A 56,834-nucleotide genomic window follows, 5' to 3' on the forward strand; every position below is an offset into this window, starting at 1 on the left:
GACCGGAATGCCCGCTTCGAGCGCGACGATATGCGGCGAGAGGGAACAGGCACCGGCGGCGTAGTAGAGCTTCATGGCGATCCTCCTGGGATGGGACGGTGGGGTGAGGCGCGCATCCTAGCCAGCCATGGTTACCGATGGATACCACCTAACCGGGGGTAACCCCTAAAATCAGGTAACTCCCCAGTTACCGGTTGCCGCCCATGGGCCTGCCCGTCCGCAAGAACAAAGTGCTGCCGCCGCCGTCGTGTCCGCTCAGCGAGGTGCTGGGGTTGCTGCGCGGAGCGTGGGCGCCCAACGTGGTGTGGCTGTTGAGCGGCGAGCCGCGACGGTTTGGCGAATTGCGGCATGACATACCGCGGATTTCGGCGCGGGTGTTGAGTGCGCGGTTGCGGGAACTGGAATCGCGCGGGCTGGTGATGCGGAAGGTGCTGCACACCTCGCCGCCATCCGCCGAATATGCGCTGACGCCGCTGGGGCGGGAGTTGTTGCCGGCGATCGAGGCGCTGGTGGGGGTGGGGACGAAGTTGATCGCCGAATGGGGCGGTGCACCACGCCGCGGGGAACCGCGCCGGTTGGGGTGAGCCTGCGGCTCACCCCAACCGGCGCCGGCTTAGTTACTCGACTTCGTCCGAACCCTCGTTGACACCCTCGAACAGGAACGTCGACAGATACCGCTCGCCCGTATCCGGCAGCATCGCCAGCAACACCGATCCTTCCGGCGCATCCTTGGCGACCTGCAGCGCGGCCGCCAACGTCGCACCAGAAGAAATGCCGACGAAGATGCCCTCCTTCTGCGCCAGCGCGCGCGAGGTATCGCGGGCCACCACGTCATCGACCGGAAGAATCTGCTGCGCCACCTCGCGATTGAGCACCGCCGGGACGAAGTCCGGGGTCCAACCCTGGATCTTGTGCGGCTGCCATTCCTTGCCGGCCAGCAGCGAGGCGCCCGCCGGTTCGCTGGCGATCACCTTCACTTCCGGGCGTGCCACCTTCAGCACTTCGCCCACGCCGGTGAGCGTGCCGCCGGTGCCCCAGCCGGTGACGAAGTAATCCAGGCGGCGGCCGGCGAAATCGCGCAGGATTTCCGCGGCGGTGGTGCTGCGGTGATAGGCCGGATTGGCCGGATTCTCGAACTGGCGCGCCAGGAACCAGCCGTGCTTGTCCGCCAGCTCCTTGGCCTTGCGCACCATGCCGCTGCCGCGCTCGGCCGCGGGAGTCAGCAGCACCTTGCCGCCGTAGGCGCGGATCAGCTTGCGCCGCTCGATCGAGAAGGTCTCGGTCATCACCGCCACGAACGGATAGCCGCGCGCCGCGCACACCGCGGCCAGCGCCACGCCGGTATTGCCGGAGGTGGCCTCGACCACGGTCTGGCCGGGCTTGATGGTGCCGCGCGCCTCGGCATCCAGGATGATCGCCAGGGCGAGCCGGTCCTTCACCGAGCCGGCCGGATTGAACGCTTCCACCTTCACGTAAAGCTCGACGTGCTTCGGCGCCAGCCGGTGCAGTTTCACCACCGGGGTCTTGCCGATGGTGTCGAGGATGCTGTCGTAGATCATGAAAGAGCTCCAGACGGGATGGGAAGGAGGTGGGCGGGTCGGCGCATAGTGCGCCCACGCCGGTGAAATTTTGCGTCAGGCGCGCCGGGCCAGGGCCGGGTCGGCCATGGATGGTGCATCAATTTCGGAACACTCGCCGATCGGCTGCGCCCCGAACCAGGCCAGCGACGAAGCCAGCGCCGCCACCTCGCCCAGGATCAGCAGGGCCGGCGCGCGCACCGCGTGGGCGACGGCCAGTTCGTGCAGGCGCGCCAGCGTGCCGGTGACCACGCGCTGCTGCGGACGCGAGCCGTTCTCCACCAGGGCGAACGGCGTGGACGGCGCGCGGCCGTGCGCGAGCAGTTGCGCCTGCACCGTGCCCAGCTCGCTCACGCCCATGTACACCGCCAGCGTCTGCCGCTCGCGCGCCAGCGCAGGCCAGTCCAAGCTGTCGTTCGAGCCGCGGCAATGCGCGGTGAGCAGGCGTACCGACTGGGCGTGGTCGCGATGGGTCAGCGGCACGCCCGCATAGGCGGCGCAGGCCACCGCGGCGGTGATGCCGGGCACCACCTCATAGGGAATGCCGTGCGCGCGCAGGTGTTCCAGTTCCTCGCCGCCGCGGCCGAACACGAACGGATCGCCGCCCTTCAGGCGCACCACGCGGCGACCGGCTTGCGCATGTTCGAGCAGCAGCGCGTGGATGCGCTCCTGCGTGACGTGGTGGTTGCCGGCTTCCTTGCCCACCTCGATGCGCTCCGCATCGCGTCGCGCCAGTGCGAGCACTTCGGCGCCGGCCAGGCGGTCGTAGAGGATCACGTCCGCTTCCTGCAGCGCGCGCAGGCCGCGCAAGGTCAGCAGGCCTGGATCGCCGGGACCGGCACCGACCAGCACCACGCTGCCGCTGCTGCGCGTCGCGGCGCCGGCGAGCGCGCGCTCGGCCTCCGCTTCCGCCTCCGCCGGCTGCGCCCGGCGCAGCAGCTGCAGCACCGGGCCGGCGAACAGCTGCTCGTAGAAGCGGCGGCGCGCACCGAGATCCGGCAGACGGGCGCGGATGCTTTCGCGCAGGCGCGCGGCCAGCGCGGCGAGCGGCCCCAGCGCCGGATCGAGCAGGCTTTCCAGGCCCTCGCGCAGCAGGCGCGCCAGCACCGGCGCGGTGCCGCCGCTGGAAATGGCGATGGTCACCGGATCGCGATCGATCACCGCCGGCACGTGGAAGCTGCACAGCTGGGCATCGTCCACCACGTTGACGAACAGCCGGCGCCGCTCCGCCAGCGTGGCGATGCGGCGGTTGAGCAAGGGCTCGCCGGTGGCGGCGACGACCAGCCAGCACTCATCGAGCCAAGCCTGCTGGAATCCGCCCAGGCGTAGTTCGAGGCGGCCCGCATCGGCCCACGCCTGCAATGTTCCGGTCGCGGACAAGGCGCCCACGGTCACCGCCGCGCCCGCCTCCAGCAGCGCCGCCGCCTTGCGCTCGGCCACCGCGCCGCCGCCCACCACCAGCACGCGGCGGCCGGCGAGATCGGCGAACAGCGGGTAGAGCTTCATGAGCCAGGCACCGTCATCAGGGGGAACTACGACGCTAGGTGCGGCCGATGGGCGGCACAAATGATTTGTCCGCGGCGGCTCATGCCGCGAGGTTATGTGGCCACCCGCAAATCCGGCATGAGCACCCCTCCGCGGATTGACGCCACCATTAAACGGATGTATAGACGTCTAAATGCAAACCGCCGACCGCCCCGCCGACACCCTGCCCTCCGCTCCCCCGGTGGCCGTCGCCTGGATGTGTCGCCGTTCCGTCACGCGATGTATGCCCGTAGCGCCCGCAAGCCAGTCCACCCGACCTGCCCGCTCCAGGATGCCCTCGCATGACCCTCACGCAACTGCGTTATCTCGTCGCCATTGCCGACGCCGGCCTCAATATCACGCTGGCCGCCGAACGCGTGCACGCCACCCAGCCGGGACTGAGCAAGCTGCTCAAGCAGCTTGAGGACGAGCTGGGCTTCCAGCTGTTCCACCGCAAGGGCCGCAGCCTCGATTCGATCACCCACGCCGGCAGCCATGTGCTGGAACGTGCGCGCACGATCCTGGCGGAGGCCACCAATATCCGTTCGATCGCCGCCAACCTGCGCAACGAATCGCGCGGCACGCTGCGCGTGGCCACCACTCATACCCAGGCCCGCTTCGCCCTGCCGGGCGCGGTGGCGGCGCTGACCCGGCAGTACCCGCAGGTCAGCCTGCACCTGATCCCGTCCACCGACGCCGACGTGATCGGCCTGCTCGAGGGCGGTCACGTCGACCTGGCCATCGTCAGCACCTCGGGCGCGGCGCCTGCCGGCAGCGGTATCGCCCTGCCCGCCTATCGCTGGAACCGCGTGGCGATGGTGCCGCACGGGCATGCACTGGCGCGGCTGGAACGGCCACCGACCCTGGACGAGCTGGCCGTGCACCCGCTGATCAGCTACGACTCCTCGCTGAAGCCCACTTCGTCGCTGGCGCGTGCGTTCCACGTGGCCAACCTGCATCCGCAGATCGCCATGACGGCGAGCGATGCGGATCTGATCAAGACCTATGTGCGCGCCGGACTGGGTATCGGCATCCTGGCCGAGATGGCGGTGCAGCCGACTGACGACGATCTGCGCGCATTGCCGGCGGATCACCTGTTCGCGCCTTGCACGACGTGGATCGTGCTGCGCAAGGAAAGCGTATTGCGGGAGTTTGCGCTGGAATTTGTCGGGCTGTTTGCGCCGCATCTGGAGCGGCGGGCGGTAAGCCGTGCGCTTGCCGGTGGCGCCGGGCCGACGCATTGGCCGGCGGTGCCGCATTGGCGGGAGCGGGTCGAAGCATAGCCGCACCTGCATCGTCATCCCGGCGTAGGCCGGGATCCAGTGACGACAACATCTGCTTGTCGCGTTATCCGGCCAACGCTTTAAAGCAAAGCTGGAAGCTTGCGCTCGATGCGGCGCGTCGTTACTGGATCCCGGCCTACGCCGGGATGACGGCCTTGGGAGTACCCGCCATCGTTGATGGTCGCGGAGATAGGGAACATACGCTCCGCCCGGTCCCTCACCCCAACCCTCTCCCCGGAGGGAGAGGGAGGTGAAGGCTGAGGCATCAGCCAGCCAACAACCCGCGATCCTTCAACAACCCCAGCACATGCCCCGCCAGCACCGCCGGCGCGGCACCGCTCCCATCCACGCGGATCTCCGGCTGCTCCGGCACCTCATACGGATCGCTGATGCCGGTGAACTGCGCGATCTTCCCCGCGCGCGCCTGCGCATACAGCCCCTTGCGGTCGCGCTCCTCGCACACCTCCAGCGGCGTCGACACATGGATCTCGATGAAGTCGCCATGCGCCTCGACCAGCCCGCGCGCCTCGGCGCGCGCATCCGCATATGGCGCGATCGGCGCGCACACCGCGACGCCACCATGGCGCACGATCTCGCTGGCCACATAGCCGATGCGCGTGACGTTCGCCGCGCGGTCCTCGCGTGAGAAACCCAGGCCGCGCGACAGATGCTTGCGCACCTCGTCGCCGTCCAGCACGGTCACCGCGCGGCTGGTGTGCTCCAGCAGCTGCGCCACCACCGCCTGCGCGATGGTCGACTTGCCGGCGCCGGACAAGCCGGTGAAGAACAGCGCGAAGCCGCGCGGCGCGCGGGCCGGATGGCGTTCGCGCAGGATGTCGACCACCTCGGGGAAGGTGAACCAGGCGGGGATGTCCGTGCCTTCGTGCAGGTGCCGGCGCAGTTGCGTACCCGAGATATCGCGCACTTCGTCGTCCGCGGCGACTTCGGTGGCCGGCACATAGGCATCGCGATTGGCCGCATAGACCATCGCCGGGAACGCGACGACCTGGATGCCCAGTTCCTCCTGGTAGCGCTCCAGCAGATGCTGCGCGTCGAACGGCCCGTAGAACGGCTGCCCGCTCGAATCCTTGCCCGGGCCGGCATGGTCGCGTCCGACGATGAAATGCGTGGCGCCGTAATTCTTGCGGATGATCGCGTGCCAGATCGCCTCGCGCGGCCCGCCCATGCGCATGGCCAGCGGCAGCAGCGAGAGCCTGGCGCTGTCGGCCGGATACTGCGGCAGCAGTGCGCGGTAGCAACGCACGCGGGTGTAATGGTCGACGTCGCCCGGCTTGGTGCGGCCCACCGAGGGCTGGATCAACAGCTTGGCGCCGACCTTCTGCGCCGCGCGCAGGGTCAGCTCGCGGTGCGCGCGGTGCATCGGATTGCGCGTCTGGAACGCCACGATGCGGTTCCAGCCATTGGCCTCGAACCAGGCGCGCAAGCTGCGCGGCGTATCGCGCAGCTCGCCGAAGTCGTAGTGCACCGGTGCCTGGATGCCGCGCAGGCGGCCGCCGAGATAGACCGGCCGCGTGCGCTCCAGCAGCTCGGCCACGCCCGGATGCGCATGATCGAGCGTGCCGAATACCTGGCGCGCCTCATGCTCGCGGTCCGGGCGATAGATGTCCTGCACTTCCAGCACCGCCAGCGGCACGCCCTGCGCGTCGCGCAGCACCAGTTCCGCGCCGGAGGCGAGCGTGGCGGCGAAGTCTTCGCTCACATCCAGCGTAATCGGGATCGGCCACAGCGTGCCGTCGGCCAGGCGCAGTTCGTCGACCACGCGGCGGTAGTCGGCTTCGGTCAGGAAACCTTCCAGCGGCGAGAACGCGCCGTTGAGCAACAGTTCCAGGTCGCACAGCTGCCGCGTGTTCAAGTCCAGCGCCGGCAGGCCCGCGCTGCGCTGCTTCAGCGCCTGCGCTTCCGGATACGGCAGATACAGATCCTTGAGCGTGCCGCCATGCGGCGCGATCAGCGGTTCCAGTTCGGGTTCGATGGGGAGTGAAGCGAGTGCGCTCTGGCTCATGGTGGCGTTTTCTTTATTGATCGGGGCGGAAGGGTCAGGCGAGGTCGTGGATGCCGCACTCGCGCTTGAGGCCGAAGAAACGGGTTTCTTCGGGGTCCATGCCCGGCTCCAGCGGCCGGGTGGTATGCACGTCGCCGATCGATACGTAGCCCTGTTCCCACAGCGGGTGATACGGCAGATCGTGGCGTTGCAGATAGCGGCCGACATCGCGGTCGGTCCAGTCGGCGATCGGATGGAATTTCCAGCGGCCCTGGCTGAGCCGCAGGAAGGGAATGCGTTCGCGGCTGCGCGACTGGCCGCGGCGCAGGCCGGCGAACCAGCTGCCGATGCCGAGTTCCTCCAGCGCGCGCCGCATCGGCTCGACCTTGCGCAGCTCGTTGTAGCGCCCCAGGCCTTCCACGCCCTGCTCCCACAGGCGGCCATGGCGCGACTCCATCCAGGCGGTGCCGATCGGCGAGCGGTAGACGTGCAGGTTCAGCGCGAGGCGTTCGCGCAGTTCGTCGACGAAGCGGTAGGTCTCGGGAAACAGATAGCCGGTATCGACCAGGATCACCGGCAACTGTGGCCGCTGACGCGTCAGCAGGTGCAGCGACACGGCCGCCTGCGCGCCGAAGCTGGACGACAGCGCGTGCGCACCCGGCGCGTGTTCCAGCGCCCAGGCCACGCGCTCCTCGGCATCGAGGGCGCCCAGCCAGGTGTCGAGTTCGGCCAGCGCGCGCGGATCGTGCCGCGCGGCTTCCAGCGTCGCACCGTTCATGCGGTCACCTCGAGCGGGATGCGCCGGTCCGGCGCGGTGTCGATGGCGCCGGCGCGCAGCAGGAAATCGCCGAAGCCTTCCTCCGGCTGGCGCTCGCGCGCATAGCGTTCGAACAGCGGATCGAGCGCTTCGAGGATGGCCGCTTCATCGACGTTCTCCCGATACGCGCGATTGAGCCGCTGCCCGCTGAAATCCGCGCCCAGGCGCAGGTCGTAGCGCCCGGGTCCACGGCCGACCAGCGCGATCTCGCCGAGGTAAGGCCGCGAGCAGCCGTTCGGGCAGCCGGAGATGCGCAGGACGATCGGCGCGTCGGCAATACCGTGCCTGGACAGCAGCGTCTCGACCTTGTCCAGCAGCTCGGGCAGATAGCGCTCCGCCTCCGCCATGGCCAGCCCGCAGGTCGGCAGCGCCACGCAGGACACCGCGTGGCGGCGGATCGGCCCGGCGCGGCGATAATCGTCCAGGCCATGCGCGGCGACGATGGCGTCGATGCGCGCGCGCTGCGGCGCCGGCACGTTCGCCACGATCAGGTTCTGGTTGCAGGTCAGGCGGAAATCGCCTTCGTGCACGTTCGCCAGCTCGCGCAAGCCGGTGAGCCAACGGCGCTCGCCGCGATCGGCGAGGCGGCCCGACTCGATATGCAGGGTGAGATGCCAGCGGCCGTCGTGGCCTTCGATCCAGCCGTAGCGGTCGCCGTTATGGTCGAAGCGAAAGGGACGCGCGGGTTCCAGCGCGAAGCCCAGGCGACGTTCGAGTTCGACCTTGAAGGCGTCGAGGCCGCGGTGATCGAGCGTGTACTTCAGCCGCGCGTGCTTGCGCTCGACGCGGTTGCCCCAGTCGCGCTGCACCGCCACCACCGCCTCGGCCGTGGCGAACAACTGCTCCGGCGTAACAAAGCCGATCACGCTGGCCAGGCGCGGATAGGTCGACGGATCGCCATGCGTGGCGCCCATGCCGCCGCCGACCGCGACGTTGAAGCCCTTGAGCTCGCCGTCCTCGGCGATCGCGATCAGGCCGAGGTCCTGCGAGAACACGTCCACATCGTTCAAGGGCGGAATGGCCAGCCCGATCTTGAACTTGCGCGGCAGATAAGTGGTGCCGTACAGCGGCTCCTCTTCCGGCTCGCCGACCACGGCTTGGCCGTCCAGCCAGATCTCGTGATACGCCCGTGTGCGCGGCGCCAGTCCGTCGGACAGCTTCGCGGCCCAGGCATAGGCCTCGCCGTGCGCCTTGGTCTGCACCGGATTGGCGGTGCTGACCACGTTGCGCACCACGTCGCCGCAGGCCGCGATGGTGCTGGCCAGGCTGGCGTGGATGGCGGCGATGGTGGGCTTGAGCCGGCGCTTGAGGATGCCGTGCCACTGGAAGGTCTGCCGCGTGGTGATGCGCAGCGTGCCGTTGGCGTATTCGCGTGCCAGCCGGTCGAATTCCAGCCATTGCGCCGGCGTGACCACGCCGCCCGGCAGGCGCGCGCGCAGCATGAAGCTGTAGGCGGGCTCCAGTTTCTGGCGGCGGCGCTCCTCGCGCAGGTCGCGGTCGTCCTGTTGGTAGCTGCCGTGGAACTTGAGCAGCTTGCCGTCGTCGTCGCTGATCGCGCCGGTGACGGGATCGTTCAGGCCTTCGACCAGGGTGCCGCGCAGGTAGCGGCTGGCGGCCTTGATGCGTTCGAAATCGGAAAGAGGTGCGCTCATGTCAGTACACGTCGCGGGCATAGCGCCCTTGTTGCAGGAGGTCGGCCAGCCAGGCGCCCGCGTCTTCCCGCGACAGGCCGCCATGCTCGGCGGCGATGTCGACCAGGGCCGCGTGCACGTCCCTGGCCATGTGGGTGGCGTCGCCGCAGACATACAGATGCGCGCCTTCCGACAGCCAGGCGTACAGCTCCTTGCCGCGCTCGCGCAGGCGGTGCTGCACGTAGACCTTGTCGGCGCCGTCGCGCGAGAAGGCCAGGTCCAGGCGATGCAGCGCGCCCTGCTTCAGCGCCTCCTGCCATTCCACCTGGTAGAGGAAGTCGTCGCTGAAATGGCGGTTGCCGAAGAACAGCCAGTTGCGGCCGCGCGCGCCGCTTTCGCGGCGCTCCTGCACGAAGCCGCGGAACGGCGCCACGCCGGTACCGGGGCCGATCATGATCACGTCGCGCGCGTCGTCGGCCGGCAGGTGGAAGCGTTCGTTCGCTTCGACGAAGACCGGCACGCGGGCGTCCTCCGCGCTTGCGGCGAGGAAGGCGGAGGCCGCGCCCCAGTGGCGTTCGCCGAAGGCCTGGTAGTCGACCGTCGCGACGGTGAGATGCACTTCGTCGCCGACCGCGGCGGCGCTGGAAGCGATCGAGTACAGCCGCGGCGTGAGCGGACGCAGCGCCGCGACCAGCGCGGCGGCGTCCCAGCGTCCCGGGTGGCGGCGCAGCAGGTCGATCGGCTGGTGCGTGTCCAGCAGCGTGGACAAAGTGGCCGGATCGTCCAGCAGGCGCACCAGCGCGGCGTCGCCGCCGGTGCGCGCGTGGGCCAGCGCGAAGCCGCGGGCGAGACGGGTCAGCTCGCGCTCCTCGGCCAGCCAGCGCACCAGCGGCAGCGTGCGGCCGCTGTGCGTCACCTCCGCCTCGCCGTCCAGGCGCAGCAGCTCCAGCCATTGCTGCACCAGCGCAGGTGGATTGCGCGGCCATACGCCGAGCGCGTCGCCGGGGCGGTAGCTGAGGCCCGAGCTTTCCAACGACAGTTCCAGGTGCAGCACTTCGCGCGCGCTGTCGCGCGAGACGATGCGCTGGTTGGCCAGCACGGCGGCGGCGAAGGGGTTCTCGCGATCGTGCGCGGCGTGGCTGGGCACCGCCTGCAGCAGCGGCGCGCGCACGGCGGCAGCGGGGGCCTTCAGCACTTCGTGGGCGCGCTCCAGCGCCTTGGCGGTCCACGGCGCGGCCACTTCGTCCAGGTCCACGTCGGCCTCGGCCAGCGGATCCAGCCGGGTGGCGCCGAGCTCGGCCAGCCGCGCGTCCAGCTGGCGCCCGATCAGGCAGAACTGCGGATAGCTGGAATCGCCCAGCCCCAGCACGGCATAGCGCAGCGCCGGCAGGCGCGGCGCGCGGCGGCCGGCAATGAAGTCGACCAGGCCGCGGGCGTCGTCCGGCGGCTCGCCCTCGCCCTGGGTGCTGATCACCACGAACAGCTGGCGCTCCTGCGTCAGTTCGCGCTGCGGATAGGCATCGGCGCGTACGAGGCGCGCCGGCAGGCCCGATGCCTCCAGCTTCTTCGCCAGCTGCTCGGCGACGCGCCTGGCGTTGCCGGTCTGGCTGCCGTAGAGCACGGTGACGCGTTCCGTGGTGGCCGCAGCCTGCACCTGGGCCGGCTGCGGCCCGCGTGCCGCGAGGGCGGCGCTGCGTGCCGCCACCCAGTACAGCTCGTGGGGAGCCAGGCCCTCCAGCAGGCGGTGAAGTTGCGCGGCCTTGTCGGCGGCCAGCGGCGAAGCGAGGGATTCCTGGGAAACGACGGCGTTCAAGGCTTGACCTTCTTTGGACGTCTATACGTCTATTCGTCGAAGGTAGCTCCCGCGGCGCTCATGACGGAAAGGATGTGTCGCCATATGCACATGCCAAATCCATTATTTCCGCGTTAAACCAAGCACCCCGTCGTGGAGCCCTTCTCCCTCTGGGAGAAGGTGGCGGCAGCCGGATGAGGGTACGGGCGGAGTGCGACTCCCCACTCCGCCCGCACCCTCACCCCAACCACTCTCCCGAAGGGAGAGGGGCTCAGGTGGCTAAGGTGGGAGAGGGCTTTACTCACCCGTACAATCCCCCGATGACCAAACCCACCCTCCCCCTCGAAGTCCGCGGCAGCGCCCGCCAGCCCCTAGGCATGAGCCCCGCCCAGTTCCTGCGCGACTACTGGCAGAAGCGCCCCCTGCTGATCCGCAACGCCTTCCCCGGCTTCACGCCCCCGCTGCAGCCGGACGACCTGGCCGGCCTGGCCCTGGAAGAGGAAGCCCTGTCCCGCCTGATCGTCCACGACGAGCGCCGCGACCGCTGGTCGGTCAAGACCGGCCCGCTCGGCGAAGACGATTTCGCCAGCACCCCGAGCGCGAACTGGACCCTGCTGGTGCAGGACGTCGACAAATGGGACGCCGACGTAGCCGCCCTGCTGGAGTCGTTCCGCTTCCTGCCCAGCTGGCGCGTGGACGACATCATGATTTCCTATGCCGAGCCGGGCGGCGGCGTCGGCGCCCATGTCGACCAGTACGACGTATTCCTGCTGCAGGGCCTGGGCCAGCGCCACTGGGCGATCAGCGACGATCCGGCCGCACCGACCGGCTTCCGCGACGACGTGGAGCTCAAGCAGCTGAAGCATTTCGAGCCCACCCACGAATGGCTGCTGGAACCGGGCGACATGCTCTACCTGCCGCCCGGCGTGCCGCACGACGGCGTGGCCTTCGGCGGCCCCTGCATGACCCTCTCGGTGGGCATGCGCGCGCCGTCCCGCGCCGAACTGGCCAGCGACCTGGCCGACTACCTGGTCGAGCGCCTGCCGGACGAGCAGCGCTATCGCGACCCGGACCTGGCCCCGGCCAAGGCCTCCGGCGAGATCGACCGCGCCGCGCTGGCCCGCGTGCGCGAGGCGCTGCCGTTCGCCGCGCTGGACGACGCCACGCTGATCGACTGGTTCGGCCGCTATATCACCCGCTATCGCGTGGCGCGGGCACCGGCCGCTCCGGACAAGCCCAGCACCGACGCCGCGCTGACCAAGCAGCTGGGCGACGGCGCGCAGCTGCTGCGCCATCCCTGGTCGCGCATGGCCTGGGCCCGGGTCAAGGGCGGCGCCGTCCTGTTCGCCAACGGCCAGGCCTATCCGGCGTCCGCCGAGCTGGCCGAACGCCTGTGCGCCGAGCGCACGCTGGAGTTCGCCCGCGCGCCGGCCGCCGCCGAACGCACCCTGCTGCTGGCCCTGGTCAACGACGGCCACCTGGTCCCGCGCAAGGCGCGCCGTCGGTGAATCCGCCGGACCGCCCGGCGCCGGAAACGCTGGCCATCGACAGCGGCGAGGCCCTGGCCGAGGCCCGCCTGCAGCTGCTGCGCGGCGCGCGCCGCCGCGTGGCGATCTACCAGCCGGCGCTGCCGGCCGACGCTTATAACAACGCCGCCGAGCTGGAGGAGCTGCGCCGCATCGCCACCTCCGGCCGCGGCGCCGAGATCCGCATCCTGCTGCACGACGCCGCCGCGGCCCTGCGCGACAGCCACCGGCTGGTGGCGCTGGCGCAACGGCTGCCCAGCAGCGTGCTGGTGCGCGAACCGGTCGAAGAGACTGACCGCGCCTACGGCTCGGCCTGCCTGCTCACCGATGCCGGCGGCTATCTGTTCCTGCCGGAAGCCGGGCGCTCCCGGGGGCGGGCATCGCTGGAGGATCGCGCCAGCCAGGCGCCGCTGCAGCAGTACTTCCAGGAAGTCTGGGAGCGGGCGGCCCGCGCCACCGTGCTGCAGCCGCTGGATCTGTAGCGCCCGGCTGAACGCCAACCGGCTCGCAGGTGCGGGCCGGCGCCGCGCGGGAAACCTGGAAAAATCCGCGCCTACGACGATGGTCGGTAGCGCCTCTCCTCGAAATAACGCCCTCCGACCCCACCTGGAACGTGTTTCCCGGGTTGCCGCTGTGCAGCACCCGGGGCCATAATTAACAGGATTTTTCCCCCGCCATCCGCCAGGTCGACGGATGGCCGCAGGCCTCCCTTCCTCACCGGTGGTGACGTGAGCACAAATCTGATTCGCGAGTTCTTCGATTCGTCCCAGCTCGCCGGCGGCAACGCCGATTATGTCGAGCAGTTGTATGAGTCCTGGTTGGCCGACGCCGCGTCGGTCCCCGCCGAATGGAACCAGTATTTCGGGACCTTCAAAGGCCGCGAGTCCGGGGACGTGCCCCACTCCGCAGCCATTGCCCGCATCGAGGCCGCGCAGAAGCAGCGCGTCGTCGCTGCCGCCGCCCCGATGGACGACGAGCACGCGCGCAAGCAGGCCGCGGTGCTGCGCATCCTCACCGCCTACCGCTCGCGCGGCCACCTGGCCGCCGACCTCGATCCGCTGGGCCTGGCCGAGAAGCTGCCGGCGCCGGACCTGGGCCTGGCCTTCCACGGCCTGAGCGAGGCCGACCTCGACACCGAATTCGACTGCGGCAACTTCGCCGGCGGCGGCCAGCGCCTGAAGCTGCGCGACCTGCTGGCGCGCCTGAAGAAGGTGTATGCCGGCACCATCGGCGCCGAGTTCATGCACATCAGCAACCATGAGCAGCGCAACTGGCTGTACACCCGCCTGGAGCAGGCCGGCGGCAGCGCCGGGCTGGACCAGGCCGGCAAGCGGCGCGTACTGGAAGGGCTGACCGCGGCCGAAGGCCTGGAGCGCTACCTGCACACCAAGTACGTGGGCCAGAAGCGCTTCTCGCTGGAAGGCGGCGACAGCCTGATCCCGATGGTCGACGACGTGGTGCGCACCGCCGGCGACAACGGCATCAAGGAAGTCGTGGTCGGCATGGCCCACCGCGGCCGCCTCAACATGCTGGTCAACATCCTGGGCAAGCCGCCGAAGACGCTGTTCAACGAATTCGAAGGCAAGTTCGAGCACCCGGACGACCCGGCGCACTCGGGCGACGTGAAGTACCACATGGGTTTCTCCGCCGACGTCAAGACGCCGAACGGCGGCGTGCACGTGGCACTGGCGTTCAACCCGTCGCACCTGGAGATCGTCAATCCGGTGGTCGCCGGCTCCGTGCATTCGCGCCAGATCCGCCGCCGCGACAGCGAGCGCCAGCAGTCGATGGCCGTGCTGATCCACGGCGACGCCGCGCTGGCCGGCCAGGGCGTGAACATGGAGCTGTTCAACATGTCGCAGGCGCGGGGCTTCCGCATCGGCGGCACGCTGCACATCGTGGTCAACAACCAGGTGGGCTTCACCACCTCCAATCCGCAGGACGCGCGCTCCACGCTGTACTGCACCGACCTGGCCAAGATGGTCAACGCGCCGGTGCTGCACGTGAACGGTGATGATCCGGAAGCGGTGATCCAGGCCACCCGCGTGGTCTACGACTTCCGCAAGCAGTTCCGCAAGGACGTGGTGATCGACCTGGTCTGCTACCGCCGCCACGGCCACAACGAGGCCGACGAGCCGGCCGCGACCCAGCCGGTGATGTACCAGATCATCCGTGCCCGCCCGACCACCCGCGACCTGTACGCGCAGAGCCTGGTCAAGGAAGGCGTGATCGCCGAGGGCGACGCGCAGAAGCTGGTGGACGACTACCGCTCGCGCCTGGAAGCCGGCAACCCGATGACCGAGCTGACCAGCGCGCTGGTCAAGGACATCGAGGTGGACTGGAACCAGTTCATCGGCGGCAAGCTGTCGACCCAGACCGACACCGGCGTGCCGAAGACCAGGCTGGTCGAGCTGGCTAACAAGATCCTCGAAGTGCCGGCGGACACCACCCTGCAGTCGCGCGTGGCCAAGATCTACGACGACCGCCGCAAGATGGCCGCGGGCGAGCTGCCGGGCGACTGGGGCTTCGCCGAGAACCTGGCCTACGCCACCCTGGTCGAGCAGAACTACAACCTGCGCCTGGTCGGCCAGGACGTCGGCCGCGGTACGTTCTTCCACCGCCATGCGGTGCTGCACGACCAGAAGGACGGCCACACCTTCATGCCGCTGGCCACGCTGCGCGCCAACGCCAGCGTCGAGGTGATCGACTCGCTGCTCAGCGAAGAGGCGGTGATGGCCTTCGAATACGGCCACGCCACCACCGATCCCTACACCCTGCACATCTGGGAAGGCCAGTTCGGCGACTTCGCCAACGGCGCCCAGGTGGTGATCGACCAGTTCATCAGCTCGGGCGAGTCCAAGTGGAACCGCCTGTGCGGCCTGGCGCTGTTCCTGCCGCACGGCTACGAAGGCCAGGGTCCGGAGCATTCCTCCGCGCGCCTGGAGCGCTTCCTGCAGCTGTGCGCGCTGGACAACATGCAGGTCTGCGTGCCGACCACGCCGGCCCAGGCCTTCCACATGATCCGCCGCCAGATGGTGCGTCCGACGCGCAAGCCGCTGATCGTGATGACGCCCAAGTCGCTGCTGCGCCACAAGCTGGCCATCTCCAGCCTGGACGAACTGGCCACCGGCCAGTTCCAGCTGGTGATCGGCGAGCACCGCGAGCTGCCGGCCAAGAAGGTCAGGCGCGTGGTGCTGTGCTCGGGCAAGGTCTACTACGACCTGCTGGAAGACGCCGAGAAGCGCGGCCTGACCGACGTCGCCGTCGTGCGCGTCGAGCAGCTGTATCCGTTCCCGCGTCCGCAGGTCATCGCCGAACTGGAAAAGTATCCTTCCGCCAAGGAAGTGATCTGGTGCCAGGAAGAGCCGATGAACCAGGGCGCCTGGTTCCAGATCCGCCATCACCTGCAGGCCTGCGTCAACGCCAAGCAAAGCCTCTCCTACGCCGGCCGCGCCCGCTCGCCGGCGCCGGCCGCCGGCCATCTCAATACCCACGTCGCCGAACAGGCGGCACTCGTCGAGCAGGCGCTGGTCGCGCCGATCGGCACCGACCACGCTGCGGAGTAAGACACGATGTCTATTGAAGTTAAGGTCCCTGTTCTGCCCGAGTCTGTCTCCGACGCCACCATCGCCACCTGGCACAAGAAGGTCGGCGAGGCCATCAAGCGCGACGAGAACCTGGTCGACCTCGAAACCGACAAGGTGGTGCTGGAAGTGCCGGCCCCGGTCGATGGCGTGATCAAGGAACTGAAGTTCCAGTCCGGCGACACCGTGACCAGCCAGCAGGTGATCGCGGTGATTGAGGAAGGCGCCGTGGCCGCCGCGCCGGCGCCCGCCGCCGCTCCGGCTGCCGCCCCCGCCCCGGCCGCCGCGGCTCCCGCCGCTCCGGCCAAGGGCACCGCCGACCTGTCCCCGGCCGGCCTGCGCGTCGCCACCGAACAGAACATCGACCCGTCCAAGGTCGCCGGCACCGGCCGCGACGGCCGCGTGACCAAGGAAGACCTGGTCAACTACGGCAAGGGCGGCGCCGCTGCGCCGGCCGCTGCCGCGCCGGCCGCGAAGCCGACCCCGGGCGCGCGTCCGGAAGAGCGCGTGCCGATGACGCGCATCCGCGCGCGCATCGCCGAGCGCCTGATGCAGTCGAAGAACTCGATCGCCATGCTCACCTCGTTCAACGAAGTGAACCTGGCCGAGGTGGTGAAGATGCGCAAGACGCTGGGCGAGCAGTTCGAGAAGTCGAACGGCGTGAAGCTCGGCTTCATGAGCTTCTTCGTCAAGGCCGCCGCCGAGGCGCTGAAGCGCCACCCGGTGGTCAACGCCTCGGTCGACGGCAACGACATCGTCTATCACGGCTACCAGGACATCTCGATCGCCGTGTCGACCGACAAGGGCCTGGTGACGCCGGTGCTGCGCGACGTGCAGGACAAGAGCTTCGCCGACATCGAGAAGGGCATCCTCGATTACGCCAAGAAGGCGCGCGACGGCAAGCTGGGCCTGGACGACCTGCAGGGCGGCACCTTCACCATCACCAACGGCGGCACCTTCGGCTCGCTGCTGTCGACCCCGATCGTGAACCCGCCGCAGAGCGCGATCCTGGGCATGCACACCATCAAGGACCGCGCGATCGTCGAGAACGGCCAGGTCATTGCCGCGCCGATGATGTACCTGGCGCTGAGCTACGACCACCGCATCATCGACGGCAAGGACGCGGTGCTGTTCCTGGTCGATATCAAGAACCAGCTGGAAAACCCGCAGCGCATGTTGCTGGGCCTGTAAGTCTCGCCTGAGCCCCTCTCCCTCCGGGAGAGGGGTTGGGGTGAGGGTTCGGTGAAACCGCAACGCCTCACTCCGCCCGTACCCTCACCCGCCCTTTGGGCACCCTCTCCCGGTGGGAGAGGGATAAAGCGAGAAACGATATGAGCGACAAATTCGACGTCATCGTCATCGGCGCCGGCCCGGCCGGCTACGTGGCCGCGATCCGCGCCGCGCAGCTGGGCCTGAAGACCGCCTGCATCGACGCCTTCACCGGCAAGGACGGCAAGCAGGCGCTCGGCGGCACCTGCCTCAACGTGGGCTGCATCCCGTCCAAGGCGCTGCTGGATTCCTCCAAGCAGTTCCACAACCTGACGCACAACTTCGCCGTGCACGGCATCACCGCCGACAACGCGAAGATCGACGTGGCCACCTTCATCGGCCGCAAGGACAAGATCGTCAAGCAGTTCACCGGCGGCATCGGCCAGCTGTTCAAGGCGAACAAGGTCACGGCGTTCTACGGCACCGGCAAGCTGCTCAAAGGCAACAGCGTCGAGATCACCGCGAACGATGGCAGCAAGCAGACCATCAGCGCCACCAACGTGATCCTGGCTTCCGGCTCCGTGCCGATCGAGCTGCCGTTCGCCAAGTTCGACAACAAGTTCATCGTCGACAACGCCGGCGCGCTGGATTTCCCGGAAGTCCCCAAGCGCCTGGGCGTGATCGGCGCTGGCGTGATCGGCCTGGAACTGGGCAGCGTGTGGGGCCGCCTGGGCGCGGACGTCACCATCCTGGAAGCGCTGCCGGATTTCCTCTCGGTAGCCGACGCCGACGTAGCCAAGATCGCCGCCAAGGAATTCGCCAAGCAGGGCCTGAAGATCAAGCTCGGCGCCAAGCTGACCAAGGCCGAGATCAAGGGCAACGAAGTCGCGCTCACCTATGAAGACAAGGACGGCGCACACGAGCTGACCGTCGACAAGCTGCTGGTCGCCGTGGGCCGCCGCGCCTACACCGCCGGCCTGCTGGCCGACGACACCGGCGTGAAGCTGGACGAGCGCGGCCGCATCGTGGTCGACGAGCACAACCACACCGGCGTGGACGGCGTGTGGGCCATCGGCGACGCCGTGCGCGGCCCGATGCTGGCGCACAAGGGTTCCGAGGAAGGCGTGGCGGTGGCCGAGTGGATCGCCGGCAAGGCCGGCCACGTCAACTTCGACACCATTCCGTGGGTGATCTACACCGAGCCGGAAATCGCCTGGGCCGGCAAGACCGAGAAGGAACTGAAGGACGCCGGCATTCCGTACAAGGTCGGTACCTTCCCGTTCGCCGCCATCGGCCGCGCCGTGGCGATGAACGAAGCCGTCGGCCAGGTGAAGATGCTCGCCCATGCCGAGACCGATCGCCTGCTCGGCGTGCACATGGTCGGCCCGGGCGTGTCCGAGCTGATCGCCGAGGCCGTGGTGACGATGGAGTTCAAGGGCTCCGCCGAAGACCTGGCCCGCATCGTCCACGCTCATCCGACCCTGTCGGAAGCCGTGCACGAGGCTGCCCTGTCGGTGGACAAGCGCGCCATCCACAAGGGCAATTGAGGTCAGGATGACCTCATCCCGGACGGCGCTTGGATGCGCGTCGATCCGGGATCCATGCTGATCCACGCGGCCCGCTCGTGGCGACATGAGCGGGCCCGTCAGTTTTCGAAGACTGGCCCCACTCGGCCTTCACGCCTTCGCGACCTGCCCCCATTACCTAATCTTCTTTTCCCGGAGACGCCCATGCCCCAGCCCACCGCCATCTGCGTCTATTGCGGCTCGAGCCCGGGTGGCTCGCCGGAATACACCGAGCAGGCGCGCGCCTTCGGCGCCGAGATGGCCCGGCGCGGCATCGCACTGGTCTACGGCGGCGGCAAGGTCGGGCTGATGGGCACGGTGGCCGATGCGGTGCTGGCCGGCGGCGGCAAGGTGATCGGCGTGATCCCGCGCCAGCTGGTCGAGCGCGAAGTGGCGCACGTCGGCCTGACCGAGCTGGAAGTGGTCGAGACCATGCACCAGCGCAAGACCCGCATGTTCGAGCGCAGCGACGCCTTCGTCGCCCTGCCCGGCGGCTTCGGCACCATGGACGAGATGTTCGAGATGCTGACCTGGGCGCAGCTGGGCCTGCACAGCTTCCCTTGCGCCTTCCTCGACGTGCGCGGCTACTATCGGCAGCTGCGCGGCATGCTCGACCACATGGTGGACGAGCGCTTCGTGCGCACCGAGCAGCGCGACAGCGTGTGGTTCGGCGACAGCATGGAAAAGCTGTTCCACTGGATGGAGCACTACCAGGGCCAGTACAGCCCCAAGTGGATCGACCGCAGCAGCGTCGAAGCCTGAATGCCGTCCCCAGCCATCCGGAACGCACCGCCATGACCGACCTCGATTTCCGCGCCTTCCGCATCCACAACGACGGCTCCGGCTATCGCGGCGGCATCGAGACGATGAGCACCGGCGCGCTCAGCGCGGGCCAGGTGCTGGTGAAGACGGCGTATTCCTCGGTCAACTACAAGGATGCGCTGGCCGGCACCGGCAAGGGCAAGATCCTGCGCCAGTACCCGCTCAACGGCGGCATCGATGCGGCCGGCGTGGTGGTGGCTTCCACCGATCCGAAGTTCAAGGAAGGCGATGCGGTGCTGTGCACCGGCAGCGGCTTGTCCGAGACACGCGACGGCGGCTATGGCGAATACGCCCGCTTCGATGCGCACTGGACGATTCCCCTGCCCGCCGGCCTCAGCTTGCGCGAGAGCATGGTGCTGGGCACCGCCGGCTTCACCGCCGCGCTGGCCCTGCTGCAGATGGAAGACAACCGCCAGACGCCGGCGCTGGGGCCGATCGCCGTGACCGGCGCCTCCGGCGGCGTAGGCATGCTGGCGATCGATATCTTCAGCCGCGCCGGCTACCAGGTGCATGCGATCAGCGGCAAGGCCGATCATTTCGATTTTCTGCGCAGCCTGGGCGCGAGCGCATGCATCGACCGCCGCGAACTGGTGTTCAGCGGCAAGCCGATGGATTCGGCTCGCTTCGGCGGCGCGCTGGACAATGTCGGCGGCGCCATGCTGGCCGGCCTGCTGCCGCTGGTCGCGCCCTACGGCAACGTCGCGATCTGCGGCAACGCCGGCGGCATCGGCTTCGACAGCACGGTGATGCCCTTCATCATCCGCAGCGTGAGCCTGCTGGGCGTGGCCTCGGCCGGCACCGCGCGGGACCAGCGCGAGCGCGTCTGGGAACGCCTGGCCGGCGACTGGAAGCCGCGGCACCTGGATCGGATCGCCACGCGCGAGGTCAGCCTGGACCAGCTACCGGACGTATTCGAGCGCATGCTGGCTGGAGAATCGTTCGGCCGCACCGTTGTGCGGCATGAAGTGTAAAGCTCAAGCTGAACTGACTTGGAAGATGCCGCTGGCGCGGCTTAGAATCCTTCGAAACACGAAACAACAAGGGGACTCCCACCTTATGGCACGTATTCTGATCGTCGACGATTCGCCGTCGCAGTTGCTTGGTATCAAGCGCATCGTCGAAAAGCTGGGGCACGAGACCCTGACTGCGGAAGACGGTGCCGCCGGCGTGGAAGTCGCCAAGCGCGAGAAGCCCGACCTGATCCTGATGGACGTGGTCATGCCCAACCTCAACGGCTTCCAGGCGACCCGCACCATCAGCAAGGACCCGGAAACCCAGCACATCCCGGTGATCCTGGTGACCACCAAGGACCAGGAAACCGACAAGGTGTGGGGCCTGCGCCAGGGCGCGAAGGCGTACGTGACCAAGCCGATCAAGGAAGAAGAGCTGGTCGAGACGCTGAAGGGTTTGCTGCCGGCCTGAACGATTCGGGCGAAGCAGTACAGAAAAACGGCGCCCTGGGGCGCCGTTTTTCGTTCGTCATCCCGGCGCAGGCCGGGATGACGGTGAGGCCTCAACGCCGCGGATCGAATCCTTCGAACTCGTCACGCAACGCCTCATAAGCCTTGCGCTGCTCCTCCGACTCCGCCGCCGGCGCGCGGATCGACAACTCGACCAGCTGGTCGCCCGGATGCGCCCCGGGCAAGCCACGCCCCTTCAGCCGCAGCTTGCGGCCCGACTGCGAGCCCGCCGGAATGCGCAGGTCCACCGTGCCGGCCAGGGTCGGCACCGGGACCGTGGCGCCCAGGGCCGCTTCCCACGGAGCGATCGGCAGCACGTGAATCACGTTGCGGCCGTCCAGGCGGAAGCGCGGGTCGTCGCGGAACTGCACTTCCAGCAGCAGGTCGCCGCTGGGACCGCCGTTGCGGCCGGGATGGCCCTGGCCGGACAGGCGGATCACCTGGCCGGGCTGGATGCCGGCCGGGATCTTCACTTCCAGCACGCGCTCGTTGCCGCTGCCATCGTGCAGGGCCACGCGCGTGCGGCCGCCGTCGAAGGCGACCTGCAGTTCGATCTGCACCTGCGCCTGGATGTCATTGCCGCGCATCGCGCGTGCCGAACCGCGCGCGCCGCCGGCCGAGCGGCCGAACAGGCTTTCGAAGAAATCGCTGAAGTCCCCGCTGCCGCCCATGTCGCCGACATCGAAGCCCTGCCCCTGCCCCCAGCCCGGCGGCGGTCGGAACTGCTCGCCGCCGCGATAGCCGCCGGCGCGCAGGTTGTCGTAGGCGCGGCGCTTTTCCGCATCGCGCAGGACTTCGTTGGCCTCGTTGACGGCCTTGAACTTCTCTTCGGCGCCCGCTTCCTTGTTCTTGTCCGGATGGTATTTGCGGGCGAGCTTGCGATAGGCCGCCTTGATGTCGGCCTCGCTGGCGTCCGGTTTCACGCCCAGGATGTCGTAATAGTCTTTGAATTCCACTGCCACTCCCGCCAATGGCTGCTGCAAGTCCAAACAACGCGGACGGCCCGCCGCGGATCATTGTCCGTGGCGGGCCGTGGCCGCAACACGCAGGCCTCGAACAGGCGCCTTAGTGGGTGATTTCGATGCGGCGCGGAGCGCTTTCCGCTCGCTTCGGGATCGACACCTCGAGCACGCCGTTGCGGCCATGCGCGGTAATGCCTTCGGCATCGGCGCTGTCCGGCAGCGCGAAGCGGCGCAGGAAGGCGCCATGCGCGCGCTCGACACGCGTAAAGCGATGGCCCTCTTCCAGGTTCTCCTGCTTGCGCTCGCCCTTGATGGTGAGCACGCCCTTGTCCATGCTCACTTCGATGCCGGCCGGATCGATGCCCGGGATGTCGGCCAGGATCACGAAGCGCTTGTCGTCTTCCTTGATGTCGACGCGCGGCGCCCACGGCGCCTCGCCGGCCTGAGCGGCCTGGTCCAGCTGAAACAGACGGTCGCCCAGGGCGTGCCGGGGCCAGGAAAGATTGCGTCCCAGATACATGGTGAATCCTCTCGAATAGGTGTGCGGTGCCGTCACCGCCTGCCTGGATAGATAGGTGCGCGGCGCCGCGATTCAAGACGGTGCGATTCAAGACGACAGGCCTGCGCGGAAGCGCTAGCATCCCCGCGCTTATCTCCCATCGAGTCCCGCCCATGACGACGATCCAGCTCGGCCAGACCCTTCCCGACCTCGAGATCAAGCTTATCGTCGACGGCCAGATCGAATCCCGGCAGAGCGCGACACTGTTCGCGCAGCGCAAGACGGTGTTGTTCGCCGTGCCCGGCGCGTTCACGCCGACCTGCTCCAACAAGCATCTGCCCGGCTATGTAAAGCACTTCGCCGACTTCCGGCAGCGCGGTGTCGACGTGGTGTGCGCGGCAGTCAACGATGCATATGTGATGCAGGCGTGGGCGCGCGACCAGCAAGTGCCGCCAGGGATGATCATGCTTGCCGATGGCAATGGCAGCTTTACGCGCGCGCTGGGGCTGGAGCTCGACGGCGCCGCTTACGGGATGGGCCTGCGTTCGCGCCGTTTCGCGTTGTATGCGGAGGATGGCGTGGTGCGCCAGCTGCATGTGGAAGCGCCGGGGGAGTTTCGCGTGTCGAGTGCTGAGGCAATGCTGGCCGCATTGGACGGCTGAACCCTCAACGCAACTCCCTCTCCCATCCGGGGAGAGGGCTGGCGTGAGGGGTCGGGCTGAGCGTAGAAGCGGCCCCGGCCCCTCATCTGTTGCGACCGAAGGGAGTCCCCGTGGGACCGGCATCTTCCTCGCTCCTCAAACCCGCGTGCTCCCCGGAGGAGAGAAGAGTCGCAAGCTCGGATTCTGCCCCACAGGTCATGGCATATCGGCACTGGCGGACGGTCATGCGCTTTCCCAAAGTGATACGAATCACCATGGGGGCTGCATGAAAACCGCTCGCACGATCGGCAAGATCATCTCCATCGCAGTCGTACTCACCAGCACCTGGCTCTCCCCCGCCATCGCCCAACGCGCCCCTGTCGTGCAGGCCTTCGACCTCCGCGTGCCCTGGCAACCCGCACCGATCAAGGTCAACGGCCAATGGGATCTGCTCTACGAACTGCACCTGGACAACTACTCCGCCGAACCGCTGCAACCGGAACAACTGCGCGTGATCGACGCGGACAACGGCCACATCCTACGCGACTACGACGCAGCCGCCGTGCGCGCCATGCTCGGCGGCCCAGGCCTCTCCGGCAAGAAAGGCGATACGGCCATCGCCCCCGGCGCCCACGCTGTCATCTACCTCAACCTCGGCTTCGACGCAGCTCCCACCGATCTGCACCTCACGCATGAACTCAGCGCCGAACGCCCCGACGGCGGCGCACCCGTGCAAGCTCAGGGCGGCACGCTGATGCTGCATGGATGGCCGGCGCCGGTCGTGTTCTCGCCGCCCTTGCGCGGCGGCTACTGGGTCGCCGTGTACGACGGTTCGTGGGCGCGCGGCCATCGCCGCTCGCTGTACGCGGTGAATGGCGCGGTGCATGTACCGGGCCGCTTCGCCATCGACTGGATCAAGGTCGACGCGCAGGGGCGCTATACCAAGGGCGACCCGACCGATCCGAAGCACTGGCTGGGCTACGGCGAGGAAGTGCTCGCGGTCGCCGACGGCAAGGTGGCGGCGGCAATGGACGGCATGGCGGAACCGGCCAGGGTCGATCCCGGCAAGCCCACCCGCGTGCCCCTGCAGGACGCCACCGGCAACTACGTCAGCCTGGATCTAGGCGGCGGCCGCTACGTGTTCTACGAACACCTCAAGACCGGCAGCATCACGGTGAAGCCGGGCCAGGCCGTGCATCGCGGCGAGGTGATCGGCCGGCTCGGCTATACCGGCGAAACCACCGGTCCGCACCTGCATATGCATGTGGCCGACGCCAACCTGCCGCTGGATGCGGAAGGCATGCCGTATGCGCTGGACCGGTTCGGCTGGGCAGGCAGCTATCGCTCGATCGAGGATTTCGGCGGCGAGAAAGCATGGCAGCCTTCGGCGCGCGTGGTCGAGCGCCAGGCAGAACTGCCGGCGCCGCTGTCGGTGCTGACCTTTGCGCCACACCCTGCCGGCTTCAAGCAGGTAGCTCCGGCGCCAAAGCAGCCCTGACTGCGAAACACCTCAAGGAACACTCCTAAACAACGGCGTACATGTCAGGTCACCACGATCATTCGGGGAGATTTGTCATGGCTATTCATCGTGCAGTGTTCGGCGTCGCCGCCTTCGCGCTGCTGTTGTCGTGCGATGCCGGCGCACAGCAAGGGGGGATTCACTTCATGGGGCGGCTGGTCACGCCGGCGGCTCCGCTGGCGGCTTTCACCGCAGGTGCGCACGTGCTGCCGGATGGCAACGCGGCGCGCAAGCGTGAGGAAGCATTGAGTGCCGCTCTTGCGATGGGAGACACGCCGGAGCTGCTGGCGTACTTCGCTGGTTACGCCGGACCCGATGCCCGGCTGACTATCACCACGTACGAGTGAAGTTACTCGATCCACTCCACTGAAACCCAAGGGTCCGGCGTAGGTTGGGGTGAGCGCAGCGAACCCCAACGTGGCGGTCGTGGTGCAAGGTCTGTTGGGGTTCGCCTTTGGCTCACCCCAACCTACGCCGGGCTTCGGCCCATCCGCAAATAAAAATCCCCCGCCGCAGCGCGGCGAGGGATTTCATGGCTGGCGATCGCTAGGACGATTCGCCGATCACGCCTCCGGCTCGGAATCGTCGGTACCGCTCTCGCCGGCACCGTCTTCAACCGCATCGTTCGAGCCAGGCACAACCTCGCCCGCCTCCACGCTGCCGCCATCGGTGTCGAGCGCTTCCGCGCCGCTGCCCTCGGACTCTTCCTCCGCATCCAGCCGCACCACGCTGACCAACGCCTCGTCGGCCGGCAGCTTGATCAGGGTCACGCCCTGGGTGTTGCGGCTCAGCTGCGAGACCTCCGCCACGCGGGTACGCACCAGCGTGCCCTGGTTGGAGATCAGCATCAGCTCGTGCGCCTCGGTGACCTGCACCGCGGAGACCAGGCCGCCATTGCGCTCCGAGCACTGGATGCCGATCACGCCCTGGGTGCCGCGTCCCTTCTTGGGGAACTCTTCCAGCAGGGTGCGCTTGCCGTAGCCGCGTGCGGTGGCGGTGAGGATGTCGCCGCCTTCCGGTGCGACCACGATCAGCGAGACCACCTCGGCGCCATCGGCCAGCTTCATGCCGCGCACGCCGGTGGCGGTGCGGCCCATCGAGCGGACCTCGCCCTCATCGAAGCGCACCGTCTTGCCGTTGGAGGCGAACAGCAGCACGTCGCTGTTGCCGTCGGTGAGCTCGACGTTGACCAGCGCATCGCCCTCGTCGAGGTTGATGGCGATCTTGCCCTTCTGCAGCTGGAAGGCGAATTCGTTCAGCGGCGTCTTCTTCACCGTGCCCTGGCGGGTGGCGAAGAACACGTAGCGGTCGTCGCTGTACTCGCGCACCGGCAGCACCGCCTGCACCTTCTCGCCGGCGGCGAGCGGCAGCAGGTTCACCATCGGCTTGCCGCGCGCGTTCGGGCCGGATTCCGGCATCTGGTACACGTTGAGCCAGTACACGCGGCCGGTGCTGGTGAAGGTCAGCAGCGTGTCATGCGTATTGACCACCCACAGCTGCTCGACGAAATCCTCGTCCTTCAGCGCCGACGCCGAACGGCCCTTGCCGCCGCGGCGCTGCGCGCGATAGGTGCTGGCCGGCTGGCGCTTGACGTAGCCGGTGTGCGACAGCGTGACGACCACGTCTTCCGGCGCGATCAGGTCGAGCACGTTGAGGTCTTCCTGCGAATGCTGGATCTCGGTGCGGCGCTTGTCGCCGAATTCTTCCTTGATCACCTCGAGCTCGGCGCGGATCACCGCCAGCAGGCGGGCCGGGTCTTCCAGGATCTCGATCAGGCCGCGGATGGTTTCCAGGATCTCGCGGTATTCGTCGGAGAGCTTTTCCTGCTCCAGGCCGGTCAGGCGATGCAGGCGCATGGCCAGGATTTCCTGGGCCTGCACGTCCGAGAGCTGGTAGCCGTCGGCCTTCAGGCCGTCGCGCGGGTCGAGGTCTTCCGGACGCGAGGCATCGGCGCCGGCGGCGGCCAGCAGCGCCGACACCATGCCCGGCTGCCACTTGCGCGCCAGCATGCGCTCGCGTGCTTCCTGCGGCGAGGCGGAGTTGCGGATCAGCTCGATCATCTCGTCGATGTTGGCCAGCGCGACGGTGAGGCCTTCCAGGATGTGCGCGCGGGCGCGCGCCTTGCGCAGTTCGAAGATGGTGCGGCGGGTGACCACCTCGCGGCGATGGCGGATGAAGGCCTCGAGGATGTCCTTGAGGTTCAGCAGCCGCGGCTGGCCGTCCAGCAGGGCGACCATGTTGATGCCGAAGGTGACCTGCAGCTGGGTCTGCTGGAACAGGTTGTTGAGCACCACGTCGGCCATCGAGTCACGGCGGATCTCGATCACCACGCGCATGCCGTCCTTGTCGGACTCGTCGCGCAGCTCGCTGATGCCCTCGAGCTTCTTTTCCTTGACCAGCTCGGCGATCTTCTCGATCAGGCGCGCCTTGTTCACCTGGTACGGCAGCTCGGTGACGATGATCGTCTCGCGGCCGTTGGATTCGGTCTCGATCTCGGCGCGGGCGCGCACCAGGATGCGGCCGCGGCCGGTGCGGTAGGCCTCGACGATGCCGGAGGAGCCGTTGATGATGCCGGCGGTCGGGAAATCCGGGCCGGGGATGTATTGCATCAGATCGTCGACCGACAGCGAGGGCTCGTCGATCAGGCCGATGGTCGCCGCGATCACCTCGTTGAGGTTATGCGGCGGCACGTTGGTGGCCATGCCCACCGCGATGCCGGCGGAGCCGTTGACGAGCAGGTTCGGCACGCGGGTGGGCAGCACCAGCGGCTCGCTCTCGCTCTCGTCGTAGTTGGGGCCGAAGTCGACGGTTTCCTTGTCGATGTCGGCCAGCAGCTCGTGGGTGAGGCGCGCCATGCGCACCTCGGTGTAACGCATGGCCGCGGCGTTGTCGCCGTCGACCGAGCCGAAGTTGCCCTGGCCGTCCACCAGCATGTAGCGCAGCGAGAACGGCTGGGCCATGCGCACGATCGCGTCGTAGACCGAGGCGTCGCCGTGCGGATGGTATTTACCGATCACGTCGCCGACCACGCGGGCGGACTTCTTGTAGGGCTTGTTCCAGACGTTGCTCAATTCGTTCATCGCGTACAGCACGCGGCGATGCACCGGCTTGAGGCCATCGCGCACGTCCGGGAGCGCGCGGCCCACGATCACGCTCATGGCGTAGTCGAGGTAGCTCTGGCGCATCTCGTCTTCGATGTTGACGCGGATGATTTCTTTGGCGAGTTCTGCCATCAATCGGCTTCCCTGGATGAAGAAAAAGGGCCGCACCGCGCGAGCTTCAGCCGCGCGTGCCACGGTCCCGGAAATAGCTGTCGAAGTGTAGCAGAAATACTATCGAAACGACAGTATTTTGATGAATGGAATCAATAGCTTACGCGGAGCTTTTGGAGCCCTTGAAAAGCACCCCGCGCGCTGTCGAGAAATTAACCAGCGCAGCCACCAGCGAACCGGCCAGCACGGCGGCCGCCGGCCAGCGGTGCAAGGCCGGAAAACTCATCAGCATGACCGCATAGACGGCATAGTTGATCAGCGCGCCGGCGGTCATCAGCCCCATCCAGCGCAGCCATTCCAGGTGCAGCGGCTGGCCGCTGGCGCGGTGAGCGAAGGTGTAGCGGCGGTTCCACCACCAGGTAGCGGTGGCGGCGAGCAGGAAGGACGGCACGCGGGCGATATACGCATTCCAGCCGGCCAGCGTCACCAGGGCCTGCACGCCGCCGGCGTCGGCGATGAAGCCGATCACGCCGCCGACGAAGAACAGGCCGGCTTCGCGGCGCAGCCTCACGAAACTTCCTTCATGAACCGAACATCGCCTGCATGGCCAGTTCGTTCGGATGCTCGATCACGCCGCGCTCGGTAACGATGGCGTCGATCAATTCCGCCGGCGTCACGTCGAACACCGGGTTCCACGCCTGCGCGCCCTCGACCACGGTGCGTTGCCCCGCCACCGCCAGCAGCTCGGCCGGGTCGCGCAGCTCGATCTCGATCGCCTCGCCCGAGGGCGTGGCCATGTCGACGGTGGAGGACGGCGCCGCCACCATGAACTTCACGCCGTGGTGGCGCGCGGCGATGGCCAGCTGGTAGGTGCCGATCTTGTTGGCGGTGTCGCCGTTGGCGGCGATGCGGTCGGCGCCGACGATCACCCACTGCACCGCGCCCGAACGCATCAGGTGCGCGGCGGCGGAATCGGCGATCAGCTGCGCGGGAATGCCGTCGCGCACCAGCTCCCACATGGTCAGGCGCGCGCCCTGCTGCCAGGGCCGCGTCTCGCCGGCATAGACCTGCGCGATGCGGCCGGCGCTGACCCCGGCGCGGATCACGCCCAGCGCCGTGCCGAAGCCGGCGGTGGCCAGCGAGCCGGTATTGCAGTGGGTGAGCACGCCGGAGCCGGCGGCGATCAGTCCGGCGCCGAGCTCGCCCATATGGCGGTTGGCGGCCAGGTCCTCGTCCTGGATCGCCTGCGCCTCGCGCTCCAGCGCGGCGGCATCGGCGCCCGCGGCGATGCGCGACTTCATGCGGTCCAGCGCCCACATCAGGTTCACCGCGGTGGGACGCGCGGCGCGCAGCATGGCGAGTGCGGCGTCCAGGGGCACCCCCTGCTGCGCGGCCAGCACCACGCCCCAGGCCGCGGCGATGCCGATGGCTGGCGCGCCGCGCACGGCCAGGTCGCGGATCGCCTGGGTCACCTGCGCGGCGTCGCGGCAGTCGATCCATTGTTCTTCGCGCGGCAGCAGGCGCTGGTCGAGCAGGCGCAGATGGTCGCCGCGCCATTGCACGGCACGGATGCGGTCGTAACGGTCGTAGTCGATGCTCATGGATTCGCTCGAACAAGGCGGCACGCGCGCAGCGCGCATGCCGGCGGCCGGGTCGTTCGGCCGTCTAGACGTCCTGCGGCATCACCAGCCACAGGATCAGATAGATAAGGATACCGGAGCCGCCGGCCAGGGTCAGCACGATCCACAGCAGGCGCACGATGGTGACGTCCCAGCCCAGGTATTGCGCGACGCCGCCGCACACGCCGGCGATCATCTTCTGGCTGCTGGAACGGACGAGACGTTTGTCGGTATTCATGGTGTTCTCCTTGTGCTGGAACTCAATCCCTGGAACGCAGCCACTGGTGGATGGCCGGCGGCACCTCGCGCTGCGCGCGCCCGGATACGTAGATGCCGATATGCCCGCCCTTGAAGGCGAGCTGGGTATAGTCGGTGGTGCCCACATGCTTGCCCAGCGCGCGCGAGGCGTCCGGCGGCACCAGGTGATCCTGCTCGGCGAAGATGTTCAGCACCGGCTGCGTGACCATGCCTAAGTCCACCGGCTTGTCGCCGATGGTGAGCGTGCCCTTCACCAGCTTGTTGCCCTGGTAGAAGTCCTTGATGAATGCGCGGAAGGCTTCGCCGGCCTGGTCGGGCGAGTCGAAGATCCAGCGCTCCATGCGCAGGAAATTCTCCATCTCCTTGCGGTTGTCCAGCAGGTCGACCATCGACACGTATTTCTGCTGGTTGAGGCGCACGGGCTTGAGCGTGAGGTAGACGTAGTTCATCAGCTCGGCCGGGATATTGCCCAGCGTGTCGACGAACAGGTCCACGTCGAGGTTCTGCACCCAGTGCGACAGCATGTTGTCCGGCGTGTGGTAGTCCACCGGCGTGACCATGGTGACCAGGTTCTTGACCTTGTCCGGATGCATCGCCGTGTAGCACAGCGAGAACGCGCCGCCCTGGCAGATGCCGAGCAGGTTGATCGCGTCCAGGCCGTGGCGCTGGCGCACCGCATCGACGCAGCGGTCGAGATAGCCGTTGAGGTAATCGTCCAGGGTCAGCCAGCGGTCGGCGCCGTCCGGGTAACCCCAGTCGATGAGATAGACATCTTCGCCCTGCTCGAGCAGGTTGCGCACCAGCGAGCGGTCGGCCTGCAGGTCGGTCATCCACACCGTGTTGACCAGGGCGTAGACGATCAGCAGCGGCGTCTTCGAGGTCGGCTTGCCGTTGCCCTTGATGTGCCAGACGGTGAGCTTGTCCTCGCGATAGACGGCTTCGCGCGGCGTATTGGCGTATTCGGGCTCGTGCATGCCGCGCAGGCTTTCCATGCCTGCGGCGAGCTTGCGCTGGAAGGCTGAGACTTCGCCCAGGAGCTTGGCCGGATCGATGCGTAGAGGGGTGAACATGCGTCAGTCCTTCACTTGCGCGTGCGTTGCGTGCCGCGGGTCGGCGCGGCCTTGGCGGTGCGGCGGGCGGCGGGCTTGCGCTTGTTCTCCGCTTCCGCGCCCAGCGACTCGGACACTACTTTCTTCGGCGCGTGCGCGGCTTCGGCGCGGCCGGAGAGCTTGCGCTTCAGCGCGGCGACTTCGCTGCGCAGCGCATCCAGTTCGGCATCCGGCGCGGACGCGCGCGACGGCGCGCCGCCCGCTGCCGCGCGCAGTTCGCGGCGCAGCTCCTGCACGCGCTTGCCGAGCGAATCGACTTCGCTGCGCGTCGGCATGCCCAGTTCGCGGCACCAGGCCTCGGTCTGCCGCTGCTGCAGCTGGCGCACGTGCATCTGCCGGTTGACCATCGCGCCGTAGGCGTCGCGGAATTCGTCGGACAGCGCGATCTGCGCGTAGGCTTCCTCGGCGGCGTCGACCCACAGGTCGTACAGCGCCTTGAGCGAATCGATCTGGCGGCCGGGATCGGTGCGCTCGGCCAGCTTTTCGCGCAGGCGCTCGAAGCCGTCGGCGTTGGCGCGCAGGATCAACGTGTTGTAGCGGTTGGAGGCATCGGTGTATTCGCGCATCGCCTCAAGCAGGGCCTGCTGCTGCATCTGGCGTTCGCGCGTATAGCCGAAGGCGGGGCTGTCGCCGCCGAAGCCCGCGTTCCACTCGCCGGTGCGCGGCTGCATCGCCTGCAGCCAGCTCTGCCATTGCTGGGCGAAACCGTGGGCAGCGGCGTTGTCGATGCCGGCGAAGGCCTGGGCGAATGGCTGGTTCATGCCTGCGAACGGCGTGCCGGCGAAGGGCGCGCCCATGAACGGCGAGGCCGCCGCCGGTTGGCCCATCCCCAGGAACAGCTGCTGCAGCGCCTGCTGCCAGTCGCCCTGCCCCTGCCCGGCGATGCCGCTGGTCGCGGCCGCCTGCAGCCAGTCGGCATAGCTTTTCAGGCCGCCCATGGCGCGCGACAGCACATCGTCGGAGGACGCGGGCGCCGCCGGCGCGAACGGCGACGCCGGCCGTTGCAGCGATTGCATCCATGCATCCCACGATTGCTGCGCCCAGGCCTGGTATTGCTTCATGACATCGTTGGCGTGATCGCTCATGCCCGCATCCTCGTTTGCGCTCCGGGCATCGTAGCAAAAGCCTTCGTACGGCTGCGTTGCAGCGCGGCGCCGCGGAAAAAAAGAAGGCCCGGCGAGAGCCGGGCCTTCTTTCGGACACGCTGGCGAGCGAAGGCTTAGGCGCCCTCTTCCTCGGTCACGGCCTTCATGGACAGGCGGATGCGGCCCTGCTTGTCCACTTCCAGCACCTTGACCTTGACGATGTCGCCTTCCTTCAGCTTGTCGGAGACCTTCTCCACGCGCTCGTTGGAGATCTGCGAGACATGGACGAGGCCGTCCTTGCCCGGCAGGATCGTGACGAATGCGCCGAAGTCCATCAGCTTGGCGACCTTGCCCTCGTAGATGCGGCCCGGCTCGACGTCGGAGACGATCTGCTCGATGCGCTTCTTCGCGTCGTCCGCCGCGAGGCGGTTGACCGAGGCGATGATGACCGTGCCGTCGTCGCTGATGTCGATGGTGGTGCCGGTCTCTTCGGTGATCGAGCGGATGGTGGCGCCGCCCTTGCCGATGACTTCGCGGATCTTGTCCGGGTGGATCTTGATGGTGAGCAGGCGCGGGGCGTACTCGCTCATCTCCGAACGCGGCTCGCTGATCACCTTGGCCATTTCGCCGAGGATGTGCAGGCGGCCACGCTTGGCCTGCTCCAGCGCCACCTTCATGATCTCTTCGGTGATGCCGTCGATCTTGATGTCCATCTGCAGCGCGGACACGCCGGTGGCGCTACCGGCCACCTTGAAGTCCATGTCGCCGAGGTGGTCTTCGTCGCCCAGGATGTCGGACAGCACGACGTAGTCGCCGCCTTCCTTCACCAGGCCCATGGCGATGCCCGCCACCGGCGCCTTGAGCGGCACGCCGGCGTCCATCATGGCCAGCGAGGAACCGCACACCGAGGCCATCGAGGAGGAGCCGTTCGACTCGGTGATCTCGGAGACCACGCGCAGCACGTACGGGAATTCCTCGATCGAGGGCTTGACCGCCTGCACGCCGCGCTTGGCGAGGCGGCCGTGGCCGATCTCGCGACGCTTCGGCGCGCCGAAGCGACCGGCCTCGCCCACCGAGAACGGCGGGAAGTTGTAGTGGAACAGGAACGGATCCTTCGACTCGCCTTCCGGCGCATCGATGATCTGCGCGTCGCGGGTGGTGCCCAGCGTGGCCACGACCAGGGCCTGCGTCTCGCCGCGGGTGAACAGCGCCGAGCCGTGGGTGCGCGGCAGCACGCCGACGCGCACGGTGATCGGGCGGACGTCGTCCAGCTGGCGGCCGTCGATGCGCACCTTGGTCTTCAGCACGCTGTCGCGCATGGTGCGGTATTCGAGCTCGCCGAATTCCTTCGCCAGCTCGGCGGACGGCCAGGCGTGTTCTTCGGCCTGGGCCTTGAGCGAGGCCAGCACGTCGGCCTTGATCGCGGCGATGGCGTCGCGGCGCTGCAGCTTGTCGCGCACCTGGAAGGCTTCTTCGAGCTTGTTGCCGACGGCGCCCTGCACGGCGGCGGCCAGGGCCTCGTTACGGACCGGCGGCTGCCAGCCCATCGACGGGCGGGCGGCCTCGGTGGCCAGCTCGGCGATCGCGCGGATGGCGACCTGCATCTGCTGGTGGCCGTACACCACGGCGCCCAGCATGACTTCCTCGCTGAGCAGCTTGGCTTCGGATTCCACCATCAGCACGGCATTGGTGGTGCCGGCCACGACCAGGTCCAGGTCCGAGCCCTTCAGCTCGGTGGCGGTCGGGTTGAGCACGTACTTGCCGCCGACGTAGCCGACGCGGGCGGCGCCGATCGGACCCTTGAACGGGATGCCGGCGAGGCTCAGCGCGGCGGAGGCGCCCAGCATGGCCGGGATGTCGCCGTCGACTTCCGGGTTGAGCGAGACGACCTGCGCGATGACCTGCACTTCGTTCTTGAACTCTTCCGGGAACAGCGGGCGCACCGGGCGATCGATCAGACGCGAGGTCAGCGTCTCCTTCTCGGTCGGCCGGCCTTCGCGCTTGAAGAAGCCACCCGGGATGCGGCCCGCGGAGTAGAACTTCTCGACGTAGTCGACGGTGAGCGGGAAGAAGTCCTGCCCGTCCTTCGCCTTGGCGGCGGCCACCGCGGTGACCAGCACCACGGTGCCGTCCATGCTGACCATGACGGCACCGGACGCCTGGCGGGCGATTTCGCCCGTCTCCAGTGTGACCGTGTGATTACCGTACTGGAATGACTTGGTTACTTTCGCCACGTTGATGTCCTTGTCCGATTAACGGCGCAGGCCGAGGCGTTCGATGAGGCTCTGGTAGCGGGTCACGTCGCGAGCCTGGAGGTAGCTCAGCAGGCGCTTGCGCTGGTTGACCAGCTTGAGCAGGCCGCGGCGCGAGTGGTGATCCTGCTTGTGGGCCTTGAAGTGGTCGGTCAGGTGATTGATGCGGGCCGACAGCAGGGCCACCTGGACTTCCGGCGAACCGGTGTCGTTCGGCACGCGGCCGTATTCAGCAATGATCTTGCCGGTCTGTTCTGCAGTAAGGGACATGGGTCTCTCTTCCTCAAAAGCGGGTGCGAAGCTTGCGCAACGTCACCGTCGATGACGTTGCGCAAGCTTCGGACGGATGGATAAAACTCTGGAACAAGCGGGATATTCTAGCCGCCCGATGCGCATTACAACAAGAGCATGACAAGCGCGCCGATGGCGCTGTCATGCCTTTTGCGCCGCCAACGGCGGCAGATTGAAGCCGCGCTGGATGCGCAGCAGGCCGTCCCGGTCCAGTTCGCACAGCGCCACCGGGCGCCCGTCGGGCGCAAACGCGGCATAGGCGCCCGGCGCCAGCCCGGCGAGCTGGATCCGCTGCCCCTTGGTGACCGCCACGCTCTGCTCCTCGTCCAGCGCCAGCGCCGGCCAGCCGGCCAGGCCGGCGGCCACCGGCAGCACCAGCGCATCCATGGCGGCCTCGCCCTGCGCCGCGGCGGCTTCCAGCTCGGCCAGGGTGATCATGGCGGGGATCCGGAACGGCTCCACCCACAGGCGGTGCAGCGCGGTCAGGTGCGCACCGCAGCCCAGGGCTTCGCCCAGGTCCACGGCGAGACTGCGGATGTAGGTGCCGGAGCCGCATTCCACCTCCAGCCGCAAGGTATCGGCCGTGCGCGACAGCAGCTCCAGCCTGAACACCTCGACTTCGCGCGGCGGCGCCTGCACGTCCTCGCCGCGGCGCGCCTTCACATAGAGCGGCTCGCCGCCCTGCTTGAGCGCGGAATACACCGGCGGAACCTGAACGATGCGCCCGCGCAGGCCGGCCAGCGCGGCCTCCAGCACGGCCTCGTCCAGCGGCAGCACCGGGCGCTCGAGCACCACCTCGCCTTCCAGGTCGGCGGTGGTGGTGGTGGCGCCCAGGCGCAGCTCGGCGCGGTAGGCCTTGCGCGAACCCAGCAGGCTGCCGGCGATCTTGGTGGCCTCGCCGAAGCACAGCGGCAGCAGGCCGGTGGCCAGCGGATCCAGCGCGCCGGTATGGCCGCCCTTCTCCGCACGCAGCAGGTGCCGCGCCTTCTGCAGGGCCTGGTTGGAACTGAGGCCCAGCGGCTTGTCCAGCAGCAGCAGGCCGTGCAGGTCGCGGAAGCGGCTGCGGCGCATCAGTCCTCGCCGTCGTCCTTGGCGGCGCCATCGGCCTGGTCCACGCCCAGGTCCCTGGCCTGCTGGCGCAGCAGGCTTTCGATGCGCTCGCCCTTGTCGACCGAGTCGTCGTACTTGAAGCGCAGCTCTGGCACCCGGCGCAGGCGCATGCTGCGCGAGAGCGAGCGGCGGAATTCGCCGGCCAGCTCGTTCAGCGCCTTCACGGCCTCCTTCGATTGTTCCGGCAGCAGCGCGGTCACCCACACCGAGGCCCAGTCCAGGTCGCGGGTCACTTCCACGTCCGAGACGCTGACCGAGGGCAGGCCGTGGTCGCGCACGGCGGCGTGGACCAGCAGGCCCAGTTCGCGGCGCAGCTCGGCGCCGACGCGGTCGGTACGCTTGAAATCGCGCGAGGGCATAAAGCCTCCTTGACGACCGCCATGCGCGGTCGATGCTGCGCCGCCCCTGCGCGGGACGGCGCCGATACGAAAAACGCCGAAGCCCGGACAAGGCTGTCCGGGCTCCGATTCTTACGGAACGGGGAGCGCAAGCCCCCCTGTCCGGCTTACAGCGTACGGGCCACCTCGATGCGCTCGAAGCACTCGATCTGGTCGCCGACCTTCACGTCGTTGTACTGCTTCACGGCGATACCGCATTCCATGCCGTTGCGCACTTCGTCGACCAGTTCCTTGAAGCGGCGCAACGATTCGAGCTCGCCCTGGAACACCACGGTGTTGTCGCGCAGCACGCGGATCGGCTTGCTGCGCTTGACCGTGCCTTCGATGACCATGCAACCGGCCACGGCGCCGAACTTGGAGCTGCGGAAGACTTCGCGCACCTGGGCGATGCCGATGATCTCCTCGCGCACTTCCTTGCCCAGCAGGCCCGAAGCGGCCTGTTTCACCTGGTCGATCACGTCGTAGATGATCGAGAAATAGCGCACGTCCAGGCCGGCCGTGTCGATCACCTTGCGGGCCGAGGCGTCGGCACGCACGTTGAAGCCGATCACCAGGGCCTTGGAGGCGGCCGCCAGGGTGGCGTCGGACTCGGTGATGCCGCCGACGCCGGCCGCGATCACGTTGACCTTCACGTTCTCGTTGCCGATCGCGCTGAGCGACTCGCGCAGCGCCTGCACCGAACCCTGCACATCGGCCTTGACCAGGATGTTGAGCGTCTGCTGCTCGGCACCCTGGCCCATCTGGGCCATGATGTCCTCGAGGCGGTTGGCCTTGCTGACCATGCGCGTTTCGCGGCGCTTGAGCTGGCGCTCGGCGGCCACTTCGCGGGCCAGGCGCTCGTCGGCCACCACCACGAAGTCGTCGCCGGATTCCGGCACGCCGGACAAGCCCAGCACCTGCACCGGGATCGACGGGCCGGCTTCCTGCACGGTCTTGCCGTTCTCGTCGATCAGCGCGCGCATGCGGCCGTACTCGATGCCGCAGACGACGAAGTCGCCGCGCTTGAGCGTGCCTTGCTGCACCAGCACCGTCGCTACCGGGCCGCGGCCGCGGTCCAGGCTCGATTCGATCACCACGCCGGAGGCCGGACCGTCTTCGACCGCGGTCAGCTCCATCACTTCGGCCTGGACCAGGATCGCGTCGAGCAGGTCGTCGATGCCCATGCCGGTCTTGGCCGAGATCGGCACGAACGGGGTGTCGCCGCCCCACTCTTCCGGAATCACTTCCAGGTTGCCGAGGCCCTGCTTGACGTGGTCGGGGTTGGCGTCCGACTTGTCCATCTTGTTGAGCGCCACGATCAGCGGCACCTTGGCGGCGCGCGCATGCTGCACGGCTTCGGCCGTCTGCGGCATGACGCCGTCGTCGGCCGCCACCACCAGCACCACGATGTCCGTCGACTGCGCGCCGCGGGCGCGCATCGAGGTGAACGCGGCGTGGCCCGGGGTATCCAGGAAGGTGATCACGCCCTTGGGCGTTTCCACGTGGTACGCGCCGATGTGCTGGGTGATGCCGCCCGCCTCGCCCGAGGCGACCTTGGTGCGGCGGATGTAGTCCAGCGTCGAGGTCTTGCCGTGGTCGACGTGGCCCATGATGGTGACCACCGGCGGACGCGGCTTCTTCTCGCCTTCCAGCTCCGCGTTCTGCGTATGGGCAGCCAGCGCGGCCTCGGCGTTGTTCTCGCTCACCGCCACGGCCTTGTGGCCGAGTTCCTCGATCACCAGCACGGCGGTGTCGTGGTCGATGGTCTGGTTGATGGTGGCCATCACGCCCATCTTGAAGAGCGCCTTGACCACTTCCGAACCCTTCACGGCCATCTTCTGGGCCAGGTCGGCGACCACGTTGGCGTCGCCCACCACCACTTCGCGCACGACCGGCGCGGTGGGACGGGAGAAGCCATGGGCGCCGGTGCCGGCGACCGAACCGCCGCCGCGCACGGGCTCGTTGCGGCCGGGCTTGCCCGGCTTGCCGCGCTTGCTGCGGCGCGCACGGTCGGCTTCGGACAGATGCAGCTCGCCGGCGGCGAAACGCTTGCCGCCCGGACCTTCGTCGCGGTCGCGGCCACCGGGGCGCGCCTTGTTGCGCGCATCGGTCGCGCCCGCCGCGGCAGGCGCCGGTGCCGGCGCGGGGGCCGGAGCGGGCGCGGCAGCCGGAGCGGCCACCGGCTTCTCGCGGCGGCGCGGCTCGTGGATGCGCGGCAGGATCATGCCCAGCGCCTTCGGATCGATCTTCTGCACGGACGGGGCCGGCGGCGCGGCGGCGGGCTTGTGCTGCGCCGGCGCCTGGGCTTCGGCAGCGGCCTGCGCCGGCTCCTCGACCCGGGCTTCCTCGCGCTCGGCCGCGGCCGCTTCCTCGGCGGCGCGGGCAGCTGCCGCCTCAGCCTCGGCTGCGGCCTGCTGGCGGCGCTGCTCGGCTTCTTCCTGGCGGCGCTGCTCGGCTTCCTCGCGCTGGCGCGCCTCGTCCTGGCGGCGGCGCTCGGCATCGACGCGCTCGGTTTCCTCGTGCTCGCGCTGCTGCGCGGATTCCTGCAACTTGCGCAGGGCGTCCTCGCGCTCATGGTCGGCGCCGGCTTCCTCGGCGATGACGCTGCGCTTGACGTAGGTGCGCTTGGCGCGCACTTCCACGTTCACCGTCTTGGCGCCGCCGGCACCGCGGCCGCCGGGGGTGGACACCTTCAGCTCGCTGACCTTGCGGCGCTTGAGCGTGATCTGGCGCGGCGAGCTGTCCTCCGCTTCCGCGGTCTCCTCGCTCTTGCCGTGCGTGCGGCGCAGGAAGCCCAGCAGCTTCACCTTTTCGGTGCTGCTGATCACCTGCTCCGGATCGGAGAATTTCATGCCGGCTTCGGCCAGCTGCCCAAGCAGCCTGTCCACCGGCAAGCCAAGTACCTTGGCGAGTTGTTTGATCGTTACGTCCGACATCGTGTTCTTTCTCCGCCGTTCCCGCGCATACCCCGTGCGACCGAAGGCCGCCCGGGTACCGCCATCCGTGGTGGAAGCCTTGAAGGCTTCCCTCGGCGCGCCCGTCCCGGGCGCGGCCGTCCGCGGTTAGCCGCCCCTCTCCAGCCGCTCGATCATGGGCTTGCGCGCTTCCATGATCAGCTTGGCGGCGAGGTCTTCGTCCACGCCTTCAATATCGATGAGATCGTCGACGGCGAGGTCGGCCAGATCGTCCAGCGTCGCCACCTCGCGCTCGGCCAGCGCATAGGCGATCGACTCGCTCATGCCCGGCAGCGCCAGCAATTCTTCCGACGGCTCGTTCACGCCTTCTTCCACCGCCAGTGCCTCGGTCAGCAGGGCGTCGCGGGCGCGGGCGCGCAGTTCCTCGACGATGTCCTCGTCGAAGCCCTCCACCGCCAGCAGCTCGGCGCTGGGCACGTAGGCGATTTCCTCGATGCTGGAGAAGCCTTCCTGCACCAGGATGTTGGCGATCTCCTGGTCCACCTCGAGCTTTTCCATGAACAGCTGGCGCGCGGCCTCCTGTTCGGCCTCGCTCTTGGCGGCGACCTGGTCCTGCGTCATCACGTTGAGCTGCCAGCCGGTGAGCTTGCTGGCCAGGCGCACGTTCTGGCCGCCGCGGCCGATGGCCTGGGACAGCTTGTCCTCGGCCACCGCGATGTCCATGGAGTGCTTCTCCTCGTCCATGATGATGGACTGGACTTCGGCCGGCGCCATCGCATTGATGACGTACTGGGCCTGGTTCTCGTGCCAGGTGATGATGTCCACGCGCTCGCCGTTGAGCTCGTTGGACACCGCCTGCACGCGCGAACCGCGCATGCCGATGCAGGCGCCGATGGGATCGGTGCGGCTGTCGTGGGCCACCACGGCGATCTTGGCGCGGTCGCCCGGATCGCGCGCGCAGCCCTTGATCTCGACCAGGCCCTGGCCGACTTCCGGCACTTCGAGCTTGAACAGCTCGATCATGAATTCCGGCGCCGCGCGCGAAACGAACAGCTGCGGGCCGCGGATTTCCGACTTCACCTCGGCCAGGTAGCCGCGCACGCGGTCACCGACGCGGTGCGATTCGCGCGGGATGGTCTTGTCGCGCGGGATGAAGGCCTCGGCGTTGCCGCCCAGGTCCAGGTAGACGTTGCCGCGCTCGACGCGCTTGACGATGCCGGTGATCAGCTCGCCCACGCGGTCCTTGTAGGCATCGACCACCTGCTGGCGCTCGGCCTCGCGCACGCGCTGCACGATCACCTGCTTGGCGGCCTGGGCGGCGATGCGGCCGAACTCGGCGTTCTCGATCTGCGTCTCGATGTACTCGCCGATCTGCGCGTCCTCGCGCTCGTCGACCGCGTCCATCAGGCGCAGCTGGTGGTACGGGGATTCCATCTCGCCGTCGTCGGCGATGATTTCCCAGCGGCGGAACGTCTCGTACTCGCCGTTCTGGCGGTCGATGCTCACGCGGATGTTCGGATCCTCGTCGGGGTAACGCTTCTTGGCAGCCGAGGCCAGCGCGGCCTCCATCGCCTGGAAGATCACCTCGCGCGGCACGCCCTTCTCATTGGCAACCGCGTCGACGACCAGCAATAGTTCTTTGCTCATTGCAGCAACTCCGTGGACGCCTTTCCGTCGCCCGCTCGCTCTGATGGATTACTTGGTCTTCTTGACCGGCTTCTTGCCGGGCTTGGGCTGCGGCACATAGCCGAGCGCTGCCCAATCCGGCACCACGCGCGCGCTTTCCACCGCGTCGTGATCGAACTCGAACACTTTCCCCTCGGCTTCCAGCGCGATGCGCTCGCCTTCCACCGACGAAACCTTGCCGCGGAGGCGGCGGCGCCCTTCGAGCGGCGCCTTCAGCAGCACTTTCACTTCCTGTCCGCCGACCTTGGCGAACTGCGCCGCGGTGAACAGCGGGCGGTCGATGCCGGGCGAGGACACTTCCAGCAGGTAATGGCCCGGGATCGGGTCTTCCACGTCGAGCATGGCCGACAGCTCGCGGCTGGCCGCCTCGCAATCGTCGAGGGTGATTTCGCGTCCTTCCACGTCCAGGTAAACGCGCAGGGTACTCTGCCCCTGCGACGGGGAGAACTCGACGCCAAGGCATGCCAGGCCCAGGTCGGCCAGTACCTCGTCGAAGCGTTGTGCGATTGCCTGCGTGTCCATAAAAACCGTCTTTTTACTGTCGCCAGAAACAAAAAATGGGCTCCAACGGCCCATTCCCTTATCTCGCCGATGTCCCGACTCTTCCGGGGCTCTTTCCGGGCGTCTGCGCGCGCAAACCGATAGCAATACCAAGCCTGGCGTGACGAAGACGCGACGCATCCTTGCGCCCAACAAAAAAGCCTCACGAGGAGGCTTTCTTGTTCAAAGAAAGATCCGATAGCGGGGGAACCTGGATGCGCCGGTGAGGCGCGTCGCCATTCCGCTTTGGCCGCTGCAGAGTTCACGAAGCATAGTCGGATCAACGTGATTTTGCAACATTTACGCCAGTTGAGTCGGGCCTGGCGCGTGGGGTGGGACAGCCGCCGGATCACCGCCATTCATCGCCCTGGCGCTTCCCTGCCCGGCCGGTCAGTTCCAGGGAAAAGTACCGCTCCCGCACTTCTCCTCGACCTTTTCGCGCAGCTTGCGCGAGGACATCGTCGCGTTGGCGAAGACCCAGCGCGTCATCTCCAGGCGCAGGAGTTTCATGTCCAGGCTGGCCTGGGTATCGCTCGCCACCGCCGCATAGACCGGATCGACCGGGAATCCGCGCGCATGCATGTCCGCCATCTGCTCCGCCAGCTCGCCCAGCCGGGTACATTCGTCGCCCGACAGGCCATTGGCTTCGGCGGTCTGGCTCGCTGCACAGGCGAGCAGGAAAAAAACCAAGAGATGCTTCAGAGCCAAGCTGCACTCGCATCTTTCGCGCGCATAAAAAAATTCGGCGCCATCCAGAGGACAGCGCCGAATCGAAGAATTGGTAGCGGGGGTAGGATTCGAACCTACGACCTTCGGGTTATGAGCCCGACGAGCTGCCAGACTGCTCCACCCCGCACCAGAGAAATGAAACTATAGCGGGATGGCCGAATTCTTGCAAGAGCTCTAATCAAGTATGTAGAGCTTTTTTTGCGAAATTCTTACCGACCGCCCTGCGCTGTGCTCTTCCACCGCAGCGCACTGCAGATAATGCGGCGACCAAAGGCCGCCACATCCTCAACCCGGAAACACGCTCTTGCACCAGCCCAGCAGCGGCCCCCAGTACAGGCCGAGCACCAGCAAGGTCAGCGCATTGAGCGACAGCACCAGGCGCATGGCCGGATCGCGCTGCGGCTTCAGTTCGGTGCCTTCCACCGGCGCGTCGAAATACATCACCTTGACCACGCGCAGGTAGTAGTACAGGCCGATGATGGCGAACACCGCGCCGACGATCGCCAGCCACAGCATGCCGGCATGGATGGCCGACTGCAGCACCAGGAACTTGGCGAAGAAGCCGAACAGCGGCGGCACGCCGGCCAGCGAGAACATCACCAGCATCATCAGGAAGGCCATCCACGGCGAGCGCTGGTTGAGGCCCTTGAGATCGTCGATCTCCTCGCACTCGAAGCCCGCGCGGGCCAGCGCCAGGATCACGCCGAAGGCCGCGGTGCCCATCAGCGCGTAGCTGATCGCGTAGAACAGCGCCGAGGCATAACCTTCCGGACCGGCATTGACCAGGCCCAGCAGCAGGTAGCCCATGTGCGAGATGGTCGAATAGGCCAGCAGGCGCTTGAGGTTGGTCTGCACGATGGCGACCAGGTTGCCGATCGCCAGCGACAGCACCGCCAGCGCGGCCAGCATCTGCTGCCAGTGCGCCGAGAGGTCGCCCAGGCCCGATTCCAGCAGACGGTAGGCCATGCCGAACGCGGCCAGCTTCGGCGCCGAACCGATGAAGATGGTCACCGCGGTCGGCGAACCCTGGTAGACGTCCGGGATCCACATGTGGAACGGCGCGGCGCCCAGCTTGAAGCCGATGCCGATGATCATGAAGATCAGGCCGAACAACAGCAGGTTGGGCACGCCGGTATGCGCGGCGGCATTGTGCAGCGTGGCCAGGTCCAGCGTGGCAGTGGCGCCATAGACCATCGACATGCCGTACAGCAGCATGCCCGAGGCCAGCGCGCCCAGCACGAAGTACTTCACCGCCGCCTCGGACGACAGCTTCGAATCGCGGTTGAGCGCGACCAGCGCGTACGAGGACAGGGTCAGCAGCTCCAGGCCCAGGTACACCGTGATCAGGTTGCCGGCCGAGACCAGCAGCATCACGCCGATCACCGCGAAGATCATCAGCGTGTAGAACTCGCCGACGAACAGCTTGCGGTCGGCCAGGTACGAGCGCGCGTAGATGAAGATCAGCGCCACGCAGAGCAGCGCGAACACCTTGAGGATCTCGGCCACGCCGTCGCGCACGAACATGCCGCCGAAGGCCCGTACCGGCTGCTCCGGCTGGCCGGAGATCACCAGGTAGATGGCGACCAGCACCACCAGGATCGACGTCCAGTGCAGGACCTCGCGCCCGTTCAGTCCCAGCAGGACCGGCTGTTCCGCCTTCATGAAAGCGTCCACCAGCAACAGCAGGCACGCCGCCGCCACCAGGTACAGCTCCGGCAGCATGATCAGAATGTCATTGAGATTCGGCATGGTCATTCTCAGATCTTGTGGTTGCCAAGCTGCTGCACCAGCTGCGATACGGAGCTGTCCATCAGGTGGATCAGCGGCTGCGGCCACACGCCCAGCGCCACCACCGCGGCGGCGAAGGCGATCAGCACGAAGGCTTCGCGCCCGTTGATGTCCTTCATCTCGGCCACGTGCGGGTTGGTCACCTCGCCCCACAGCACGCGCTTGACCATCCACAGGGTGTAGGCGGCGCCGATGATCAGGGTGAAGGCGGCGAACAGCGCGATCCACGGATTGGCCTGGAAGCTGGCCAGGATCACCTGGAATTCGCCGACGAAGCCGCTGGTGCCCGGCAGGCCGCTGTTGGCCATGGCGAACAGCACGTAGAAGAAGCCGAACCACGGCATCACGTTGATGACGCCGCCGTAGTCCTTGATCTGGCGGCTGTGCAGGCGGTCGTACAGCACGCCGATGCAGGAGAACATCGCGCCCGACACGAAGCCGTGCGAGATCATCTGCACCATCGCGCCCTGCATGCCCAGCTTGGCCGCGTCGGCATTGCCGGTGCCGCGCACCAGCATGAAGGCGATGAAGATGCCTAAGGTGACGAAGCCCATGTGCGCCACGGACGAATACGCCACCAGCTTCTTCATGTCGTCCTGCACCAGGGCGACATAGCCGATGTAGACCACCGCGATCAGGCTCAGGCCGATCACCAGCCAGGCGTAGGCGTCGGCCGCGTCCGGCACGATCGGCAGCGAGAAGCGCAGGAAACCGTAGCCGCCGATCTTCAGCATCACCGCGGCCAGCACCACCGAGCCGCCGGTCGGCGCCTCCACGTGGGCATCCGGCAGCCAGGTGTGCACCGGCACCATCGGCACCTTCACCGCGAAGGCGGCCAGGAAGGCGAAGAACAGCCAGGTCTGCTCCTGCATGCTCAGCGGCAGCGCCGCCAGCGTGGCCAGGTCGAACGAGCCCGCCTTCAGGTACAGGTAGATCAGGCCCACCAGCATGAAGATGGAGCCGAGGAAGGTGTAGATGAAGAACTTCAAGGTCGCGTAGACGCGGCGCGGACCGCCCCAGATGCCGATGAGGATGAACATCGGGATCAGCATGGCCTCGAAGAACACGTAGAACAGCAGCGCGTCGGTGGCGCAGAACACGCCGATCATCAGGCCTTCGAGCACCAGCATGGCGGCCATGTACTGGTGCGGCTTGTTCTGGATGACCTCCCAGGCGCCGACGATGACCAGGATGCCGACGAAGGTGGTCAGCAGGATCAGCGCCACCGAGATGCCGTCGACCGCCAGGCCGTAGTGCACGCCGAGCGAGGCGATCCACAGATAGCTTTCGCCGAGCTGCTTGCTGCTGTCCGCCGCGTTGTACTGCGTCAACAGGAACAGGCTGAGCACGAAGGTGAGCACGGCCACCAGCAGCGAGATCCAGCGTGCGGTGTTGGGACGGCCGGAGCCGGCCAGCAGCACGGGGATGGCGCCGACGATCGGGAGCCAGATCAGCAGGCTGAGCAAGTGATTGAACATGGAGCTGGGTTCCCTTATTGCCCGACCAGCCAATACCCGCCGAGCAGCAGGATCAGGCCGAGGATCATCGCGAAGGCATAGTGATAGAGGTAGCCGGACTGCAGCGCGCGGACCCCGCGGGCGACGCGCTGCACCAGCGAGGCCGAGCCATCCACCAGCACACCGTCGATCACCGCCGCATCGCCGCCCTTCCACAGCGCGCGGCCGAGCTTCACGCCGCCCTTGGCGAACACCGCGAAGTAGACGTCGTCGATCCAGTACTTGCGGTCGAGGACGGTCCACAGCGGCTTGAGCGCGCTCTTGATCTTGTCGGCGACGGCCGGGTTGAACAGGTAGATGTAGGTCTGGATCGCGAAGGCCAGCGCCACCAGCACGAACGGCCACTGCGCGAAGCCATGCAGCGCCGCGGAGAACCAGTCATGGAACTCGTGGCTCAGCTCGGCCAGCACGTTGTTGGCTTCGTTGACGTGGATCGCCTCGCCGAACCAGCCGCTGTACAGCATCGACTTGGCGCCGATCGCGCCGATCACGATGGACGGGATCGCCAGCAGCACCAGCGGCAAGGTCACCACCCACGGCGATTCCTTCGGCGCATGGTGCAGCACGCCAGGCTCGTGGTGGCCATGGTCGTCGTGGTGCGCGTCATCGTGATGCTCGCCATGATGCGCATCGCCATGATGCGCGTCGTGATGCGCGGCATGCTCGCCGTGGCCATGGCCATGGTCGGCCACCACGGTGAAGCGCTCCTTGCCGTGGAAGGTCAGGTACATCTGGCGGAACGTATACAGCGCGGTGACGAAGGCACCGATCAGCACGCAGGCATAGGCATAGCCCGCGCCCCAGCGATGCGACTCGCCCACCGCCTCGATGATCGCGTCCTTGGAATAGAAGCCCGCGAAGAACGGCACGCCGCACAGCGCCAGCGAACCGATCCACATGGTGATCCAGGTGACCGGCATGTACTTGCGCAGGCCGCCCATGTAGCGCATGTCCTGCTCGTGGTGCATGGCGATGATCACCGAGCCCGCGCCCAGGAACAGCAGCGCCTTGAAGAAGGCATGGGTCATCAGGTGGAACACCGCGCCGGCATAGGCCGAGACGCCCAGCGCCACGGTCATGTAGCCCAGCTGCGACAGCGTGGAGTACGCCACCACGCGCTTGATGTCGTTCTGGACGATGCCGATCAGGCCGGTGAACAGCGCGCCGGTGGCACCGATCACCATGATGAAGCTCAGCGCACCTTCGGACAGCTCGAAGATCGGCGACATGCGCGCGACCATGAAGATGCCCGCGGTCACCATGGTGGCCGCATGGATCAGCGCCGAGATCGGGGTCGGGCCTTCCATCGAGTCCGGCAGCCACACGTGCAGCGGCACCTGGGCGGACTTGCCCATCGCGCCGATGAACAGCAGCACGCCGATCACGGTGGCGGCGTCCCAGGCATGGTTCTGAGTGATCTGCAGGGTCTTGCCGACCAGGCTCGGCGCGTTGGCGAACGCGGTGGAGTAGTCCAGCGTGCCCAGGAAGTACAGGATCGCGGCGATGCCCAGCAGGAAGCCGAAGTCGCCCACACGGTTGACCAGGAACGCCTTGAGGTTGGCGAAGATCGCGGTCGGGCGCTTGAACCAGAAGCCGATCAGCAGGTACGAGACCAGGCCCACCGCCTCCCAGCCGAAGAACAGCTGCATGAAGTTGTTGCTCATCACGAGCATCAACATCGAGAAGGTGAACAGCGAGATATAGCTGAAGAAGCGCTGGTAGCCGTCGTCTTCGGCCATGTAGCCGATGGTGTAGATGTGCACCAGCAGCGACACGAAGGTGACCACCACCATCATCATGGCGGACAGCTTGTCGATCAGGAAACCGACCGTGGCGGTGTACTTGCCGATCTCGAACCAGGTGTAGATGTTCTGGTTGTAGACCGGCACCGCGCCGGTGCACAGCTGGTACAGCACGTACATCGACAGGGCGCAGGAGATCGCCACGCCGAGGATGGTGGCGCTGTGCGCGCCGGCGCGTCCGATGAACTTGCCGAGGAAGCCGGCGAGCAGGCAGCCGAGCAGCGGCGCGAGCGCGATGACCAGCAGAATGGAGGTGGAGATTGCCATCGGCTCAGCCCTTCATGCTGTCGATTTCGGCGATGTTGATCGTGCTGCGATTGCGGAACAGCAGGACCAGGATCGCCAGGCCGATGGCGGTTTCCGCCGCGGCCACGGTAAGGATGAAGAACACGAACACCTGGCCGGCCACGTCGCCGAGGAAGCGCGAGAAGGCCACGAAGTTGATGTTCACCGCCAGCAGCATCAGCTCGATCGACATCAGCAGCACGATGACGTTCTTGCGATTGATGAACAGGCTGGCCACCGCGATGCAGAACAGCACCGCGCCAAGCACGATGAAGTGCGACAGCGTGATCATGGCTTGGTCTCCGGATTCTGGGCAGGCGCGGCGGGCGTTTCCGTCGCGGGGCGCTCAGCGGCCATCTTGACGATGCGCACGCGGTCGCTGGCCTTGACCGCGACCTGCTGCGCAGCCGTCTGGTGGCGCGTGCCGCCGCGGTGGCGCAGGGTCAGCGCCACGGCGGCGACCACGCCCACGGTCAGGATCAGCGCCGCGATCTCGAACGGCAGCAGGAACTGGGTATACAGCGCCTGGCCCAGCCACTGCGTATTGGACAGACCGGCGGCGGTGGCCGGGTTGGCGCCCATCACCGCCTCGTGCATGGTGCGCACGCCGATCAGGGCGAGCATTTCCACCAGCATCACCAGAGCCACCACGATGCCCACCGGCAGGTAGCGGATGAAGCCTTCGCGCAGGTGCTCCTGCTTGATGTCCAGCATCATCACCACGAACAGGAACAGCACCATCACCGCGCCGACGTAGACCACGATCAGCGCGATGGCGAGGAACTCCGCCTCGGCCAGCAGCCAGATGCAGGCGGTGCTGAAGAAGGTCAGCACCAGCGACAGCACGGCATGCACCGAGTTGCGCAGGGTGATGACGCCCAGCGCCGCCACCACGGTGACCGCCGCGAAGGCGTAGAAACAGACGAGTTGGAACACAGACGGATCGATCACGGTTGTGTCCTTTAGCGGTACGCGGCGTCTTGGGCGCGAGCGGTGGCGACTTCATGCTCGAAGCGATCGCCGATGGCGAGCAGCTGCGACTTGGTCACGACGTTCTCGCCACGCTTTTCGAAGTGGTATTCGTGCACGTGCGTCTCGACGATCGAGTCGACCGGGCAGCTCTCTTCGCAGAAGCCGCAGAAGATGCACTTGAACAGGTCGATGTCGTAGCGCGTGGTGCGGCGCTGGCCGTCGCTCTCGCGCGGGGCGGAGTCGATGGTGATCGCCAGCGCGGGGCACACCGCCTCGCACAGCTTGCACGCGATGCAGCGTTCCTCGCCGTTGGCGTAGCGGCGCAGCGCATGCAGGCCGCGGAAGCGGTTCGACTTGGGGATGTGCTCCATCGGGTAGCGCATCGTGTACTTGGGGCTGAACATGTAGCGCATGGTCAGGCCCATGCCCTTGAACAGCTCGATGAGCAGCAGGCTCTTGAAGTAGTTGGTAATGCCGGACATGGTTTTCTTCAGCCTCCCGTGCCGATGCTGACCCAGCCGAAATACTTCATGCAGCCGGCCACGAGAACCCAGACGATGGTGATGGGAATGAACACCTTCCAGCCCAGCCGCATGATCTGGTCATAGCGGTAGCGCGGGAAGCTGGCGCGGAACCAGAGGAACAGGAAGGCGAAGGCGAAGGCTTTCGCGAACAGCCAGAAGAAGCTGCCCTGCCCCAGGAACGGCACCGATGCGGGGAACGGCGACAGCCAGCCGCCCATGAACAGGATCGCGGCCAGGAAGCTGACCAGGATCATGTTGGCGTATTCGGCCAGGAAGAAGATCGCGAACGCCGAGCCGGAGTACTCCACGTGGAAGCCGGCGACGATTTCCGATTCGCCCTCGGCCACGTCGAACGGCGCGCGGTTGGTCTCGGCCACGCCGGAAATGAAGTAGATGACGAACACCGGCAGCAGCGGCCACATGAACCACTCGAAGATGCCCTTGCTGCCCGCCTGCGCATGCACGATGTCGGTGAGGTTCAGGCTGCCGGCCAGCACCAGCACGCAGACCAGGCACAGGCCCATGGCCAGCTCGTAGGAGATCACCTGCGCGGCCGAGCGCATCGCGCCGAGCAGCGCGTAGCGCGAGTTGGAGGCCCAGCCGGCGAGGATGATGCCGTACACGCCCAGCGAGGTCATCGCCAGCAGGTACAGCACGCCGGCGTTGACGTTGGCCAGCACCATTTTGTCGTTGAACGGGATCACCGCCCACGCGGCCATCGCCGGCACCAGCGCCAGCAGCGGCGCCAGGTAGTACAGGAACTTGTTCGCGCTGGTCGGCAGGATCACTTCCTTGATCAGCAGCTTGACCACGTCGGCGAAGGCCTGCAGCAGGCCGAGCGGACCGACCTTGTTCGGCCCCATGCGCACGTGCATCCAGCCGATGACCTTGCGCTCCCAGTACACGAACATCGCCACCGCCAGGATCACCGGGACGGCGATGCACAGGATGTAGATGACCGGCCAGACGAGCTGGTTGAGGATCTGTTCGCCCATGGCTTACGCCTTGCTCAAGGTGATGGCTGCGCCGTAGGGCGGCAGCGTGGCGGTGAGTTCGTGTGCGGCCTCGATCCACACCGTGCCGTCCGGCACCGACGCGTCGACGGCGGCGGGCAGCACGACCTTGCCGACGCGCACCGGCGCGCCGTCGGCCAGGCCCAGGCGCTGCGCCTCGGCGGCGCTCAGGCGCACGGCCGGCGCACGGTTCAGCGGATGCGCGTTCAGCGCGGTCGCACGGCGCAGCACGGCGTCGGAGCGGTACATCGGCCAGGTGGCGAGACGGCTCAGGCCCTCGACCGCCGTGCGCGGCGCAAGGCCCTCGCGTGCGGTCGCGGCGCGGTCGACGATGCCGTCACGCAGGCCGGCCAGGTCGTCGAACTCGAAGCCGGCCAGCTTCAGGCCGCCGCCGAGCGCGCGCAGCACCTTCCAGCCCGGGCGGGCGTCGCCGGGGGCGCGGGCGCCCTGCACCACGCTCTGTGCGAGGCCATCGACATTCACCAGGGTGCCGTCGATTTCCGGCAGCAGCGCGATCGGCAGGATCACATCGGCCAGGTCGCGCAGCGCGGGCGTGGCGTAGGCCGAGCAGGCCACCACGCTCTCCGCGCCGGTCAGCGCCTGCAGCGCCGCGGCGCCGTCGGCGACGTCGTGCGGCAGCTCCACGCCGTACAGCACGTAGGCCTTGCGCGGCTGCGCCAGCATCGCCTGCGCGTCGAGGCCGCCGTTGCCCGGCAGCACGCCGACGCGGGTCAGGCCGAGCGCGTTCGCGCCGACCGGGATCTCGTTGTAGCCGGCGCCGGTGGCCTGGGCGATGAAGCGGGCGATCGCGCGCAGCCACGAAGCCTGCGGATGCGTCGCGGCGGCTTCGCCGAGGATCACCACGGCCTTGCCGGCCTTCAGCGCGTCGATCGCGCCGCGGTCGCCCTCGTCCGCCTGCACGGCGTCGATGGCCGGGGCCAGCGCCGCCGGAGCGGTCGCGCCGCCCTGCACCGCCGCCTTGGCCAGCGCCAGCAGCGCATCGACCATGGCCTGCGGCGCGACGATCGCTTCGCCGGCCAGCGCGTAGTTGAAGCTGAAGCGCGCCGGGTTCACGGCGTAGACCTTGGCGCCCTTCTTCACCGCCTGGTGCACGCGGTGGTTCAGCAGCGGCATTTCGTAACGCAGGTCCGAGCCGACCAGCAGCGCGGCCTTGACCTTGTCGACCTCGGCCACCGGCAGGCCGAAGGCCTGGGCGCGGGCACCGTCGGCGAAGTCGATCTGGCGCAGGCGGTGGTCGACATGCGCGCTGCCCAGGCCATGGGCCAGGCGCACCAGCAGGTCGCCTTCCTCATTGGTGGTAGCCGGAGCCACCAGGAAGCCGATGTCGCCGCGCGCCTTGGCCAGCGCTTCGCCGGCGAGGATCAGCGCATCTTCCCAGGTGGTCGACTGCCACTGACCGTTGCGCTTGACCTGCGGCGCGGTGATGCGGTCCGCGGCGTACATGCCCTGGTGGCTGTAGCGGTCGCGGTCGGACAGCCAGCACTCGTTGATGGTCTCGTTGTCGCGCGGCACCGCACGCAGCACCTCGCCGCGGCGCGTGTGCAGCCACAGGTTGGAGCCCAGCGCGTCGTGGTAGCCGACGGACGGCTTGGCGATCAGTTCCCAGGCGCGCGCCTTGAACTGGAACGGCTTGTTGGTGAGTGCGCCGACCGGGCACACGTCGATGACGTTGCCGGACAGCTCGGTCTCCAGCGCCTTGCCGATATAGGTGCCGATCTGCAGGTTGTCGCCGCGGCTCATGCCGCCCAGCTCGTAGGTGCCGGCGATCTCGCTGGTGAAGCGCACGCAGCGCGTGCACTGGATGCAGCGGGTCATCTCGGTGGCGACCAGCGGCCCGAGGTTTTCGTCGGCGATGGTGCGCTTGCGCTCGGTGTAGCGCGACACACTGCGGCCGTAGCCCAGGGCCACGTCCTGCAGCTCGCACTCGCCACCCTGGTCGCAGATCGGGCAATCCAGCGGATGGTTGATCAGCAGGAATTCCATCACGTCGCGCTGGAACTTCAGCGCGCCGGCGGAACGGGTGGTCACCTTCATGCCCTCGGCCACCGGGGTGGCGCAGGCCGGCTGCGGCTTGGGCATGGGCTTGCCGCCCATTTCCACTTCCACCAGGCACATGCGGCAGTTGGCGGCGATCGGCAGCTTGCGGTGGTAGCAGAAGCGCGGGATCGACACGCCGATGGCGTCGGCCGCCTCGATGATCATGGCGCCCTTGCGGATCTGCGTGGGCTTGCCGTCGACCTCGATGTTGAGCAGGTCGGGCGGCGTGTTGTTCACGGGCTGCGCGCTCATGCGGCGACTCCGATCTGGTCGTCGACGATCGAACGGCCATTGACGATGTAGTACTCGAACTCATCCCAGAACTGGCGCAGGAAACCCTGCACCGGCCACGCCGCCGCTTCGCCGAACGCGCAGATGGTGTGGCCTTCGATCTGGCCGGCGATCGCCTTCAGGCGATGCAGGTCTTCCATGGTGCCCTTGCCTTCCACGATGCGGTCCAGCACGCGGTGCATCCAGCCGGTGCCTTCGCGGCACGGCGTGCACTGGCCGCAGGATTCCTTGTGGAAGAACTGGGAAATGCGACGGGTGAAGCGCACCGTGCAGACGGTGTCGTCCAGCACCACGATGGCGCCGGAACCCAGGCCGGTCTTCAGGTCGCGCAGGGTGTCGTAGTCGAACGGCAGGCCCTTCAGCTGCTCGGCCTTCAGCACCGGCATCGACACGCCGCCCGGGATCGCACCCTTGAGCTTGCGGCCCGGACGCAGGCCGCCGGCCATTTCCAGCAGCTCGTCGAAGGTGGTGCCCAGCGGCACCTCGAAGTTGCCGCCCTTCTGCACGCAGCCGGAGACCGAGAAGATCTTCGGGCCGCCGTTCTTGGTCTTGCTCTGCGCCAGGAACCAGTCCGCGCCCTTGCGCAGGATCGCCGGCACCGAGGCGTAGGTTTCGGTGTTGTTGATGGTCGACGGCTTGCCGTACAGGCCGAAGTTGGCCGGGAACGGCGGCTTGAAGCGCGGCTGGCCCTTCTTGCCTTCCAGCGATTCCATCAGCGCGGTCTCTTCGCCGCAGATGTAGGCGCCGGCGCCGAGCGCGCCGTAAATGTCCACGTCGATGCCGGTGCCCTGGATGTTCTTGCCCAGCAGGCCGGCGGCATAAGCCTCTTTCAGCGCTTCCTCGAAGTGCTCGTAGGGCTCGTGGTGGAACTCGCCGCGCAGGTAGTTGTACGCCGCGGTGGAACCGGTGCAGTAGCAGGCGATCGCCATGCCCTCGATCACCGCATGCGGGTTGAAGCGCAGGATGTCGCGGTCCTTGCAGGTGCCCGGCTCCGACTCGTCGGAGTTGCAGAGGATGTACTTCTGCATGTTGCCCTTGGGCATGAAGGACCACTTCAGGCCGGTCGGGAAGCCTGCGCCGCCACGGCCGCGCAGGTTGCTCTTCTTGATTTCTTCGATCAGCGCGTTCGGGTCGGGCTTCTCGGCGAGGATCTTCTTCCACGCCTCGTAGCCGCCGACCTGGGTGTAGCTGTCCATCGCCCACGGCTTGTCGAAATGCAGCGTGGTGTAGACGACCTGGTGTTCCTGGGGTGCGGGACCGTATGCCATGACGCCGTGACCCTTACTTGAGACCGTCGAGGATCTCGTCGACCTTGTCGGCCGTGAGACGCTCGTGGTAATGCCCGTTGACGGTCATCGCCGGCGCGCAGGCGCAGGCAGCGATGCATTCTTCTTCGCGCTTGAGGTAGACGCGGCCATCGGCGGTGCTTTCGCCCAGCTTGATGCCCAGCTTCTTCTCGCAATGCGCGACCAGCTCCTCGGCGCCGTTGAGCCAGCACGAGATGTTGGTGCAGATGGCGACGTTGTTGCGGCCGACCGGCCTGGTCTCCAGCATCGAATAGAAGCTGGCCACTTCGTAAGCCCATACCGCGGGCAGCTCCAGGTACCTGGCGACGGCGGTGATCAGCTCGTCGGTGAGGAAGCCCTGGTTCTGCTCCTGCGCGGCGAACAGCGCCTGGATCAGCGCCGAGCGCTTGCGGTCCGGCGGGAACTTGGCGACCCACTCGTCGATGTGATGGCGGGTGTGGTCGTTCAACACGGCAAGCGGGTCGACGTGCTTGACCTGCTCGTAATTTCCGGTGGCTTTCATGCGTATGCTCCCGTCGGCTCAGCGATCGACTTCGCCGAACACGAGGTCATAGGTGCCGATCATCGCCACCACGTCGGCCAGCATGTGGCCGCGCACGATGGGATCGATCGACGACAGATGGGCAAAACCCGGCGCGCGCAGATGCACGCGGAACGGCTTGTTGGCGCCGTCGGAGACCAGGTAGCAGCCGAACTCGCCCTTCGGCGCCTCGACCGCGCAGTAGGTCTCGCCCGCCGGCACGCCATAGCCTTCGGTGAACAGTTTGAAGTGATGGATGAGGGCTTCCATGTCCTCCTTCATGGCCTCGCGCCTGGGCGGCGCGACCTTGAAGTTCTCCACCATCACCGGGCCGGGGTTGGCGCGCAGCCAGGCGATGCACTGCTGGATGATGCGGTTGGACTGGCGCATCTCTTCCACGCGCACCAGGTAACGGTCGTAGCAGTCGCCGTTGACGCCGACCGGGATGTCGAAATCCATCTCGGCGTACTTGGCGTAGGGCTGCTTCTTGCGCAGGTCCCAGGCCACGCCCGAGCCGCGGATCATCGCGCCGGTCATGCCCCACTGCTGGGCCAGCTCCGGCGAGATCACGCCGATGCCGACAGTGCGCTGCTTCCAGATGCGGTTGTTGGTCAGCAGCTCCTCGTACTCGTCCACCTTCGACGGGAAGTCGGCGGTGAAGGCCTCGAGGAAGTCGAGCATGGAACCTTCGCGCCAGGCGTTCAGGCGCTTGAGGTCGTTGCCCTTGTGCCAGGGCGACTCGCGGTACTGCGACATCTTGCCCGGCAGGTCGCGATACACGCCGCCCGGACGGTAATAGGTGGCGTGCATGCGGGCGCCGGAGACGGCCTCGTACACGTCCATCAGTTCTTCGCGTTCGCGGAAGGCGTACAGGAACACCGCCATCGCGCCGAGATCGAGCGCGTTCGAGCCGATCCACATCAGGTGATTCAGGATGCGGGTGATCTCGTCGAACATGGTGCGGATGTACTGCGCGCGTTCCGGCGCCTCGATGCCCAGCAGGGTCTCGATCGCACGCACGTAGGCGTGCTCGTTGCACATCATCGACACGTAGTCCAGGCGATCCATGTAGCCGATCGACTGGTTGAACGGCTTGGCCTCGGCCAGCTTCTCGGTGCCGCGATGGAGCAGGCCCACGTGCGGATCGGCGCGGACGATGGTCTCGCCGTCCATCTCCAGCACCAGGCGCAGCACGCCGTGCGCGGCCGGATGCTGCGGGCCGAAGTTCATCGTGTAGTTGCGGATTTCCTGCATGCTCAGTTCTCCCGCCAGTTGTCGGCGGCTTCGGCCTTGGCCTGCAACAGGTCGGCGTCGTCACGGATCACGCGCGGCACCAGCACGCGCGGCTCGATCGACACGGGTTCGTAGACCACGCGCTTCTGCTCGGGGTCGTAGCGCACCTCGACGTTGCCGATCAGCGGGAAGTCCTTGCGGAACGGATGCCCCACGAAACCGTAGTCGGTGAGGATGCGGCGCAGGTCCGGATGGCCTTCGAAGATGATGCCGTACAGGTCGAACGCCTCGCGCTCGAACCAGTTGGACCCGGCCCACACGCCGGTGACCGACGGCACCACCGGCAGGCTGTCGTCCTCGCCGAACACGCGCAGGCGCAGGCGCTGGTTGTTCTCGATCGACAGCAGGTGGATGACCGCGGCGAAGCGACGCGGCTGGCTGACGTCGCGCGGACGGTCGGCCCACTTGAAGCGGCCCATCGCCTCGCCTTCCACGCCGCGCGAGAAGCCGGTGCCGGACACGGTTTCGGTGTCCCATTCGGTCTGGCCGTAGCCGAGGTAGTCGACGCCGCACAGGTCGACCAGCTCGCCGAAGCGGAAGGCCGCCTCGTCGCGCAGCGCGGTGGCCACCGCGATCAGGTCGGCGGCGGCCACTTCGGCGGTGACTTCGGTGCGGGCGACGCTGATCTTCAGCGTGTCGCCGAACCGCGCGGACAGGCGCTCGGCCAGCGAGTTCGTTTGCGTTTCGCTCATGGCTTGGGCCTCAGGACCGCGCGATCGTGCTGGTGCGGCGGATCTTCTTCTGCAACTGCAGGATGCCGTGGATCAGCGCTTCGGCCGTCGGCGGGCAGCCCGGCACGTAGATGTCCACCGGCACGATGCGATCGCAGCCGCGCACCACGGAGTACGAATAGTGGTAATAGCCGCCGCCGTTGGCGCAGCTGCCCATCGAGATCACCCACTTGGGGTCGGGCATCTGGTCGTAGACCTTGCGCAGCGCCGGGGCCATCTTGTTGACCAGGGTGCCGGCCACGATCATCACGTCGGACTGGCGCGGGCTGGGACGGAAGATGACGCCGTAGCGGTCCAGGTCCAGGCGCGCGGCGCCGGCGTGCATCATCTCGACCGCGCAGCAGGCCAGGCCGAAGGTCATCGGCCACATCGAGCCGGTGCGCGCCCAGTTCATCAGGGCGTCGACGGTGGTGGTCACCGCGCCGCGCTGGATCACCGGGTTGTCGCCGGCCGGACGCAGGATGTCGTCGACCACGTTCAAGGGCTGCGGGTTGTGCATCACCCGGTCGAGCGAGGAGATCACTCCCATTCCAGTGCTCCCTTCTTCCACACGTAAGCGAAACCGATGACCAGGAGCAGCAGGAACAAGGCCATTTCAATCAGCGCCGTGATGCCGATCTTGTCGAACACCACCGCCCACGGAAACAGGAAGGCGATTTCCAGGTCGAAGATGATGAAGAGGATCGCCAGCAGGTAGTAGCGCACGTCGAAGCGCATGCGGGCGTCCTCGAAGGCCTCGAAGCCGCACTCGTAGGGCGAGAGCTTCTCGGACTCGGGACGGCGGGGACCGGCCAGGAGGCCGATGGCCAGCAGGACGAGCCCTAAGCCCGTCGCGACGCCGATGAACAGCAGGATGGGCCAGTATTCGGCAAGCACGATGTCGCGTACCTCCGCGCCGCCGGGGGCGCATCAGTGACCGCCTGGGGGAAACGGTCAGGTGTAAAACAGGTCCGGTCTACTGCGGATCGGCATGGCCGTCTGGCCGTGGGCTTCTGGGGCCACGATCGCACGCGTTGCAAGCACGAGCGTCCGACTTACCACGATCGAATTCGGAAATCGGGACATTGTATCAGTGCGCTTAACAACAACAAGCCTTGACGGCTATTTCATCGGCCTGCTGGCAGGGCCGCCAACGAG

The 56,834-nt window shown here is 67.5% G+C and carries 50 protein-coding genes and 1 tRNA gene (1 of these 51 running past the window's edge); 13 read left to right on the forward strand and 38 right to left on the reverse strand.

Annotation, left to right across the window (positions count from 1 at the left end; genetic code table 11):
* Positions 1–75, reverse strand: the start of a protein-coding gene (gene gstA, locus BM172_RS01860) for a glutathione transferase GstA (RefSeq protein ID WP_026634393.1). It extends 540 nt beyond the left edge of the window; only the first 75 of its 615 coding nucleotides appear in the window; it begins with the start codon at positions 73–75; its stop codon lies off the left edge, out of view.
* A gap of 128 nt (positions 76–203) precedes the next feature.
* On the opposite strand from gstA, the gene BM172_RS01865 reads away from it, so the two are divergent.
* Positions 204–584, forward strand: a complete 381-nt coding sequence (locus tag BM172_RS01865) for a winged helix-turn-helix transcriptional regulator (RefSeq protein ID WP_026634394.1) — start codon at positions 204–206, stop codon at positions 582–584.
* 33 nt (positions 585–617) lie between these two features.
* On the opposite strand, the gene cysK is transcribed toward BM172_RS01865, so the two are convergent.
* Together cysK and cysG are read right to left on the reverse strand one after the other, a co-directional pair.
* Entirely contained in the window at positions 618–1,559 is a 942-nt protein-coding gene (gene cysK / locus BM172_RS01870) for a cysteine synthase A (protein WP_026634395.1), read from the reverse strand.
* Between the two features lie 75 nt (positions 1,560–1,634).
* Complete coding sequence (cysG, locus tag BM172_RS01875) at positions 1,635–3,083, reverse strand: siroheme synthase CysG (RefSeq protein ID WP_026634396.1); 1,449 nt, start codon at positions 3,081–3,083, stop codon at positions 1,635–1,637.
* A gap of 320 nt (positions 3,084–3,403) precedes the next feature.
* Between cysG and BM172_RS01880 the strand changes: the two genes are divergently transcribed.
* Positions 3,404–4,384, forward strand: a complete 981-nt coding sequence (locus BM172_RS01880) for a LysR substrate-binding domain-containing protein (protein ID WP_026634397.1) — start codon at positions 3,404–3,406, stop codon at positions 4,382–4,384.
* Positions 4,385–4,649: 265 nt separating this feature from the next.
* Here the strand turns inward: BM172_RS01880 and BM172_RS01885 are convergent, their stop codons facing one another.
* From BM172_RS01885 to BM172_RS01900, 4 genes are read right to left on the reverse strand one after another with little or no spacing between them, the layout of a single operon-like run.
* Positions 4,650–6,407 carry a bifunctional sulfate adenylyltransferase/adenylylsulfate kinase gene (locus BM172_RS01885; RefSeq protein WP_051548464.1) on the reverse strand — a complete coding sequence of 586 codons (1,758 nt, stop codon included), beginning with the start codon at positions 6,405–6,407 and terminating at the stop codon, positions 4,650–4,652.
* Positions 6,408–6,441: 34 nt separating this feature from the next.
* Positions 6,442–7,164, reverse strand: coding sequence for a phosphoadenylyl-sulfate reductase (locus tag BM172_RS01890; RefSeq protein ID WP_051548465.1), 723 nt, complete (start codon positions 7,162–7,164; stop codon positions 6,442–6,444).
* A complete protein-coding gene (gene cysI / locus BM172_RS01895) occupies positions 7,161–8,855 on the reverse strand; it encodes an assimilatory sulfite reductase (NADPH) hemoprotein subunit (protein WP_026634400.1) in 1,695 nt (564 codons plus the stop codon). Before cysI ends, BM172_RS01890 begins: the two co-directional genes overlap by 4 nt.
* A gap of 1 nt (position 8,856) precedes the next feature.
* On the reverse strand, positions 8,857–10,647 hold the full coding sequence (locus tag BM172_RS01900) for an assimilatory sulfite reductase (NADPH) flavoprotein subunit (RefSeq protein WP_026634401.1): 1,791 nt from the start codon (positions 10,645–10,647) through the stop codon (positions 8,857–8,859).
* A gap of 299 nt (positions 10,648–10,946) precedes the next feature.
* On the opposite strand from BM172_RS01900, the gene BM172_RS01905 reads away from it, so the two are divergent.
* The 8 genes from BM172_RS01905 to pilH all read left to right on the forward strand — a co-directional run bounded on the left by BM172_RS01905 (position 10,947) and on the right by pilH (position 20,754).
* Positions 10,947–12,134, forward strand: a complete 1,188-nt coding sequence (locus tag BM172_RS01905; RefSeq protein WP_026634402.1) for a cupin domain-containing protein — start codon at positions 10,947–10,949, stop codon at positions 12,132–12,134.
* Positions 12,131–12,634: a DUF7931 domain-containing protein gene (locus tag BM172_RS01910; protein ID WP_051548466.1), complete on the forward strand. Its 504-nt coding sequence runs from the start codon at positions 12,131–12,133 to the stop codon at positions 12,632–12,634. Before BM172_RS01905 ends, BM172_RS01910 begins: the two co-directional genes overlap by 4 nt.
* A gap of 246 nt (positions 12,635–12,880) precedes the next feature.
* Positions 12,881–15,718, forward strand: coding sequence for a 2-oxoglutarate dehydrogenase E1 component (locus tag BM172_RS01915; RefSeq protein WP_026634404.1), 2,838 nt, complete (start codon positions 12,881–12,883; stop codon positions 15,716–15,718).
* Between the two features lie 6 nt (positions 15,719–15,724).
* On the forward strand, positions 15,725–16,927 hold the full coding sequence (gene odhB, locus BM172_RS01920) for a 2-oxoglutarate dehydrogenase complex dihydrolipoyllysine-residue succinyltransferase (RefSeq protein ID WP_026634405.1): 1,203 nt from the start codon (positions 15,725–15,727) through the stop codon (positions 16,925–16,927).
* Positions 16,928–17,067: 140 nt separating this feature from the next.
* Positions 17,068–18,492: a dihydrolipoyl dehydrogenase gene (lpdA, locus tag BM172_RS01925; RefSeq protein WP_026634406.1), complete on the forward strand. Its 1,425-nt coding sequence runs from the start codon at positions 17,068–17,070 to the stop codon at positions 18,490–18,492.
* Positions 18,493–18,675: 183 nt separating this feature from the next.
* On the forward strand, positions 18,676–19,272 hold the full coding sequence (locus tag BM172_RS01930) for an LOG family protein (RefSeq protein ID WP_026634407.1): 597 nt from the start codon (positions 18,676–18,678) through the stop codon (positions 19,270–19,272).
* A gap of 32 nt (positions 19,273–19,304) precedes the next feature.
* Positions 19,305–20,303, forward strand: a complete 999-nt coding sequence (locus tag BM172_RS01935) for a YhdH/YhfP family quinone oxidoreductase (RefSeq protein ID WP_026634408.1) — start codon at positions 19,305–19,307, stop codon at positions 20,301–20,303.
* An 85-nt stretch (positions 20,304–20,388) separates the two neighbouring features.
* A complete protein-coding gene (gene pilH, locus BM172_RS01940) occupies positions 20,389–20,754 on the forward strand; it encodes a twitching motility response regulator PilH (RefSeq protein WP_026634409.1) in 366 nt (121 codons plus the stop codon).
* Between the two features lie 91 nt (positions 20,755–20,845).
* On the opposite strand, the gene BM172_RS01945 is transcribed toward pilH, so the two are convergent.
* Together BM172_RS01945 and BM172_RS01950 are read right to left on the reverse strand one after the other, a co-directional pair.
* Positions 20,846–21,748, reverse strand: a complete 903-nt coding sequence (locus BM172_RS01945) for a DnaJ C-terminal domain-containing protein (protein ID WP_026634410.1) — start codon at positions 21,746–21,748, stop codon at positions 20,846–20,848.
* 109 nt (positions 21,749–21,857) lie between these two features.
* Positions 21,858–22,274, reverse strand: coding sequence for an Hsp20/alpha crystallin family protein (locus BM172_RS01950; protein ID WP_026634411.1), 417 nt, complete (start codon positions 22,272–22,274; stop codon positions 21,858–21,860).
* A gap of 152 nt (positions 22,275–22,426) precedes the next feature.
* On the opposite strand from BM172_RS01950, the gene BM172_RS01955 reads away from it, so the two are divergent.
* The 3 genes from BM172_RS01955 (at position 22,427) to BM172_RS01965 (ending at position 24,760) form a co-directional block, all read left to right on the forward strand.
* On the forward strand, positions 22,427–22,915 hold the full coding sequence (locus BM172_RS01955; RefSeq protein WP_035322839.1) for a peroxiredoxin: 489 nt from the start codon (positions 22,427–22,429) through the stop codon (positions 22,913–22,915).
* Between the two features lie 265 nt (positions 22,916–23,180).
* Positions 23,181–24,392, forward strand: coding sequence for a M23 family metallopeptidase (locus BM172_RS01960; protein ID WP_051548467.1), 1,212 nt, complete (start codon positions 23,181–23,183; stop codon positions 24,390–24,392).
* Between the two features lie 77 nt (positions 24,393–24,469).
* On the forward strand, positions 24,470–24,760 hold the full coding sequence (locus BM172_RS01965; protein ID WP_026634413.1) for a hypothetical protein: 291 nt from the start codon (positions 24,470–24,472) through the stop codon (positions 24,758–24,760).
* 216 nt (positions 24,761–24,976) lie between these two features.
* Here the strand turns inward: BM172_RS01965 and gyrA are convergent, their stop codons facing one another.
* The 29 genes from gyrA to BM172_RS02110 form a co-directional block, all read right to left on the reverse strand.
* The gene (gene gyrA, locus BM172_RS01970) at positions 24,977–27,646 is read right to left on the reverse strand and encodes a DNA gyrase subunit A (RefSeq protein ID WP_026634414.1); all 2,670 of its coding nucleotides are present in this window, start codon (positions 27,644–27,646) and stop codon (positions 24,977–24,979) included.
* 139 nt (positions 27,647–27,785) lie between these two features.
* Positions 27,786–28,196 (reverse strand): GtrA family protein, encoded by a 411-nt coding sequence (locus tag BM172_RS01975; RefSeq protein WP_026634415.1) that lies wholly within the window; start codon positions 28,194–28,196, stop codon positions 27,786–27,788.
* 10 nt (positions 28,197–28,206) lie between these two features.
* Positions 28,207–29,226 (reverse strand): S-methyl-5-thioribose-1-phosphate isomerase, encoded by a 1,020-nt coding sequence (gene mtnA, locus BM172_RS01980; RefSeq protein ID WP_026634416.1) that lies wholly within the window; start codon positions 29,224–29,226, stop codon positions 28,207–28,209.
* A gap of 64 nt (positions 29,227–29,290) precedes the next feature.
* Positions 29,291–29,482: a PspC domain-containing protein gene (locus BM172_RS01985; RefSeq protein WP_026634417.1), complete on the reverse strand. Its 192-nt coding sequence runs from the start codon at positions 29,480–29,482 to the stop codon at positions 29,291–29,293.
* Between the two features lie 22 nt (positions 29,483–29,504).
* Entirely contained in the window at positions 29,505–30,572 is a 1,068-nt protein-coding gene (gene phaC, locus BM172_RS01990) for a class III poly(R)-hydroxyalkanoic acid synthase subunit PhaC (protein ID WP_026634418.1), read from the reverse strand.
* An 11-nt stretch (positions 30,573–30,583) separates the two neighbouring features.
* Complete coding sequence (locus BM172_RS01995) at positions 30,584–31,696, reverse strand: poly(R)-hydroxyalkanoic acid synthase subunit PhaE (RefSeq protein WP_026634419.1); 1,113 nt, start codon at positions 31,694–31,696, stop codon at positions 30,584–30,586.
* Between the two features lie 134 nt (positions 31,697–31,830).
* Positions 31,831–33,930, reverse strand: a complete 2,100-nt coding sequence (pnp, locus tag BM172_RS02000) for a polyribonucleotide nucleotidyltransferase (protein WP_026634420.1) — start codon at positions 33,928–33,930, stop codon at positions 31,831–31,833.
* Between the two features lie 18 nt (positions 33,931–33,948).
* Entirely contained in the window at positions 33,949–34,218 is a 270-nt protein-coding gene (gene rpsO, locus BM172_RS02005; protein WP_026634421.1) for a 30S ribosomal protein S15, read from the reverse strand.
* A 162-nt stretch (positions 34,219–34,380) separates the two neighbouring features.
* On the reverse strand, positions 34,381–35,310 hold the full coding sequence (truB, locus tag BM172_RS02010; protein ID WP_026634422.1) for a tRNA pseudouridine(55) synthase TruB: 930 nt from the start codon (positions 35,308–35,310) through the stop codon (positions 34,381–34,383).
* Positions 35,310–35,708, reverse strand: a complete 399-nt coding sequence (gene rbfA / locus BM172_RS02015; protein ID WP_026634423.1) for a 30S ribosome-binding factor RbfA — start codon at positions 35,706–35,708, stop codon at positions 35,310–35,312. Before rbfA ends, truB begins: the two co-directional genes overlap by 1 nt.
* Before the next feature lie 146 nt (positions 35,709–35,854).
* Positions 35,855–38,662, reverse strand: a complete 2,808-nt coding sequence (gene infB / locus BM172_RS02020; protein ID WP_026634424.1) for a translation initiation factor IF-2 — start codon at positions 38,660–38,662, stop codon at positions 35,855–35,857.
* Between the two features lie 126 nt (positions 38,663–38,788).
* Positions 38,789–40,288 (reverse strand): transcription termination factor NusA, encoded by a 1,500-nt coding sequence (gene nusA / locus BM172_RS02025; RefSeq protein ID WP_026634425.1) that lies wholly within the window; start codon positions 40,286–40,288, stop codon positions 38,789–38,791.
* Positions 40,289–40,336: 48 nt separating this feature from the next.
* Positions 40,337–40,849, reverse strand: a complete 513-nt coding sequence (gene rimP, locus BM172_RS02030) for a ribosome maturation factor RimP (protein ID WP_026634426.1) — start codon at positions 40,847–40,849, stop codon at positions 40,337–40,339.
* Between the two features lie 408 nt (positions 40,850–41,257).
* A complete protein-coding gene (locus tag BM172_RS02035; protein WP_143096426.1) occupies positions 41,258–41,575 on the reverse strand; it encodes a hypothetical protein in 318 nt (105 codons plus the stop codon).
* A 71-nt stretch (positions 41,576–41,646) separates the two neighbouring features.
* A tRNA-Met gene (locus tag BM172_RS02040) sits at positions 41,647–41,723 on the reverse strand.
* A 158-nt stretch (positions 41,724–41,881) separates the two neighbouring features.
* Entirely contained in the window at positions 41,882–43,345 is a 1,464-nt protein-coding gene (nuoN, locus tag BM172_RS02045) for an NADH-quinone oxidoreductase subunit NuoN (RefSeq protein ID WP_026634428.1), read from the reverse strand.
* An 8-nt stretch (positions 43,346–43,353) separates the two neighbouring features.
* The gene (locus BM172_RS02050) at positions 43,354–44,862 is read right to left on the reverse strand and encodes an NADH-quinone oxidoreductase subunit M (protein WP_026634429.1); all 1,509 of its coding nucleotides are present in this window, start codon (positions 44,860–44,862) and stop codon (positions 43,354–43,356) included.
* 14 nt (positions 44,863–44,876) lie between these two features.
* Positions 44,877–46,970, reverse strand: coding sequence for an NADH-quinone oxidoreductase subunit L (nuoL, locus tag BM172_RS02055; RefSeq protein ID WP_026634430.1), 2,094 nt, complete (start codon positions 46,968–46,970; stop codon positions 44,877–44,879).
* A 4-nt stretch (positions 46,971–46,974) separates the two neighbouring features.
* Complete coding sequence (gene nuoK, locus BM172_RS02060) at positions 46,975–47,280, reverse strand: NADH-quinone oxidoreductase subunit NuoK (RefSeq protein WP_026634431.1); 306 nt, start codon at positions 47,278–47,280, stop codon at positions 46,975–46,977.
* A complete protein-coding gene (locus tag BM172_RS02065) occupies positions 47,277–47,939 on the reverse strand; it encodes an NADH-quinone oxidoreductase subunit J (protein ID WP_026634432.1) in 663 nt (220 codons plus the stop codon). Before BM172_RS02065 ends, nuoK begins: the two co-directional genes overlap by 4 nt.
* 11 nt (positions 47,940–47,950) lie before the next feature.
* On the reverse strand, positions 47,951–48,442 hold the full coding sequence (gene nuoI, locus BM172_RS02070) for an NADH-quinone oxidoreductase subunit NuoI (protein WP_026634433.1): 492 nt from the start codon (positions 48,440–48,442) through the stop codon (positions 47,951–47,953).
* Between the two features lie 8 nt (positions 48,443–48,450).
* Positions 48,451–49,479, reverse strand: a complete 1,029-nt coding sequence (gene nuoH, locus BM172_RS02075) for an NADH-quinone oxidoreductase subunit NuoH (RefSeq protein ID WP_026634434.1) — start codon at positions 49,477–49,479, stop codon at positions 48,451–48,453.
* A 3-nt stretch (positions 49,480–49,482) separates the two neighbouring features.
* Positions 49,483–51,807 (reverse strand): NADH-quinone oxidoreductase subunit NuoG, encoded by a 2,325-nt coding sequence (nuoG, locus tag BM172_RS02080; protein ID WP_026634435.1) that lies wholly within the window; start codon positions 51,805–51,807, stop codon positions 49,483–49,485.
* A complete protein-coding gene (gene nuoF / locus BM172_RS02085; protein ID WP_026634436.1) occupies positions 51,804–53,114 on the reverse strand; it encodes an NADH-quinone oxidoreductase subunit NuoF in 1,311 nt (436 codons plus the stop codon). Before nuoF ends, nuoG begins: the two co-directional genes overlap by 4 nt.
* Positions 53,115–53,127: 13 nt before the next feature.
* The gene (nuoE, locus tag BM172_RS02090; protein WP_026634437.1) at positions 53,128–53,655 is read right to left on the reverse strand and encodes an NADH-quinone oxidoreductase subunit NuoE; all 528 of its coding nucleotides are present in this window, start codon (positions 53,653–53,655) and stop codon (positions 53,128–53,130) included.
* An 18-nt stretch (positions 53,656–53,673) separates the two neighbouring features.
* Entirely contained in the window at positions 53,674–54,927 is a 1,254-nt protein-coding gene (locus BM172_RS02095) for an NADH-quinone oxidoreductase subunit D (protein WP_026634438.1), read from the reverse strand.
* 2 nt (positions 54,928–54,929) lie between these two features.
* Positions 54,930–55,658 carry an NADH-quinone oxidoreductase subunit C gene (locus BM172_RS02100; RefSeq protein WP_026634439.1) on the reverse strand — a complete coding sequence of 243 codons (729 nt, stop codon included), beginning with the start codon at positions 55,656–55,658 and terminating at the stop codon, positions 54,930–54,932.
* A 10-nt stretch (positions 55,659–55,668) separates the two neighbouring features.
* Positions 55,669–56,226 (reverse strand): NuoB/complex I 20 kDa subunit family protein, encoded by a 558-nt coding sequence (locus tag BM172_RS02105; RefSeq protein WP_026634440.1) that lies wholly within the window; start codon positions 56,224–56,226, stop codon positions 55,669–55,671.
* The gene (locus BM172_RS02110; protein WP_026634441.1) at positions 56,217–56,573 is read right to left on the reverse strand and encodes an NADH-quinone oxidoreductase subunit A; all 357 of its coding nucleotides are present in this window, start codon (positions 56,571–56,573) and stop codon (positions 56,217–56,219) included. Before BM172_RS02110 ends, BM172_RS02105 begins: the two co-directional genes overlap by 10 nt.
* Positions 56,574–56,834: the final 261 nt, after the last annotated feature.

This window comes from Dyella marensis, assembly GCF_900112865.1.
GTDB lineage: Bacteria > Pseudomonadota > Gammaproteobacteria > Xanthomonadales > Rhodanobacteraceae > Dyella_D > Dyella_D marensis_A.

Excerpts from the sequence above, each read along its gene's own strand:
- BM172_RS01865 (WP_026634394.1), top strand. The coding sequence starts at position 204 with ATGGGCCTGCCCGTCCGCAAGAACAAAGTGCTGCCGCCGCCGTCGTGT.
- cysK (WP_026634395.1), bottom strand. The coding sequence starts at position 1,559 with ATGATCTACGACAGCATCCTCGACACCATCGGCAAGACCCCGGTGGTG.
- cysG (WP_026634396.1), bottom strand. The coding sequence starts at position 3,083 with ATGAAGCTCTACCCGCTGTTCGCCGATCTCGCCGGCCGCCGCGTGCTG.
- BM172_RS01880 (WP_026634397.1), top strand. The coding sequence starts at position 3,404 with ATGACCCTCACGCAACTGCGTTATCTCGTCGCCATTGCCGACGCCGGC.
- BM172_RS01885 (WP_051548464.1), bottom strand. The coding sequence starts at position 6,407 with ATGAGCCAGAGCGCACTCGCTTCACTCCCCATCGAACCCGAACTGGAA.
- BM172_RS01890 (WP_051548465.1), bottom strand. The coding sequence starts at position 7,164 with ATGAACGGTGCGACGCTGGAAGCCGCGCGGCACGATCCGCGCGCGCTG.
- cysI (WP_026634400.1), bottom strand. The coding sequence starts at position 8,855 with ATGAGCGCACCTCTTTCCGATTTCGAACGCATCAAGGCCGCCAGCCGC.
- BM172_RS01905 (WP_026634402.1), top strand. The coding sequence starts at position 10,947 with ATGACCAAACCCACCCTCCCCCTCGAAGTCCGCGGCAGCGCCCGCCAG.
- odhB (WP_026634405.1), top strand. The coding sequence starts at position 15,725 with ATGTCTATTGAAGTTAAGGTCCCTGTTCTGCCCGAGTCTGTCTCCGAC.
- lpdA (WP_026634406.1), top strand. The coding sequence starts at position 17,068 with ATGAGCGACAAATTCGACGTCATCGTCATCGGCGCCGGCCCGGCCGGC.
- BM172_RS01930 (WP_026634407.1), top strand. The coding sequence starts at position 18,676 with ATGCCCCAGCCCACCGCCATCTGCGTCTATTGCGGCTCGAGCCCGGGT.
- BM172_RS01935 (WP_026634408.1), top strand. The coding sequence starts at position 19,305 with ATGACCGACCTCGATTTCCGCGCCTTCCGCATCCACAACGACGGCTCC.
- pilH (WP_026634409.1), top strand. The coding sequence starts at position 20,389 with ATGGCACGTATTCTGATCGTCGACGATTCGCCGTCGCAGTTGCTTGGT.
- BM172_RS01950 (WP_026634411.1), bottom strand. The coding sequence starts at position 22,274 with ATGTATCTGGGACGCAATCTTTCCTGGCCCCGGCACGCCCTGGGCGAC.
- BM172_RS01955 (WP_035322839.1), top strand. The coding sequence starts at position 22,427 with ATGACGACGATCCAGCTCGGCCAGACCCTTCCCGACCTCGAGATCAAG.
- BM172_RS01960 (WP_051548467.1), top strand. The coding sequence starts at position 23,181 with ATGAAAACCGCTCGCACGATCGGCAAGATCATCTCCATCGCAGTCGTA.
- BM172_RS01965 (WP_026634413.1), top strand. The coding sequence starts at position 24,470 with ATGGCTATTCATCGTGCAGTGTTCGGCGTCGCCGCCTTCGCGCTGCTG.
- gyrA (WP_026634414.1), bottom strand. The coding sequence starts at position 27,646 with ATGGCAGAACTCGCCAAAGAAATCATCCGCGTCAACATCGAAGACGAG.
- mtnA (WP_026634416.1), bottom strand. The coding sequence starts at position 29,226 with ATGAGCATCGACTACGACCGTTACGACCGCATCCGTGCCGTGCAATGG.
- BM172_RS01985 (WP_026634417.1), bottom strand. The coding sequence starts at position 29,482 with ATGAATACCGACAAACGTCTCGTCCGTTCCAGCAGCCAGAAGATGATC.
- phaC (WP_026634418.1), bottom strand. The coding sequence starts at position 30,572 with ATGTTCACCCCTCTACGCATCGATCCGGCCAAGCTCCTGGGCGAAGTC.
- BM172_RS01995 (WP_026634419.1), bottom strand. The coding sequence starts at position 31,696 with ATGAGCGATCACGCCAACGATGTCATGAAGCAATACCAGGCCTGGGCG.
- rpsO (WP_026634421.1), bottom strand. The coding sequence starts at position 34,218 with ATGTCCCTTACTGCAGAACAGACCGGCAAGATCATTGCTGAATACGGC.
- truB (WP_026634422.1), bottom strand. The coding sequence starts at position 35,310 with ATGCGCCGCAGCCGCTTCCGCGACCTGCACGGCCTGCTGCTGCTGGAC.
- rbfA (WP_026634423.1), bottom strand. The coding sequence starts at position 35,708 with ATGCCCTCGCGCGATTTCAAGCGTACCGACCGCGTCGGCGCCGAGCTG.
- infB (WP_026634424.1), bottom strand. The coding sequence starts at position 38,662 with ATGTCGGACGTAACGATCAAACAACTCGCCAAGGTACTTGGCTTGCCG.
- nusA (WP_026634425.1), bottom strand. The coding sequence starts at position 40,288 with ATGAGCAAAGAACTATTGCTGGTCGTCGACGCGGTTGCCAATGAGAAG.
- rimP (WP_026634426.1), bottom strand. The coding sequence starts at position 40,849 with ATGGACACGCAGGCAATCGCACAACGCTTCGACGAGGTACTGGCCGAC.
- nuoN (WP_026634428.1), bottom strand. The coding sequence starts at position 43,345 with ATGCCGAATCTCAATGACATTCTGATCATGCTGCCGGAGCTGTACCTG.
- BM172_RS02050 (WP_026634429.1), bottom strand. The coding sequence starts at position 44,862 with ATGTTCAATCACTTGCTCAGCCTGCTGATCTGGCTCCCGATCGTCGGC.
- nuoL (WP_026634430.1), bottom strand. The coding sequence starts at position 46,970 with ATGGCAATCTCCACCTCCATTCTGCTGGTCATCGCGCTCGCGCCGCTG.
- nuoK (WP_026634431.1), bottom strand. The coding sequence starts at position 47,280 with ATGATCACGCTGTCGCACTTCATCGTGCTTGGCGCGGTGCTGTTCTGC.
- nuoI (WP_026634433.1), bottom strand. The coding sequence starts at position 48,442 with ATGTCCGGCATTACCAACTACTTCAAGAGCCTGCTGCTCATCGAGCTG.
- nuoH (WP_026634434.1), bottom strand. The coding sequence starts at position 49,479 with ATGGGCGAACAGATCCTCAACCAGCTCGTCTGGCCGGTCATCTACATC.
- nuoG (WP_026634435.1), bottom strand. The coding sequence starts at position 51,807 with ATGAGCGCGCAGCCCGTGAACAACACGCCGCCCGACCTGCTCAACATC.
- nuoF (WP_026634436.1), bottom strand. The coding sequence starts at position 53,114 with ATGGCATACGGTCCCGCACCCCAGGAACACCAGGTCGTCTACACCACG.
- nuoE (WP_026634437.1), bottom strand. The coding sequence starts at position 53,655 with ATGAAAGCCACCGGAAATTACGAGCAGGTCAAGCACGTCGACCCGCTT.
- BM172_RS02095 (WP_026634438.1), bottom strand. The coding sequence starts at position 54,927 with ATGCAGGAAATCCGCAACTACACGATGAACTTCGGCCCGCAGCATCCG.
- BM172_RS02100 (WP_026634439.1), bottom strand. The coding sequence starts at position 55,658 with ATGAGCGAAACGCAAACGAACTCGCTGGCCGAGCGCCTGTCCGCGCGG.
- BM172_RS02105 (WP_026634440.1), bottom strand. The coding sequence starts at position 56,226 with ATGGGAGTGATCTCCTCGCTCGACCGGGTGATGCACAACCCGCAGCCC.